54 protein-coding genes and 2 pseudogenes (1 of these 56 cut by a window edge) are annotated in these 56126 nt (G+C 71.3%); 36 read left to right on the forward strand and 20 right to left on the reverse strand.

All coding sequences use genetic code 11. The annotated features are described in order from the left end of the window. Positions 1 to 851 carry the 3' end of a primosomal protein N' gene (locus P3T29_RS07815; protein WP_280715577.1) on the forward strand. It extends 1216 nt beyond the left edge of the window, so only the last 851 of its 2067 coding nucleotides appear in the window; the start codon falls outside the window, past its left edge; the stop codon is at positions 849 to 851. Between the two features lie 104 nt (positions 852 to 955). Here P3T29_RS07815 and P3T29_RS07820 read toward each other — a convergent pair whose 3' ends face one another. Further along, positions 956 to 1468, reverse strand: coding sequence for a hypothetical protein (locus tag P3T29_RS07820; protein WP_280715578.1), 513 nt, complete (start codon positions 1466 to 1468; stop codon positions 956 to 958). A gap of 269 nt (positions 1469 to 1737) precedes the next feature. Between P3T29_RS07820 and def the strand changes: the two genes are divergently transcribed. From def to P3T29_RS07840, 4 genes are all read left to right on the forward strand, one after another. Continuing rightward, positions 1738 to 2283, forward strand: coding sequence for a peptide deformylase (def, locus tag P3T29_RS07825; protein WP_280715579.1), 546 nt, complete (start codon positions 1738 to 1740; stop codon positions 2281 to 2283). A gap of 41 nt (positions 2284 to 2324) precedes the next feature. Beyond that, positions 2325 to 3260 carry a methionyl-tRNA formyltransferase gene (gene fmt / locus P3T29_RS07830; RefSeq protein ID WP_280715580.1) on the forward strand — a complete coding sequence of 312 codons (936 nt, stop codon included), beginning with the start codon at positions 2325 to 2327 and terminating at the stop codon, positions 3258 to 3260. Positions 3261 to 3317: 57 nt separating this feature from the next. Further along, on the forward strand, positions 3318 to 4760 hold the full coding sequence (locus P3T29_RS07835; RefSeq protein WP_280715581.1) for a transcription antitermination factor NusB: 1443 nt from the start codon (positions 3318 to 3320) through the stop codon (positions 4758 to 4760). 171 nt (positions 4761 to 4931) lie between these two features. Continuing rightward, a complete protein-coding gene (locus tag P3T29_RS07840) occupies positions 4932 to 5747 on the forward strand; it encodes an alpha/beta hydrolase (protein ID WP_280715582.1) in 816 nt (271 codons plus the stop codon). Positions 5748 to 5762: 15 nt separating this feature from the next. Here the strand turns inward: P3T29_RS07840 and P3T29_RS07845 are convergent, their stop codons facing one another. Next, positions 5763 to 6530: a TetR/AcrR family transcriptional regulator gene (locus P3T29_RS07845; RefSeq protein ID WP_280715583.1), complete on the reverse strand. Its 768-nt coding sequence runs from the start codon at positions 6528 to 6530 to the stop codon at positions 5763 to 5765. 100 nt (positions 6531 to 6630) lie between these two features. On the opposite strand from P3T29_RS07845, the gene P3T29_RS07850 reads away from it, so the two are divergent. The 4 genes from P3T29_RS07850 (at position 6631) to P3T29_RS07865 (ending at position 10303) form a co-directional block, all read left to right on the forward strand. Beyond that, positions 6631 to 7632, forward strand: coding sequence for an ATP-binding cassette domain-containing protein (locus P3T29_RS07850; protein WP_280715584.1), 1002 nt, complete (start codon positions 6631 to 6633; stop codon positions 7630 to 7632). After that, entirely contained in the window at positions 7632 to 8438 is an 807-nt protein-coding gene (locus P3T29_RS07855; protein WP_280715585.1) for an ABC transporter permease, read from the forward strand. Before P3T29_RS07850 ends, P3T29_RS07855 begins: the two co-directional genes overlap by 1 nt. A gap of 143 nt (positions 8439 to 8581) precedes the next feature. Then, positions 8582 to 9553: an aldo/keto reductase gene (locus tag P3T29_RS07860; protein WP_280715586.1), complete on the forward strand. Its 972-nt coding sequence runs from the start codon at positions 8582 to 8584 to the stop codon at positions 9551 to 9553. A 105-nt stretch (positions 9554 to 9658) separates the two neighbouring features. Next, positions 9659 to 10303 (forward strand): C39 family peptidase, encoded by a 645-nt coding sequence (locus tag P3T29_RS07865; protein WP_280715587.1) that lies wholly within the window; start codon positions 9659 to 9661, stop codon positions 10301 to 10303. 40 nt (positions 10304 to 10343) lie between these two features. On the opposite strand, the gene P3T29_RS07870 is transcribed toward P3T29_RS07865, so the two are convergent. The 4 genes from P3T29_RS07870 to P3T29_RS07885 all read right to left on the reverse strand — a co-directional run bounded on the left by P3T29_RS07870 (position 10344) and on the right by P3T29_RS07885 (position 14167). Next, positions 10344 to 11276, reverse strand: coding sequence for a hypothetical protein (locus P3T29_RS07870; RefSeq protein WP_280715588.1), 933 nt, complete (start codon positions 11274 to 11276; stop codon positions 10344 to 10346). Next, complete coding sequence (locus P3T29_RS07875) at positions 11273 to 13168, reverse strand: GMC family oxidoreductase (protein ID WP_280715589.1); 1896 nt, start codon at positions 13166 to 13168, stop codon at positions 11273 to 11275. The genes P3T29_RS07870 and P3T29_RS07875 overlap by 4 nt, the downstream gene beginning before the upstream one ends. Continuing rightward, a complete protein-coding gene (locus P3T29_RS07880) occupies positions 13165 to 13680 on the reverse strand; it encodes a hypothetical protein (protein ID WP_280715590.1) in 516 nt (171 codons plus the stop codon). Before P3T29_RS07880 ends, P3T29_RS07875 begins: the two co-directional genes overlap by 4 nt. Before the next feature lie 115 nt (positions 13681 to 13795). Then, a complete protein-coding gene (locus P3T29_RS07885; RefSeq protein ID WP_280715591.1) occupies positions 13796 to 14167 on the reverse strand; it encodes a hypothetical protein in 372 nt (123 codons plus the stop codon). Positions 14168 to 14384: 217 nt separating this feature from the next. On the opposite strand from P3T29_RS07885, the gene P3T29_RS07890 reads away from it, so the two are divergent. The 4 genes from P3T29_RS07890 (at position 14385) to P3T29_RS32670 (ending at position 17315) form a co-directional block, all read left to right on the forward strand. Further along, positions 14385 to 15935, forward strand: coding sequence for an ATP-dependent DNA ligase (locus tag P3T29_RS07890; protein WP_280715592.1), 1551 nt, complete (start codon positions 14385 to 14387; stop codon positions 15933 to 15935). Positions 15936 to 16089: 154 nt separating this feature from the next. Further along, complete coding sequence (locus P3T29_RS32660) at positions 16090 to 16488, forward strand: serine hydrolase domain-containing protein (protein ID WP_348532800.1); 399 nt, start codon at positions 16090 to 16092, stop codon at positions 16486 to 16488. Further along, complete coding sequence (locus P3T29_RS32665; protein ID WP_348532801.1) at positions 16406 to 16969, forward strand: serine hydrolase domain-containing protein; 564 nt, start codon at positions 16406 to 16408, stop codon at positions 16967 to 16969. The genes P3T29_RS32660 and P3T29_RS32665 overlap by 83 nt, the downstream gene beginning before the upstream one ends. A gap of 58 nt (positions 16970 to 17027) precedes the next feature. After that, entirely contained in the window at positions 17028 to 17315 is a 288-nt protein-coding gene (locus tag P3T29_RS32670; protein WP_348532802.1) for a hypothetical protein, read from the forward strand. 73 nt (positions 17316 to 17388) lie between these two features. On the opposite strand, the gene P3T29_RS07900 is transcribed toward P3T29_RS32670, so the two are convergent. Continuing rightward, positions 17389 to 18243 carry a hypothetical protein gene (locus tag P3T29_RS07900; protein WP_280715593.1) on the reverse strand — a complete coding sequence of 285 codons (855 nt, stop codon included), beginning with the start codon at positions 18241 to 18243 and terminating at the stop codon, positions 17389 to 17391. A gap of 176 nt (positions 18244 to 18419) precedes the next feature. Here P3T29_RS07900 and rpe point away from each other — a divergent pair, with 176 nt between their 5' ends. The 3 genes from rpe to P3T29_RS07915 all read left to right on the forward strand — a co-directional run bounded on the left by rpe (position 18420) and on the right by P3T29_RS07915 (position 21611). Next, the gene (rpe, locus tag P3T29_RS07905; RefSeq protein WP_280715594.1) at positions 18420 to 19103 is read left to right on the forward strand and encodes a ribulose-phosphate 3-epimerase; all 684 of its coding nucleotides are present in this window, start codon (positions 18420 to 18422) and stop codon (positions 19101 to 19103) included. A 396-nt stretch (positions 19104 to 19499) separates the two neighbouring features. Continuing rightward, entirely contained in the window at positions 19500 to 20459 is a 960-nt protein-coding gene (locus P3T29_RS07910) for a pirin family protein (RefSeq protein ID WP_280715595.1), read from the forward strand. A 552-nt stretch (positions 20460 to 21011) separates the two neighbouring features. Next, a complete protein-coding gene (locus tag P3T29_RS07915; protein ID WP_280715596.1) occupies positions 21012 to 21611 on the forward strand; it encodes a cation transporter in 600 nt (199 codons plus the stop codon). Between the two features lie 304 nt (positions 21612 to 21915). On the opposite strand, the gene P3T29_RS07920 is transcribed toward P3T29_RS07915, so the two are convergent. Continuing rightward, entirely contained in the window at positions 21916 to 22275 is a 360-nt protein-coding gene (locus P3T29_RS07920) for a zinc ribbon domain-containing protein YjdM (RefSeq protein WP_280715597.1), read from the reverse strand. A gap of 585 nt (positions 22276 to 22860) precedes the next feature. Here P3T29_RS07920 and P3T29_RS07925 point away from each other — a divergent pair. From P3T29_RS07925 to P3T29_RS07940, 4 genes are all read left to right on the forward strand, one after another. Further along, positions 22861 to 23169: a pyridoxamine 5'-phosphate oxidase family protein gene (locus P3T29_RS07925; protein WP_280715598.1), complete on the forward strand. Its 309-nt coding sequence runs from the start codon at positions 22861 to 22863 to the stop codon at positions 23167 to 23169. A gap of 223 nt (positions 23170 to 23392) precedes the next feature. After that, the gene (locus tag P3T29_RS07930; RefSeq protein ID WP_280715599.1) at positions 23393 to 23587 is read left to right on the forward strand and encodes a hypothetical protein; all 195 of its coding nucleotides are present in this window, start codon (positions 23393 to 23395) and stop codon (positions 23585 to 23587) included. Between the two features lie 2 nt (positions 23588 to 23589). Further along, complete coding sequence (locus P3T29_RS07935) at positions 23590 to 23970, forward strand: metalloregulator ArsR/SmtB family transcription factor (protein WP_280715600.1); 381 nt, start codon at positions 23590 to 23592, stop codon at positions 23968 to 23970. Positions 23971 to 24050: 80 nt separating this feature from the next. Then, positions 24051 to 25712, forward strand: coding sequence for a SulP family inorganic anion transporter (locus tag P3T29_RS07940; RefSeq protein WP_280715638.1), 1662 nt, complete (start codon positions 24051 to 24053; stop codon positions 25710 to 25712). Positions 25713 to 26040: 328 nt separating this feature from the next. Here P3T29_RS07940 and P3T29_RS07945 read toward each other — a convergent pair. After that, positions 26041 to 26160, reverse strand: a pseudogene (locus tag P3T29_RS07945) (IS5/IS1182 family transposase); the annotation flags it as partial. A 41-nt stretch (positions 26161 to 26201) separates the two neighbouring features. On the opposite strand from P3T29_RS07945, the gene P3T29_RS07950 reads away from it, so the two are divergent. Next, a complete protein-coding gene (locus P3T29_RS07950; protein ID WP_280715639.1) occupies positions 26202 to 26459 on the forward strand; it encodes a hypothetical protein in 258 nt (85 codons plus the stop codon). Here the strand turns inward: P3T29_RS07950 and P3T29_RS07955 are convergent. Both P3T29_RS07955 and P3T29_RS07960 read right to left on the reverse strand, forming a co-directional pair. Beyond that, positions 26416 to 27138, reverse strand: a complete 723-nt coding sequence (locus P3T29_RS07955) for a Type 1 glutamine amidotransferase-like domain-containing protein (RefSeq protein ID WP_280715601.1) — start codon at positions 27136 to 27138, stop codon at positions 26416 to 26418. The genes P3T29_RS07950 and P3T29_RS07955 overlap by 44 nt on opposite strands. Before the next feature lie 292 nt (positions 27139 to 27430). Then, entirely contained in the window at positions 27431 to 27892 is a 462-nt protein-coding gene (locus P3T29_RS07960; protein WP_280715602.1) for a hypothetical protein, read from the reverse strand. 554 nt (positions 27893 to 28446) lie between these two features. Here P3T29_RS07960 and P3T29_RS07965 point away from each other — a divergent pair. Beyond that, the gene (locus tag P3T29_RS07965; protein ID WP_280715603.1) at positions 28447 to 29538 is read left to right on the forward strand and encodes a VWA domain-containing protein; all 1092 of its coding nucleotides are present in this window, start codon (positions 28447 to 28449) and stop codon (positions 29536 to 29538) included. Between the two features lie 86 nt (positions 29539 to 29624). Here the strand turns inward: P3T29_RS07965 and P3T29_RS07970 are convergent, their stop codons facing one another. Continuing rightward, positions 29625 to 30248 carry a 2'-5' RNA ligase family protein gene (locus tag P3T29_RS07970; protein WP_280715604.1) on the reverse strand — a complete coding sequence of 208 codons (624 nt, stop codon included), beginning with the start codon at positions 30246 to 30248 and terminating at the stop codon, positions 29625 to 29627. A 249-nt stretch (positions 30249 to 30497) separates the two neighbouring features. Between P3T29_RS07970 and P3T29_RS07975 the strand changes: the two genes are divergently transcribed. The 3 genes from P3T29_RS07975 to P3T29_RS07985 all read left to right on the forward strand — a co-directional run bounded on the left by P3T29_RS07975 (position 30498) and on the right by P3T29_RS07985 (position 35764). Further along, complete coding sequence (locus P3T29_RS07975) at positions 30498 to 32972, forward strand: RICIN domain-containing protein (RefSeq protein ID WP_280715605.1); 2475 nt, start codon at positions 30498 to 30500, stop codon at positions 32970 to 32972. Between the two features lie 226 nt (positions 32973 to 33198). Continuing rightward, complete coding sequence (locus tag P3T29_RS07980; RefSeq protein WP_280715606.1) at positions 33199 to 35082, forward strand: hypothetical protein; 1884 nt, start codon at positions 33199 to 33201, stop codon at positions 35080 to 35082. A gap of 181 nt (positions 35083 to 35263) precedes the next feature. Next, on the forward strand, positions 35264 to 35764 hold the full coding sequence (locus P3T29_RS07985) for a GNAT family N-acetyltransferase (RefSeq protein WP_280715607.1): 501 nt from the start codon (positions 35264 to 35266) through the stop codon (positions 35762 to 35764). A 214-nt stretch (positions 35765 to 35978) separates the two neighbouring features. On the opposite strand, the gene P3T29_RS07990 is transcribed toward P3T29_RS07985, so the two are convergent. Next, a complete protein-coding gene (locus P3T29_RS07990) occupies positions 35979 to 36362 on the reverse strand; it encodes a hypothetical protein (RefSeq protein ID WP_280715608.1) in 384 nt (127 codons plus the stop codon). Between the two features lie 131 nt (positions 36363 to 36493). Next, on the reverse strand, positions 36494 to 37780 hold the full coding sequence (locus P3T29_RS07995) for an ROK family transcriptional regulator (protein ID WP_280715609.1): 1287 nt from the start codon (positions 37778 to 37780) through the stop codon (positions 36494 to 36496). A 145-nt stretch (positions 37781 to 37925) separates the two neighbouring features. On the opposite strand from P3T29_RS07995, the gene P3T29_RS08000 reads away from it, so the two are divergent. The 6 genes and pseudogenes from P3T29_RS08000 to P3T29_RS08025 form a co-directional block, all read left to right on the forward strand. Further along, positions 37926 to 39254, forward strand: coding sequence for an extracellular solute-binding protein (locus tag P3T29_RS08000; protein WP_280715610.1), 1329 nt, complete (start codon positions 37926 to 37928; stop codon positions 39252 to 39254). Positions 39255 to 39307: 53 nt separating this feature from the next. After that, complete coding sequence (locus P3T29_RS08005) at positions 39308 to 40255, forward strand: sugar ABC transporter permease (protein ID WP_280715611.1); 948 nt, start codon at positions 39308 to 39310, stop codon at positions 40253 to 40255. Continuing rightward, entirely contained in the window at positions 40252 to 41112 is an 861-nt protein-coding gene (locus P3T29_RS08010; RefSeq protein WP_280715612.1) for a carbohydrate ABC transporter permease, read from the forward strand. The genes P3T29_RS08005 and P3T29_RS08010 overlap by 4 nt, the downstream gene beginning before the upstream one ends. An 11-nt stretch (positions 41113 to 41123) precedes the next feature. Then, positions 41124 to 43103 (forward strand): hypothetical protein, encoded by a 1980-nt coding sequence (locus P3T29_RS08015; protein ID WP_280715613.1) that lies wholly within the window; start codon positions 41124 to 41126, stop codon positions 43101 to 43103. A 52-nt stretch (positions 43104 to 43155) separates the two neighbouring features. Continuing rightward, the gene (locus P3T29_RS08020) at positions 43156 to 45372 is read left to right on the forward strand and encodes an RICIN domain-containing protein (RefSeq protein ID WP_280715615.1); all 2217 of its coding nucleotides are present in this window, start codon (positions 43156 to 43158) and stop codon (positions 45370 to 45372) included. Positions 45373 to 45481: 109 nt separating this feature from the next. After that, positions 45482 to 45667 (forward strand): annotated as a pseudogene (locus P3T29_RS08025) (zinc ribbon domain-containing protein); the annotation flags it as partial. Positions 45668 to 45726: 59 nt separating this feature from the next. On the opposite strand, the gene P3T29_RS08030 reads toward P3T29_RS08025, so the two are convergent. From P3T29_RS08030 to P3T29_RS08040, 3 genes are all read right to left on the reverse strand, one after another. Then, positions 45727 to 46989 carry an ATP-grasp domain-containing protein gene (locus P3T29_RS08030; protein ID WP_280715616.1) on the reverse strand — a complete coding sequence of 421 codons (1263 nt, stop codon included), beginning with the start codon at positions 46987 to 46989 and terminating at the stop codon, positions 45727 to 45729. Beyond that, positions 46989 to 48155, reverse strand: coding sequence for an MFS transporter (locus P3T29_RS08035; RefSeq protein ID WP_280715617.1), 1167 nt, complete (start codon positions 48153 to 48155; stop codon positions 46989 to 46991). Before P3T29_RS08035 ends, P3T29_RS08030 begins: the two co-directional genes overlap by 1 nt. A gap of 141 nt (positions 48156 to 48296) precedes the next feature. Then, positions 48297 to 49031, reverse strand: a complete 735-nt coding sequence (locus P3T29_RS08040) for a TauD/TfdA family dioxygenase (RefSeq protein ID WP_280715618.1) — start codon at positions 49029 to 49031, stop codon at positions 48297 to 48299. A gap of 48 nt (positions 49032 to 49079) precedes the next feature. On the opposite strand from P3T29_RS08040, the gene P3T29_RS08045 reads away from it, so the two are divergent. Next, on the forward strand, positions 49080 to 50279 hold the full coding sequence (locus tag P3T29_RS08045; RefSeq protein ID WP_280715619.1) for an alanine dehydrogenase: 1200 nt from the start codon (positions 49080 to 49082) through the stop codon (positions 50277 to 50279). 682 nt (positions 50280 to 50961) lie between these two features. On the opposite strand, the gene P3T29_RS08050 is transcribed toward P3T29_RS08045, so the two are convergent. Continuing rightward, on the reverse strand, positions 50962 to 51426 hold the full coding sequence (locus P3T29_RS08050; protein ID WP_280715620.1) for an Lrp/AsnC family transcriptional regulator: 465 nt from the start codon (positions 51424 to 51426) through the stop codon (positions 50962 to 50964). 94 nt (positions 51427 to 51520) lie between these two features. Between P3T29_RS08050 and P3T29_RS08055 the strand changes: the two genes are divergently transcribed. Both P3T29_RS08055 and P3T29_RS08060 read left to right on the forward strand, forming a co-directional pair. Beyond that, on the forward strand, positions 51521 to 52384 hold the full coding sequence (locus P3T29_RS08055) for a TIGR03619 family F420-dependent LLM class oxidoreductase (protein ID WP_280715621.1): 864 nt from the start codon (positions 51521 to 51523) through the stop codon (positions 52382 to 52384). Continuing rightward, a complete protein-coding gene (locus P3T29_RS08060) occupies positions 52381 to 52809 on the forward strand; it encodes a nucleoside deaminase (protein WP_280715622.1) in 429 nt (142 codons plus the stop codon). Before P3T29_RS08055 ends, P3T29_RS08060 begins: the two co-directional genes overlap by 4 nt. A gap of 131 nt (positions 52810 to 52940) precedes the next feature. Here the strand turns inward: P3T29_RS08060 and P3T29_RS08065 are convergent, their stop codons facing one another. Beyond that, entirely contained in the window at positions 52941 to 53714 is a 774-nt protein-coding gene (locus P3T29_RS08065) for a pirin-like bicupin family protein (protein WP_280715623.1), read from the reverse strand. 136 nt (positions 53715 to 53850) lie between these two features. On the opposite strand from P3T29_RS08065, the gene P3T29_RS08070 reads away from it, so the two are divergent. Both P3T29_RS08070 and P3T29_RS08075 read left to right on the forward strand, forming a co-directional pair. Further along, the gene (locus P3T29_RS08070; protein WP_348532803.1) at positions 53851 to 54579 is read left to right on the forward strand and encodes an ABC transporter ATP-binding protein; all 729 of its coding nucleotides are present in this window, start codon (positions 53851 to 53853) and stop codon (positions 54577 to 54579) included. Beyond that, on the forward strand, positions 54572 to 55384 hold the full coding sequence (locus P3T29_RS08075; RefSeq protein ID WP_280715624.1) for an ABC transporter ATP-binding protein: 813 nt from the start codon (positions 54572 to 54574) through the stop codon (positions 55382 to 55384). Before P3T29_RS08070 ends, P3T29_RS08075 begins: the two co-directional genes overlap by 8 nt. 49 nt (positions 55385 to 55433) lie before the next feature. Here P3T29_RS08075 and P3T29_RS08080 read toward each other — a convergent pair whose 3' ends face one another. Continuing rightward, on the reverse strand, positions 55434 to 56099 hold the full coding sequence (locus tag P3T29_RS08080; RefSeq protein ID WP_280715625.1) for a TetR/AcrR family transcriptional regulator: 666 nt from the start codon (positions 56097 to 56099) through the stop codon (positions 55434 to 55436). Positions 56100 to 56126 lie beyond the last annotated feature (27 nt).

Consider the following 56126-nt stretch of genomic DNA (forward strand, 5'->3'; position numbering starts at 1 on the left):
TGCCACGGCGTGGGTACGTGCCGAGGCTGGCGTGTGCCTGCTGCCGGGAGCCGGCCCGCTGCCGGCACTGCGTCGGGCCGCTGGAGGCGCGGTCCTCGGGCGGGCCGCTGGAGTGCTCGTGGTGCGGGCAGGCGGAGACGGAGTGGCACTGCCGTGAGTGCGGGTCGTTCCGGCTGCGGGCGCAGGTGGTCGGCGCGCGGCGGACGGCGGAGGAGTTGGGCAAGGCGTTCCCCCGGGTGCCGGTCCGGACCTCCGGCCGGGATTCGGTGCTGGCCGCCGTGTCCGGTGAGCCGGCCCTGGTGATCTCCACGCCCGGCGCCGAGCCGGTCGCCGAGGGCGGGTACGCGGCGGCGCTGCTGCTCGACGGCTGGGCGCTGCTGAACCGGCCCGACCTGCGGGCCGGGGAGGAGGCGCTGCGGCTCTGGATGGCGGCGGCCGGGCTGGTCCGCCCGGCGGCGGAGGGCGGCACGGTGGTGGTGGTCGCCGAGCCGACCGCCCGTCCCGTCCAGGCCCTGATCCGCTGGGACCCGGCCGGGCACGCTGCGCTCGAGTTGGAGGAGCGTGCCCAGCTGCACTTCCCGCCGGTCTCCCGGATGGCCTCCGTCACCGGAGCCCCGCACGCCGTGGCGGATCTCATCTCGCTGATCCGGCTGCCCGAGGGGACGGACATCCTCGGGCCCGTCCCGGCACCCGGCGGGCGGGGCGTGGAGCTGGAGCGCGCGCTGCTCCGGGTCGCGCCCGGCCAGGGCGCGGCGCTCGCCGCCGCGCTCAAGGCCGCGCAGATCGCCAGGGTGGCGCTGCGGACACCGGACCCGGTGAAGGTTCGGATCGACCCGCCGGACATCGGCTGAGTGCGAAGTTCCCCCCGGGGGGCGCGAGGCGGGATGTGCGGCGCCGTCGCTTGCGGTTTCGCGCAGTTCCCCGCGCCCCTGGGATGCCCAGTCCCGCACAGGGGTCAGCCCCGTAGGGGTACCCCCGGCCGTTCCAGCCCGCCCTGGCGGGCGGCCGGGACGGTCCGGGCCAGGGGTGAGGGAGCCGGGGGTAGCTCCTCGCTCCGGTCCGGCCGGGCGGGGCTCGGCAGGGCGGGGGCCGGGAGACCGGCCGCCAGGAGTTCTGAGCTGGGCCTGCGCATCCCGTAACGCCGGTGCACAGCCTGCTTGGTGACTCCGAGGGCCGAGCCGACCGAGTCCCAGGAGAAGCCGAGCGCGCGGTCGAACTCGACCGCCGCGCCGACCAGCGTCTCCACGCTCTCGCGCAGCTCCTGCGCCAGCCGTACCGTCGGCGCGGGCGCCCGCCCGTACACCACGAAGCCCGCCGAGGTGCTGGGCCGCCGGGGCCGGTAGACGTTGCCCAGCTGGGCGGTGAGCGTGCGCAGTGCGTCGACCTGGCGCCGCACCCTCTCGATGTCCCGTACCAGCAGGTGCAGGCTGGCCCGCGCCCGGGCGTCGTGGTTGATCTGCTCGGCCATGGCCGGTGTTCCACCTCTCCGTACGGTGAATCCGTGCCGGACGCCCCTGGCGTCCGGGTCAATCTCACTTGACCAACGCCGGACCAGGGGCCGGGGTCACGCGCCGGACCGATACGGGATATGCCAGAAGTACGTCCGAACGGGCGGTCCGCATTGCATAGACTGCCTGCTGAGCGCTATTCGCAGGTTTGGAAGTACTTCCGGCCTCGCACAAGTTCTCGCAAAATACGTGCACCTTCGCCAGTCCCCGCCGACAGGAGTCCGCCGCCATGCCGATCCAGCCGATCCGGATCTTCGGCGACCCGGTGCTCCGCGCCTCCGCGCGGCCCGTGACCACGTTCGACAAGGAACTGCGCACGCTCGTCAAGGACCTCACCGACACCATGCTCGACGCCCCCGGTGCCGGCCTGGCCGCGCCCCAACTCGGCGTCTCGCTGCGGGTGTTCGCGTACAACGTGGACGGCGTGGTCGGTCACCTGATCAACCCCGACCTCAGCCTCACCGACGAGGAGCAGGACGGTCCGGAGGGCTGCCTCTCGCTCCCCGGCCTGCGCTTCGACACCAAGCGCGCGTACGGCGTGGTGGCCAAGGGCTTCAACATGCACGGCGACCCGGTGACAATCGAGGGCACCGAGCTGCTCGCCCGCTGCATCCAGCACGAGACCGACCACCTGGACGGCATCATCTTCATCGACCGCCTCGACCGCGAGCAGCGCAAGGCCGCGCTCAAGGCGATCCGCGACGCGGAGTGGGGGCAGGGGCTGGTGCCGACCGTCAGGATCTCCCCGCACAGCACCTTCGGCTCCGCCCGCTGACCCCAGCCCCGCCTCCTGAGACTCCCAAGAGAAGGACCTGCATGCGCCTCGTCTTCGCCGGCACCCCCGAGGTCGCCGTTCCTGCCCTGGACGCCCTGCTCGCCTCCGGGCGGCATGAGGTGGTCGCCGTGGTCACCCGCCCCGACGCCCCCGCCGGGCGTGGTCGCAAGCTGGTCGCCAGCCCCGTCGCCCAGCGCGCCGAGGAGGCCGGGATCGAGGTCCTCAAGCCCGCCAAGCCGAGCGACCCGGACTTCCTGGCCCGGCTGGCCGAGATCGCCCCGGACTGCTGCCCGGTGGTCGCGTACGGCGCGCTGCTGCGCCCGGGCGCCCTGGAGATCCCTGAGCACGGCTGGGTCAACCTGCACTTCTCGCTGCTGCCCGCCTGGCGCGGCGCGGCCCCCGTCCAGCACGCGGTGCTGGCGGGCGACGAGGTCACCGGCGCGTCGACCTTCCTGATCGAACAGGGCCTCGACTCCGGCCCGGTGTACGGCATCCTGACCGAGGAGATCCGCCCCACGGACACCAGCGGCGAGCTGCTCACCCGCCTCGCCGAGGCCGGCGCGCGGCTGCTCACCGCCACCATGGACGGCATCGAGGACGGCGCCCTGCACGCCGTCCCGCAGCCCGCCGACGGCATCACCCTCGCGCCCAAGATCACCGTCGAGGACGCCCGGATCGAGTGGTCCCACCCCGCCCTGCGGATCGACCGCCTGGTACGCGGCTGCGCGCCCGCGCCCGGCGCCTGGACCACCTTCCGGGGCGAGCGGCTCAAGGTCTCCGGCCCGGTCAAGCTGATCACCGACGCTGCCGAGCTGGCCCCCGGCTCGCTCGCGGTCGGCAAGAACAGCGTCCGGGTCGGCACCGGCAGCCACGAGATCGAACTCGGCGAGGTCCAGCCGCAGGGCAAGAAGCCGATGCGCGCGGCAGACTGGGCCCGAGGCGTCCGGATCGAGTCCGGCGAGCAGCTCGGACTCTGACCCGCCCCCGTTCGTTGCGTACCACCCATTGATCCCGCCAGCACATTGAGGCTCCCCGTGACCACCCCCAGCACCCCCAGCGCCAAGCGTCCCGCCCGTCCCCACCGCCGTCCCAAGAAGGACCCGGCGCGCATCGTCGCGTTCAAGGCCCTGCGCGCCGTGGACGAGCGCGACGCGTACGCCAACCTGATCCTCCCGTCCCTGCTGCGCGAGGCCGAGCAGAAGAGCGGCCTGGACCGCCGGGACGCCGCGCTCGCCACCGAACTGGTCTACGGCACCCTGCGCCTGCAGGGCACCTACGACGCGATCATCGCCGCCTGCATCGACCGCCCGCTGCGCGAGGTCGACCCGCCGGTGCTGGACGTGCTCTCGCTCGGCGCGCACCAGCTGCTCACCACCCGGATCCCCTCGCACGCCGCCGTCTCGGCGACCGTCGAGCTGGCCCGGGTGGTGCTCGGCGACGGGCGGGCCAAGTTCGTCAACGCCGTCCTGCGCAAGATCAGCGCGCAGGACCTGGACGCCTGGATCCAGCAGGTCGCCCCGCCGTACGAGAAGGACGCCGAGGACCACCTCGCCGTCGTCCACTCGCACCCGCGCTGGGTGGTCTCCGCGCTCTGGGACTCGCTCGGCCGCTGGCAGCCCGAGGCTGCCGGACGCGTCGCGATCGAGGAGCTGCTGCACGCCGACAACGAGCGCCCGGCCGTCACCCTGGTCGCCCGCCCCGGCCGGGCCACCGCCGCCGAACTGCTCGCCGCGCTGCCCGAGTCGGAGCCGGGCCGCTGGTCCCCGTACGCCGTCCGCCTTGCCGAGGGCGGCGACCCGGGCGGCCTGGACGCCGTGCGGGAGAACCGGGTCGGCGTCCAGGACGAGGGCAGCCAGCTGGTCGCGATGGCACTGGCAGCCGCGCCGCTGGACGGCCCCGACCGGCTCTGGCTGGACGGCTGCGCCGGCCCCGGCGGCAAGGCCGCGCTGCTCGGCGCGCTGGCCGCCGAGCGCGGCGCCGCGCTGGTGGCGAGCGAGAAGCTGCCGCACCGGGCCCGCCTGGTCGCCCGCGCGCTGGACGGCAACCCCGGCCCGTACACGGTCATCACCGCCGACGGCACCAAGCCGGCCTGGCGGCCCGGCTCCTTCGACCGCACCCTGGTCGACGTCCCGTGCTCCGGCCTCGGCGCCCTGCGCCGCCGCCCGGAGGCCCGCTGGCGCCGCCGCCCCGACGACATCGCCGGCTTCGGCCCGCTCCAGCGCGACCTGCTGCGCACCGCCGTCCAGGCCACCCGGGTCGGCGGCGTGGTCGGCTACGCCACCTGCTCCCCGCACCTGGCCGAGACCCGCGCCGTCGTCGACGACATCCTGCGCACCGAACCCGGCCTGGAGTGGATCGACGCCCGCCCGCTGCTCCCCGGCGTCCCCGCCCTGGGAGCCGGCCCGGACGTCCAGCTCTGGCCGCACCTGCACGGCACCGACGCGATGTACCTGGCGCTGCTGCGGCGCACTGCGTGAGGCTCAGCGGTGCGCGGGGTGCCGTGTGCTCAGGGCTCTACGGAGGTGTGTGGTTGATCGCGCAGTTCCCCGCGCCCCTGCTGGGGTAGCCCAGCTGCCACGGGTAGCCGCAGGTTCGCTCGGGTGCTGAAGTTGAAGTCGACAGCCTCAGTCGAGACGTGGAGGCGCGGGATGCCCGAGGTCGGTGCGAACGGGGTTTCGCTGTACTACGAGAGCCAGGGCACCGGGCCGGGCGTGGTGCTCGTGCACGGCTCGTGGAGCGATGCGGACAGCTGGAGCCGGGTGGTGCCGGGGCTCGCCACCGGGTGCACGGTGGTGGCGTACGACCGGCGGGGGCACAGCCGCAGCGAGGACCCGGGGGTGCAGGGGTCGGTGCACGAGGACGTCGCGGACCTGGCCGGGCTCATCGAGGCGCTCGGGCTGGCCCCGGCCTTCGTCTGCGGCAACTCCTACGGCGGGCTGATCACGCTCAGGCTGGCCGCCGTCCGGCCCGAGCTGGTGCGGGGGATCACCGTGCACGAGCCGCCCGGGGTGGAGCTGATCCGGGCCGATCCGGGCCTGTCGGTGATCACCGGTGGCTTCGCGGAGCGGATCGCGCCCGTACGGGTGCTGCTCGAAGCGGGCGAGTCCGCTGCGGCGGCGGAGCTGTTCGTCGAGACCGTGGCCCTCGGGCCGGGCGCCTGGCTGCAGCTCCCCGCGCCGCTGCGCCACACCTTCGTACGGAACGCACCGACCTTCCTCGACGAACTGCGGGACCCGGAGGCGCTCGCCCTCGACCTCACGGCCCTGGCCGGGTACACCGCACCGGTACTGCTGACCCGGAGCGACGGGCCGGCGCCCCTCTTCGAGCCCGTCCTGGACCGGATCGCCCTGACCCTCCCGCACGCCGAGATCCACGTCTACCTCGGCGCGGGCCACGTTCCCCATGTCACGCAGCCGGAGGAGTACGTCCGGGTGGTGCTGCCCCGCGCGCTGGCCCGGCCCTGACGGGTGCGGGGGGTGTCAGCCCCGGGGGTCGGGTGCGGTCGGGGTCAGGACGGCGGAGATGAGCTGCTGCAGGGTGCGGTCGAAGATCGCGTCCGAGTCCGGCGGTGTGCCGGTGCCACCGGAGATCAGGGCCTGGGTCAGGTGGGGGTAGTCGCCGCTGAGCACCACGCGCTGCAGGTAACTCACCAGGTCTGTCTGCCACTTGCCGCCGGCCGCCGCCGTGTTCTCCCACTCCGCGTACTGGCAGAGGAAGCCGTTGAGCAGGGACAACGCCTCCATCTTCGCGGAGCCGGGGAGGTCGGCGTCGGCGAGGCAGGCGAGGAAGTACTCGGTGTAGCGCAGTCCGTTGGGCCCGAGGGAGGGGCGGCCGACCACCAGGCGGGGTACCCAGGTGTGTCGGCGCAGGATCCCGAGCTGCCGGCGGAACAGTAGTCGGAGGTCCGTTCGCTGGTCGCCCGAGGGGCTCGCCGGCAGCTCGTACTCGCCGACCACCGCGTCGAGCATCAGGTCGAACAGCTGCTCCTTCTTCGGGACGTAGTTGTACAGCGACATCGTCCCGGCGCCGAGTGCCGCCGCGACCCGCCGCATGGAGACCGCGTCGAGCCCCTCCGCGTCGGCGATCGCCACGGCCGCTGCCGCGATCGAGTCGCGGCTGTGCGCCGGGCGCGGGCCCCGGCCGGTGCGTTCGGGCCGCAGCCAGATCAGCTCCGGGGCTTCGGGGGGAGTGGCGCCGGTCGCGCTGCCGTCCGTCACCTGGTCGTCCGCCACTTGGTCGTCCGTCACTTGAAGATCACCTCGCCCCCATCTTACTTACGTACATCGTACGTAGTACGCTGCTGCCAAGCGCACTTCAACGTACGGTGTACCTAGAAGGGGTTTTGCCATGACGGCTGCCAGCACGGATGCCACCAGAACTGCCGGGACTGCCAGGACGGAACAGGCCGCCATCGAGGTGAAGGGCCTGCACAAACGCTTCGGGAAGACCGAGGCCCTGCGCGGTCTCGACCTCACCGTGCCCGCCGGGACGGTCTGCGGGCTGCTCGGCCCGAACGGCGCCGGCAAGACCACCGCCGTCCGGGTCCTCGCCACCCTGGTCGCACCGGACCAGGGCACCGCCCGGGTCGCCGGGTTCGACGTGGTGCGCGAGGCGGACCAGGTGCGGCGCAGCATCGGGCTGGCCGGGCAGCACGCCGCCGTGGACGAGGGCATCACCGGCCGGGACAACCTCCGGCTGTTCGGCCGGTTCCACCGCCTCGGCGCCCGCCGGGCCCGGCAGCGGGCCGACGAACTGCTGGAGCGCTTCGACCTCACGGAGGCGGCCGACCGCCTGGTCCGCACCTACTCGGGCGGCATGCGCCGACGGCTCGACCTGATGGCCAGCCTGGTCACCCAGCCGCCCGTGCTCTTCCTGGACGAGCCCACCACCGGTCTCGACCCGCGCAGCCGCCAGGAGATCTGGGCCTCCATCAGGGAGCTGGCCTCCGCCGGCACCACCGTCCTGCTCACCACCCAGTACCTGGACGAGGCCGACCAACTGGCCGACGCCGTCGCGGTGGTGGACCACGGGATGGTGATCGCGCACGGCCCGCCCGAGCAACTCAAAGCGGCGGTCGGTACCCGGATCGAGGTGACCCTCGCGGAGGCCGGGCAGCTCGTCCCGGCCGCCGAGCTGCTCGCCGCGTTGGCCGGCGGCGAGCCGGGCACCGACCCCGACCGGCGGACGATCACCGTGGTGGCGCGCGGTGGCCTACCGGTCGAGCTGCTCCGCTTGGTGCGCGAGCTCGACGCGGCGGGCGTCGCCGCCCAGGACGTCGCGCTGCGCTCGCCGTCGCTGGACGACGTCTTCCTCGCTCTGACCGCCAACTCCATTGAGAGGGCTGCCTGATGGCCACCACGATGCCCGGAGCCCTGCCGCGCGCGGTCTCCGACACCCGCGGTTCGATGCTGCGCGTCCTGTTGGCGTACCGCCGCTCGCCCGGCCTGATGGTCGCCTCGTTCGCCGTGCCGGTGGTGATGGTGGTGGTGTTCGGGTACGTCTTCGGCAGCGCCATGCAGGTGCCCGGCGGCGGCAACTACCGCGAGTTCCTGATGCCGGGTCTGTTCGTGCTGGTCGCGGTCAACGGCCTGATACCGACCATGGTCGGCACCGCTCGCGACGCCGGGCGCGGCATCACCGACCGGCTGCGCTCGATGCCGGTCTCGCGCACCGGGCTGCTGCTCGGTCTGGCCGTCGCGGACCTGCTGGTGGCGGTCTGCGTGCTGGTACCGCTGACGGCGGTCGGCCTGGCGGCCGGCTGGCGGATCCGGGACGGGTTCGCCCACGCGGCCGTCGCGTTCGCCCTGCTGCTCCTGTTCCGGTTCACGATGACGTGGGTGGGTATGTGCCTCGGACTTCTCGCGGGCTCGGAGGAGACCGCCGGCCAGCTGGCCGTGCTCACCTTCCCGCTCGGGATGGTGACCAACGCCTTCGTACCGACCGGCGGGATGCCCGGTTGGCTGCGCGCCGTCGCCGACTGCAACCCGATCAGCGCAGTGGTGGCCGCCTGCCGCGAGCAGTTCGGCAACCCGTCCGCCCCGGGCGGGCCCTGGCCGATGCAGCACCCGGTCGCGGCGACGCTGCTCTGGGCGGTGGCGCTGCTGGTGGTCTTCGTGCCACTGGCGGTGCGGAAGTTCTCCAGCCACGGGCGGTGACTCCGACCTGAGCCAGGGTCGGTGACTCCGACCTGAGCCAGGGTCGGTGACTCCGACCTGAGCCAGGGTCGGTGACTCCGACCTGAGCCACACGCGGTGAACGGTGCTGGACAAAGCGGCTGGTGCGGCAGAGTGTGGCGAGCATGGAGTTCACCAAACTCGGCCGTACCGGCTTGACCGTGTCCCGCCTCTGCCTGGGCACCATGAACTTCGGCCCGCACACCGAAGAGGACGACGCCCACCAGATCATGGACACCGCCCACGAGCAGGGCATCAACTTCTTCGACACCGCCAACGTCTACGGCTGGGGCGAGAACAAGGGCCGCACCGAGGAGATCATCGGCAGCTGGTTCGCTCGCGGCGGCCGCCGCCGCGAGGAGACCGTCATCGCCACCAAGCTCTACGGCGACATGGGGGAGTGGCCCAACGAGGGCAAGCTCTCCGCACTCAACATCCGCCGCGCGGTCGACGCGAGCCTGCGGCGCCTGCAGACCGACTACATCGACCTGTACCAGATGCACCACATCGACCGGGCCACGCCGTGGGAGGAGATCTGGCAGGCGATGGAGTTGCTGGTCGCCCAGGGCAAGATCATCTACGTCGGCTCCAGCAACTTCGCCGGCTGGCACATCGCCCGGGCCCAGGAGGCCGCGAACTCGCGCAACTTCCTCGGCCTGACGAGCGAACAGTCGCTCTACAACCTGCTGGAACGCAGTCTGGAACTGGAGGTCATCCCGGCCGCCCAGCACTACGGCCTCGGGCTGATCCCCTGGTCGCCGCTGCACGGCGGGCTGCTCGGCGGCGTGCTGCGCAAGGAGCGCGAGGGCGTCCGGCGGTCCTTGGGCCGGGCCGCCGAGACCCTGGAGTCCAAGCGCGAGCAGCTCCAGGCGTACGAGGACCTGGCCGCCGAACTCGGCCACGAGCCCGGTGACATCGCCCTCGCCTGGCTGCTCTCCCGCCCGACCGTCACCGCCCCGATCGTCGGCCCGCGTACGCTCGAACAGCTGCACGCGGCCGTCCGGGCGCTCGACGTGACGCTCGACCGGACGACCCTCGACCGCCTGGACGAGATCTTTCCCGGCCACCGCACCGCCCCGGAGGACTACGCCTGGTAGGCGCTGTCCGGCAGGCGCTGTCCTTCAGGCTCTGCTGGCAGGGCCTGTCCGAAGGGCCTGGTGCCCGGCGGGCCTGTTCGGTAGCTGTCCGTCACACTGTGAGGTGTGACCACCTCCGAGTCGATCATCCATCAGGTGCCCTACCACTCCCAGTGGGAATCGCCCGAGCTGGTGCCGGACATCCTGGCCGGCACCAGTCTGGCGGCCGACGACCCGCTCTGGGAACGGTCGGGCGCGGCCGACCAGGAGGAGTACGAGTACTGGTCGTGGCGGCTCTGCGGGGTGGCCTGTCTGCGGATGGCGCTCGACTTCTGGTGGGGCCTGGCCCCGCCCGCCGTCCGGCTCGCCGAGGAGTGCCTCGCCGCCGGAGCGTACGTACGCCACCCGGACGGGCGGCTCGACGGGCTGATCCACGCGCCCTTCGCCGAGTACGTCCACCGCCGCTGGGGCCTGCCGGCCGACGCCCGCGCGCCGCTGGCCGCCGAGGACCTGCCCGGGCACCTCGCGACGGGCCGGCTGGTGATGCTCTCCGTGCACCCGTCGATCCGTACCCTCGACCCGCACCCGCCGCGCCTCGGTGGCCACCTCGTTCTCGCGGTCGGTGCCACCGAGGACGCGCTGCTGATCCACAACCCCTCAGGATTCCCGGACGGCTCCCAGCAGTTCGCCCCCGTGCCGTGGGCCGACCTCCCGCGCTTCTTCGCCGGACGGGGGATCGTGCTCGGCCCGTACGGTCAGCCCGAGGAGTAGGTGGAGGCGCGGGCGCTCAGCGGTCCCCGGTGGTGGCGGGTCACTCCTTCGACGGGATGTAGTACGGGCTGTTGTGGGCGGCCACCGGTGCGGACTGGTAGGTCCAGACGCCTGCGGCGGGGGCGTCGGCGATCAGCAGGGCGAGGTGCCGACCCACCTCGGCCGCCGGGTCGGTGACGGTGAGGCGTACCCGGCCGCTGGTGGCGCTGTCCAGTGGGTGGTACTGGTAGGGCTGGTAGACGTTCATCGGCCCGGCGAGCAGACCGTCCTGCGGGTGGGTGCCGTAGCCGGTGATCGGGGTGTTGTTGACGGGCTCGGGGGTGAGGCCGGTCAGGTCGGCGTCGAAGGAGAACAGGGCGCGGTCCCGGTGTTCGAGGCCGGCTCGGTCGGCGGTGAAGTCGGCCTCCTTGCAGGTGACCGACCAAGTCCGCTGCTGGGCGGGCCCGTTGAGGGACGGCATGGTGGTCTCGAACCAGCCGGGATACTTGGGTTCGGCGTACAGCTTGATGCCCGCGTCGATCGCGAGCGGGTTGTCGCACAGGACGTGGATGCGGGCGATGCCGAGCAGCTTGGTCTGGTCGAATCCGCGAGCGTACTGGTCGTAGCCGAGCTCGGGCAGGCGGCCGGCGGCACCGGCCGGGTGGGCGATGACGTTGACCTCGATCTCCTGGGTGATGCCGGCTCCGTTCGGGTACTGGGCGAAGTAGAGCTGGTAGTTGAGCGAGACGCAGGCGCGCCCGTCGAAGTCGGCCGCGACCAGGTCGGGGTGGCGCTCGGAGAGGACATCGCGGACCGGGCCCGGGTCCACGAGGTAGTCGAGGCCGATGTTGTGCAACGCGCCGTAGTGGAAGGGCAGTTGGTACGGCTCGGGTACGGCTGGCAGGGGGATCGAGTGGCTCGGCTGCTGGTTCTGGTTCGGCTGCTGGTTCTGGTTCGGGTTCGGGCTCGGGCTCTGGTTCGGGCTCTGGTTCACGGGTGATCGGATCCTTGGAGGGTGGTGGTCGTGGTGGTCGTTGCTGTGGCGCCCCGGAGTTGGACCGGGCGGCGGTGGGCGAGCAGGTCATGGTGGATCCGGTCGCTGCTGCGCAGGGCGAGGGCGGCCATGGTCAGTGAGGGGTTGGAGGTGGCGACGCCGGGCATGCTGCCGCAGCCCACGGCGTAGAGGTTGGGGTGATCCCAGCAGCGCTGCCACTGGTCGACCACGGAGTCGGCCGGCGTGCCGCCCATGATGTGGGTGCCCGCGCCGTGCCCGGCCGCCCGGTAGGCGTAGGGGTGCCCGTCGTGCTCGAACCAGCCGGGCCAGGCCGGTCCCGGTTCGAAGCGGGTGTGGTCCTCGGCGCCGAGCAGCGCGAAGAGTTGGTCGGAGACGGTCTTCGCGGCGGCGATCCCACGCTTCACGTACTCGGACAGGTCGTAGTGGATCACCGGGCGCGGGTTGCCGAGAGCGTCGAGGTGGCGGGGATCGATGGTGACCCGGTTCGCCGGGTCGGCCTCCTGCTCCATCTCGAACTGGAACGCGAACTCCCGCCCGATCCGGTCACCCAGGGTCCTGCGCAGCTCCGGGCCGAACAGGCCGCGCCCGTCCGGGCCGCCGCTGCGCAGGAGTTCGGCGACCCGGCCCTCCGGCGGGCCGAGCGCCCAGGTCCACCCCCAGTTGCCGATCTCTACCCGGAAGGGGGCGCGGCGGGCGCGGGCCGGGCCGAAGCGGAAGCCCTCCAGGCCGGAGGTCGAGCCGGGCCCTCGGTACGCTCCGATCTGACGAAGCATCAAGCCCCAGGTCAGCAGCACCGGATGGTCCATCAGGTTGCGCCCGACCTGGTCGCTGCTGTTGGCCGCCCCGGAGACCAGGAGCAGTTTGGCGTTCTCGATCGCGTGCGCGGCCAGCACGACTAGGTCGGCGTCGGCGGTGTGGGTGGTGAGGTCGTGGGGGGTGGCTGACGTGCCCTCGTCGTACGTCCGGTACTCCACGCCGGTGGCCTGCCCGTTCGCGGCGAGCCGGACCCGGGTGACCACAGCCCGGGTGATCAGGGCGACGGAGGAGCTCCACCGGGCCTGGGTCCGGAGCGGGGTGTACTTGGCCTGCGACGGGCAGATCGGCACGCAGGTGGCACGGCCCTCGCACAGCCCCCCGCCGGAGGATCGGTAGCCTGCACCCCCGTCGTAGGCGGGGTTCGGGAGGCCGTTGCGGGCGTGTGGCGTGCCGGTCACCCGTAGGCGGGTGGGCGCGGCCCCCGCCGAGTCCCGTACCGTCCTGCCGTCCAGGGCTTCGGCCATCGCCTGGTCCAGCGTGCTGCGCGGGATCGCGTGCATCGGGAACCGGTACCCGTCGCGGAACGGCAGGCCGACGGCCTCACGCTGCTCGTCCACGTCGGCGGCCACCCCGATCTCGCGTTCGGCCTGCTCGTAATACGGCTCCAGATCCCCGTAGCCGATCGGCCAGTTGCGGCCGTGGCCGAAGTCCCCGGCGCTGAAGTCCTCGGGGTGCATGCGCGGCGTCAACCCCGTCCACGTCAGCCCGGTACCGCCGTTGGCGCGCAGGTACCCACTGGCGTAGGGGAGCGGACCGCGCTGCACGAGGTACCCGTCGGCGTTGAACGTGCCGTCGGCGCTGCCGGAGAGGTCGGTCACGTCCGGGGACGGCGCGGCAATGCTCGTCCGGTAGGGCGAATTGGGCACCTTGGCCAACGCCGCGTGGTGCGCCTCCACCGCGTCCAGCTGCCCCCGGTCGACGTCGGGAGCGCCGTGGCCTGCCTCCAGCACCAGTACCCGCCAACCTTGTTGGCCCAGTCGCCGGGCGACCAGCGACCCGGCGAAGCCCGCGCCGACCACGATCACGTCCCACCGCCGGACGTCTCGCACGCTCACCGGGCCACCGCCGACTTGATGTCGGTGGCGTCGGTGGTGGTGGCGGCCTCGGCGTCGGTGGCGTCGATGTCGGTGGTGTCAGTGGTGTCGATGTCGGTGGTGGAGTGCCGGTCGGGCGGTGCGACGGCCCAACTGCCGTACCCCTGTGCCACAGTGCCCGGCGCATGCGCGCCGAAGGCCCGCCATACCAGCCCTTCGGCGTAAGCCCGGGACGAGACCACGAACGGCTCACCTGCCGGCTTCCCGGTGGGTGCGGGCGTCGGCAGCCCAGGCCAAGTCCCCGTGTACCAGAGGTGGGTGACTGACCGAGCCAGCTCCCGCAGTGGCTCGTCGCCGGGATCGGGCGGACCTCCTCCGACGCCGGACCGCACCAGCCGGCTCAGCTGCTCGTCCCCGGCCTGCGTCAGCACCACCGACCGGTAGGTGCCCGCCATGCCGGTCTGGTGCAACTCGTCGGCATCGAAGCCGGTCAGCCCTACCGACAGCGCGACGAACTGATCGACCGTCACCATCGAACCTCCCCCAATGTCAAGATCGCGGGGCAGACGCCCTCGTCATCCTTCCTCGTACTCGGGAGAGTCATGCACCGCTGCGCCGAACCATCCGGATCCTGAATACCGGAGCGCGTCAGTGGTGGTGGCTGCCGCCGCCCGAGTCGTGGTGCGAGGGTGTGGAGCTGCTGTCGAAGCTCGGGCCGGAGCTGTGGTGGCCGTGGTGCTCCTGCTGGTACCCGTGCTGCTGGTGGTGGTGCTGCTGGTGGTGCTGCCCGCTGCCGGCTGTGCCGGGGTCGGTCCGGACTCCGTACTGCGCCCGTCGTTGGAGGTCGTCGGGCTCCGGCAGCCAGTCCAGGTTGCCCGGGGTGCCGTGTGGCTGTCCCGGTCGGCGCTGGTCGGACGTCTTGGCCGAGCGGACGGCCGCGCGCAGGGACAGTGCCACGACGAGCAGGATGAGGCCCACCACTCCTGCGAAGAACACCACGAAAAACAGGCCGATCATCATCTGGGCTCTCTCCCCCCACCGGTTGCCGGCCGGCCTTTCGGCCGGAGTGGCCGAGTGGCCGGAGTACCCGCGCAGTGCCCGTAGAGTGCCCGGACGCCTGTCGCCCGACACCCTACTTGAGCAGCTTCTGAGCTTCTGAGCTGCCCGGCCCGCGCGCGCTCGGGCGGTCCGCGTTGGACGATGGAGAGCGTCCGGGGATCCGTGATCGGGAGGCCGCATGCTGCTGCAACGTCTCGCCCGGACGTCGCGGGCCACGGCCGCCGAGCCCGGTCGGACGGCTAAGACCGGGCTGCTCGCGGACTGTCTGCGGGAGCTGGGGCCGGAGGAGATCCCCGCCGCCGTGGCGTTGCTGTCCGGGGAGTCCCGGCGGTTGCGGGTCGGTGTCGGGTATGTCGGTGTGCAGGATCTCCCGGGGCCGGCGGTCGGCGCCACGCTCGGAGTGCGGGAGACCGAGGAAGCGCTGGTGCGGATCGCCGAGGTGCACGGCAAGGGCGCGCAGGCCGAGCGTCACCGCCTGCTGTCGGAGCTGTTCGGCCGGGCCACCGGGGAGGAGCAGGAGTTTCTGCGGGCTGTGCTGGTCGGCGAGTTGCGCCAGGGCGCGCTGGACGCGGTGATGGCCGACGCGGTGGCCAGTGCCGCCGGGGTGCCGGCCGCGACGGTGCGGCGCGCGCTGATGTTCCGGGGTTCGGCCCGGGAGGTGGCGCGAACCGCGCTGGCCGGTGGCGCGTCCGCACTCGACGGCCTGGGGCTCGAACTCGGCCACCCCGTACGGCCGATGCTCGCCGCTTCGGCTCCCGACGTGGCAACCGCCCTGGACCGTACGGGCCCTGCGGGGCTGGAGTGGAAGCTCGACGGGATCCGGGTCCAGGTGCACCGCGACGGCGACCGGGTCTGCGTGTTCACCCGTGGGCTGGACGACATCACCGCCCGGGTGCCGGAGGCGGTCGAGGCGGCCAGGTCGCTGGACGTCCGCTCGGCGGTCCTGGACGGCGAGGCGATCGCGCTGGGCCCGGACGACCGCCCGCGCCCCTTCCAGGTCACGGCCGCCCGTACGGCGTCCCGGCAGGATCCCGAGCGGCTACGCGCCGAAGTCCCGCTGCGGGTCTTCTTCTTCGACCTGCTGCACCGCGACGGCACCGACCTGATCGACCTGCCCGCCGAGCAGCGCTGGGCGGCGCTCGCCGCCGTCGTACCCAGGCCGCTCCGGGTGCCGAGCGTCCTGACCGGCGAGCCGGACCGGGCGCTGGCCTTCTTCCAGGACGCGCTGGCCCACGGCCACGAGGGCGTGGTGGTCAAGGACCCCGCCGCCCGCTACGCGGCGGGCCGCCGGGGCGCGGGCTGGATAAAGGTCAAGCCGCGCCACACGTTGGACCTGGTGGTGCTGGCCGCCGAGTGGGGCAGCGGCCGCCGCCAGGGCTTCCTCAGCAATCTGCACCTGGGCGCGCGGAACGACGGCGATCCTGCGCTCGAACCGTGGGTGATGCTCGGCAAGACCTTCAAGGGGCTCACCGACGAACTGCTCGCCTGGCAGACCGAACAGCTCCTGGCCCGGGAGGAGAGCCGCGACTCGTTCGTGGTCCGGGTACGCCCGGAGCTGGTGGTGGAGATCGCCTTCGACGGACTCCAGCGCAGCCCCCGCTACCCCGCGAAGCTCGCGCTGCGCTTCGCGCGCGTCCTGCGCTACCGCGAGGACAAGCCGCCGCAGGAGGCCGACACCATCGCCACCGTAAGGGAGTTGGCCCGGATCGCGGAGGTCGGTGAAGGGTAAGGCCCGGGTGCGGTGGGGCGGTGGGGCGGTGGGGCGGCGGGGCGGCAGGGTGGCGGGGTGACCGGGTGGCAGGGTGGCAGGGTGGCAGGGCGGTAGGGCAGCGAGGCGGCACGGCGGCTTGGGACGGAGCAGGAACCGGACGAAGGAGCAGCTGATGAGCACCGGAGGAAGTGCCGGAGGAAGCGTCGGAGGGCTCTCCCGGACCCGGCTCGCCCGCATGCACGACATCATGACCGCGCACGTCGAACGCGGCGAACTGCCCGGCCTCGTCACCCTGGTGAGCCGGCACGGCGAGGTGTACGTCGACGCGATCGGCAGCCTGGCGGTGGACGGTGCCGAGCCGATGCGGCGCGACACCGTCTTTCGGATCGCCTCGATGACCAAGCCCGTCACTGCGGCGGCGGCGATGATGCTGGTGGAGGAGTGCCGGCTGCGGGCTGGACGAGCCGGTCGACCGGCTGCTGCCCGAGTTGGCCGACCGCAGGGTGCTCACCCGGCTGGACAGGCCCCTCGACGACACCGTCCCTGCCCGGCGCTCGATCACCCTGCGTGACCTGCTGACCTTCCGACTGGGCATCGGGGCCGTGCTGGCTCCCCCCGGCCGGTATCCGATCCAGCGGGCGCTGGCCGACGCGGGGCTCGCTCCGGGCGCGGAACCGCCGGTGGTCGGGCCGCAGGAGTGGCTGCGGCGGCTCGGCAACCTGCCGCTGATCCGTCAGCCGGGTGAGGCGTGGATGTACCACACGGGCTCGGACGTACTGGGGAGACTGATCGAGCGGGTCACCGGGGGTTCGCTGGCGGACTTCCTCCGCCGGCGGGTGTTCGAGCCGCTGGGGATGCGGGACACCGGGTTCCAGGTCCAGGACGCGCAGCTGCGGCGACTGCCCACCAGCTACCGGGCGGACCCGGAGACGGGGCACTCGTGGTGCACGACGACGCGGCCGACAGCCTCTGGAGCCGCCCGCCCGCGCTCGAATCCGGCGGGGGCGGGTTGGTCTCCACGGTGGACGACTATCTGGCGTTCTGCCGGATGATGCTGGACAAGGGCCGGTTCGACGGTGGACGCTGCTGTCCCGGCCGTCGGTGAAGCTGATGACCAGCGATCAGCTGACGCCCCAACAGCGGTACGAGGCCCGGCTGTTCTTCGGCGGCAGTCGTAGCTGGGGGTCTCGGGGTCGGCATCACCCTCCGCTGCGACGCGACCTGTCGGCGGTACCCGGCCGGTTCGGCTGGGACGGCGGCATCGGCACCTCCGCGTACTCGGACCCCACCGAGGACCTGGTGGGCATCCTGATGACGCAGCGCCTGCTGACCTCGCCCGAACCCCCGGCGCTCTTCCGGGATTTCTGGACCTCGGTGTGCCAGGCGATCGACGACTGAGACGAGTTCCGGTGGTGGTCCGGGGATAGTCCGGCGGTAGTCCGGCGGCAGTCCGGTGACAGGGGGAGTCAGGTCAGCCGCCGGTCGGGAGGCCGATCGGGTTGAGCGGTGGCAGTTCGGCGCGACAGGCGGTCGAGATGGGCTTGAGGGCGGCGGCGAGCCGGTCGAGTTCGGCGCGGTGGAAGCCGGACCAGACCCGGGCCGCCGCCAGGTCGGTGGCGGCCTCCAGCGCCTGGTGGCGGGAGCGGCCGTCCGGGCTGACGGTGCCGTCCGGGTTGAGCCAACCACGGTCCGACAGACGCTCGGTGGCGTCGTCCCAGTCCTGGTCCGTCCAACCCCGGTTCGGTTGCAGCACCTCACGCCGGGTGTCGAGGGCGCAGCGCAGCACCAACGCCTCGCAGCCGTCCAGCCCTTCGGTGATCAGAGCCGCGACGTGCCCGTCGCCGCGATGCTCGCGCAGCACCGTGGTGGCGTGCCAGAGCCGGGCCAACTGCCCTTCGGGGCGCGGAAGTACGGCGTTGGCGGCGGCAAGCACCCGGCCGCCGTGGTCCAGGCCGTCCACGGCTTGCTCCAGCATCGTTACCGAGAGCTCGATCAGTTCGGGCTTCACCGTCTCCAGCACCCGTTCCAGCGCCGCCGTCGCACCGGCCACCCGGGCCGCCAACGCGGCCTCGGGGGTGGCGCGTTGCCACACGTCCGGGAGCGCCCGCTCGACCATGCCGGGTGCGAAGTTGAAGAACGCGGCCGTCACCGGCGCCGCCTCGACCGGACCCAGCGGTGCCGACCGCCCGGCGAAGTACCCCCGCCAGTAGCCGCGCAGCCCGGCCGCCTCGTACGCCGCACGGCCCTCGGGCGAGAAGTAGGTCAGGGCGTGCACGGGCTCGAAGAGCCACCAGAGTGCTCGCGCGGGATGCACCAACTCGGTCATCGGACACCTTTCCGGTCGCGGTCACGGCGCCACGACCCTAGCGCGCCATGGCTGTGACGTGGGTCACTGCCGATTCGCGGGCGTGGACTCCGCGCACTTCGGGTGGGCCGCAGGAGGGATGATGGACCCCAGGTGGCCGCTCCAGCCGCCCGCACCGAGCTGTGAGGTACCCGGAAATGGCGCAGATCAACCCCAGCATCCTGTCCGCCGACTTCGCCCGCCTGGCCGACGAGGCCGAGGCGGTCCGAGGCGCGGACTGGCTCCATGTCGACGTGATGGACAACCATTTCGTCCCCAACCTGACGCTGGGCGTCCCGATCGTCGAGTCCCTCGCCCGGGCCACCGACATCCCGCTCGACTGCCACCTGATGATCGAGCAGCCCGACCGGTGGGCTCCGCAGTTCGTCGAGGCCGGCGCCGGTTCGGTGACCTTCCACGCCGAGGCCGCCGCTGCCCCCGTCCGGCTGGCCCGCGAGATCCGGGCCATGGGCGCCCGCGCCTCGATGGCGCTCAAGCCCGCCAGCCCGATCGAGCCGTACGAGGACCTGCTCCCCGAGCTGGACATGGTCCTGATCATGACGGTCGAACCGGGTTTCGGAGGCCAGGCGTTCCTGGACATCGTGCTCCCCAAGATCCGCCGCACCCGGCAACTGATCGAGAAGCACGGTCTCGACCTCTGGCTCCAGGTGGACGGGGGAGTCTCCGCCGAGACCATCGCGCGCTGCGCCGAGGCGGGCGCCGACGTCTTCGTGGCCGGCTCGGCCGTGTACGGCGCCGCCGACCCGGCGGAGGCGGTCCGCGCCCTGCGCGCCCAGGCCGTGGCCGCGACCGCCGGTGCGCCTTGGTCCTGCGCGCACTGAGAGCTCTCCCCGTAGCTCTCTGGTCGGCTCCGGCTGATTGGCTCCGGGTGGTTGGCTCCGGCATTCGATGGCGGCTCCTCGATCAACTGTGACACGGGCGGGACGGGCCGCTGATCGGCCGTTTCGTACGGTGGTCGCCCACCGTCGGAGGGGGAGCCGTGAACCGGACAGCAGAGCCCGGACCAGGCCGCCGTACGCTGCCCGGCCGCCCGCGTACTGGCGTTCGCTCCACGCGCTTCCGGCGGCGCAAGCGCTCCGGCGGGTCAGACGCTTCCGGCGGTCCAAGCCCCTTCGGCGCGCCAAGTACTTCGTGATCGGCTCCGGCTGACGGATGATCGACTGGCAGACTTTCTGCTACGGAGTACGCGTCGATGGAGCACGGAGTACGGAGTACGTATGAGTAATCTCGACCTCAGGCCCACCTCCACCCGTTGCGGCGGGGAGGCCGAAACCGGGCCGGTCAAGGAACTGTTGACCGGCCGACAGGTGCGGCTCGGCGAGTCCACCGAGGTCCGGCGACTGCTGCCGGGCCTCGGGCGGCGGATGGTCGGGGCCTGGTGCTTCGTCGACCACTACGGCCCGGACGACATCGCCGACGAGCCCGGCATGCAGGTCCCGCCGCACCCGCACCTCGGGTTGCAGACCGTCAGCTGGCTGCACGAGGGCGAGGTGCTGCACCGGGACAGCCTGGGCAGCCTGCAGACCGTCCGGCCCTACGAGTTGGGCCTGATGACCTCGGGACGGGCGATCTCGCACTCCGAGGAGTCCCCGCGCGAGCACGCCCGGCTGCTGCACGGAGCCCAGCTCTGGGTGGCCCTGCCGGAAGCCCACCGGAACGCCGCTCCCGCCTTCGAGCACCACTCCACCCTGCCCACCGTCACCGCCCCGGGCCTGAACGCGACGGTGATCATGGGCACGCTCGACGGCTCCACCTCACCCGGAACGGCGTACACACCCCTGGTCGGAGCAGATCTGACGCTAACTCAGGGAGCCGAGGCGCGACTCCCGTTGGAGCCCGGCTTCGAGTACGCCGTCCTGGCGATGACCGGCAGCGTCGACGTGGACGGCGTCCGAGTCGAGCCGGGCGCACTGCTCTACCTGGGCTGCGGACGACGCGAACTGCCGCTGCTGGCACGGAGCGACAGCTCGGTGCTACTGCTCGGGGGCGAGCCGTTCGAGGAGAAGATCGTCATGTGGTGGAACTTCATCGGACGATCGGACGAGGACATCAGGCAGGCGCGCGAGGAGTGGATGAACGGGACGCGCTTCGGCGAAGTGCACGGCTACGACGGCGACCGGCTGGCTGCTCCCGAGCTTCCCCAACTGCCGCTGAAGCCACGGGGGAGGCTGCGCTGAGCTGGGATTATGTGTTCAGGGTGAGTGGCGGCGGGCGGCAGCGGATCGCGAGCACGATGGTTCGCGGCCGGCTGCCCTGGGGCGGCGCCGGCGCCTCCGGAGTCTGGTTCCGTTGGGCGGCCACGATTCTCGCGTCTGGTCGTGTGTGGCTGGGTTCAGTCAGACCAACGCTGACTTTGCTGACGGATGGTCAGGGCGGCATCAGTGACAGGGGCCCTGGGAAGTGGGGGCGGTCGAAGAGGAGATCAACGGTCGTCGCTTCCCTTGCGGCGTTGTGGAAGTCGAGCAGGAACGTCGCAGGATCGTATTCGAAGCGTTCGCCACCCGTCGGCTGAGGACAGGCGCCGGCCGTGACCAGGTGCGGATTGCGCCACGCGATGTGCTTGTCCTGCCGAGCAGCTCGCGGACCTTCTCCTTGATCGGCTTGATCTTGTACTGCCCGGTGCTTCTCCGCACTTCACCCGTTCGGACGAGTGGCAGCCCTGCTGGGCCAGCCGTGTCGGTGCAGTTCGGCGTGATTGTGCCGTTATGTCGGTCTGCGACACTCGCTCGGTGACTACCTCGGACGACACTGCTCGCGCGACCCTGCTTTGCCGGGGGTTCGCCCTGGAATACACCACGCTTGCCTGGAACGTGGTCGGCATCGTGGTGCTCGCTGTGGCCGCGATCTCGGCTCGGTCGGTGGCGCTGGCCGGATTCGGGTTGGACTCCCTGATCGAGATCGGCGCGTCGACCGTGGTGATCTGGGAGCTGAGCGGCACGGGCGAGGCCCGCCGGCGCCGTGCGCTGCGTCTGATCGGCGCCGGCTTCGCACTGCTGGCCGTCTACCTGCTCGTGCAGTCCACGTTCGTGCTGGCCACTGGCTTCCACCCGCACCACTCGACGCTCGGCATCGTGTGGACGGCGGTGACCGCAGCGGTGATGTTCACCCTGGCCGCCGGCAAGGCCCGCACCGGGGCCGCGCTGGACAATCCGGTGCTCAAGACGGAGGGGCGGGTCACTCTGATCGACGGCCTGCTCGCTGCCGCGGTCCTCGTGGGCCTGGTCCTCAACAGCACGCTGGGCTGGTGGTGGGCCGACCCGCTCGCGGGCTATGTGCTCGTTTACTACGCGGTGCGCGAGGTGAAGGAGATCTTCTTCGGCGAGCACTGAGCTCGCCCGTCCCCCGGGTGGCATGATGCCGTCGGCCTGACCACCCACACCCCCGGGCAGTGCGCCGAAGTTGACATCGCCGGTTCGGAATCTCCCCTGCTTCGACCTCGGGATGCCGGCGCAACTGGTCAAGGGCACACGGGATCGGTGATGATGCGTCGGCAGGCACGGTCTTCCACTCGGAATACGGGACGTGGAGAACTCCATGATCTTGAAGTCGTGCCTGTCATGCTCTCTGGCGCAGCCCCCAACCTGATAGATCGTCACGAACCGGACGTCGCAGGACTACGCCGAATCCCTGAGGTCAGGCCTTCTTGACCACGCTCGACTTGAGCTGCATGGCACCGAATCCGTCGACCTTGCAGTCGATGTCATGGCCGTCCACCCCGTCGACCAGGCGGATATTGCGTACCTTGGTTCCGGCCTTGATTCCCGAGGAGCTGCCCTTGACCTTGAGAGTCTTGACGACGGTCACGGTGTCGCCGTTGCTCAGCGGATTGCCGACGGCGTCCTTGACCACCCGCTCTCCGGAGGCACTCGCGTCATCCGCGGTCCCCTCGGCCCGGGCCCATTCGTTGCCGCACTCCGGGCAGACCATCAGCGCGTTCATCTCGTAGGTGTACTCGCTGGAGCACTTCGGGCACGGGGGCAGGTTCTCGCTCATTCGGTCAGAATATCCGAACTCCGCCACGGGCCCGGTTGCGTGCACGGGTGACGACTGTGGGTGATGGCCGGTTTCGCGGTTGCCGAAACAGGTTTGTCGAATTTCTGACCGCCGGATCACACGGATTACCTGCGGGCGGTCGCCGGTAGTACCCCAAGGGCGTCGGCGGGATTGGCCACCTGCAGGGCCCCGGAATTCACGGTTGCTTCGTGCGGTTCGGGCGCAGCCGTATTCAAGACTGTTGCGCACTCGATTCCGCGAGCTCGCGTTACCGGCCCGGGGTATCAGGTCCGGATGTCGGGATGCCAAGGATTGCAGACCCGGAGTGGGCCGTGGTGGGTGTGAAGGGTGATCCCTTGCTGGGGTCCGTGGACGCCGATGGGGATCCAGTGTTCCGATGCCCGGGCGGTGTTGCCCTGCCGGGTTGTGTCGGCGGAGCGGCCGACCAGGATGGGGCTTCGGGAGACGGCGGCCCAGGGGTAGGTGCGTAGGTGGTCGTGGAACCAGGGGCAGGGGGTGCGAATGTACGTGGCGGCCGGGGGTTTGGCGTAGGGCGTTGGAGTGGTGCAGGAGGAGGAGGAGGTCGTGGGGACCGGGCGTCAGCGAGCGGGTTGCGGTCACCCGGCCGGCGACGCGGGCGTGCTGCCGCCCGGCCTGCCCGGCCCACCCACCTACCCGGTCAGGCTCACCTACCGGACCGACCGGCTCGACCCCGAGAATCACACGGGCTGGACAGTGATCGTCACCGGCCCCGCCGAGCAGATCACCGACACCGACCACCAGATGCGCTACCGCCTGCCCATGCGCGCCTGGCCCGACGAGCACACCGAGCACCTGCTGCGCCTGCGGCCCGAGACCATCACGGGCTACCGCCTCACCCGAGCCACGTCCTGACGAGCACGGTGTCGCCCGACCCGGGGTGTCAGCCGGCCCCCCAGGCCGGGCAGCGCTCCTGGCGCCAGGTGGTGAGGAAGACCGTGCCGCAGGCGGTCGACCGTCTGTGACCGTGGCCGTTATATGGACTTGAAGAATTCTTCACATTCATAGATGATGGTGTCCTGTTAAGCACTCGGGTGGTAAGCCGGGGCCCACGGGCGCCGGCCCGGAGGGGACGGTCGTGGCGGAGGTGTTCGGCGAGGAGCTGCGTGAGCAGTTCGCCCAGGCCCGCCAGGCTCTGGCGGCGGCCAGGACGGTGGGGGACGACGCCGGGGCGCAGGCCTACGGAGGGCGGATGTCCGCGCTTCGGCGGATCGCGGTCCGGCACGGCATCGAACTGCCGCACGCACCCGAGGAAGACGAAGGAGGCAACTGAGCATGGCCGTCCCCCTGTACCAGGCGAAGGCGGAGTTCTTCCGTACCCTGGGCCACCCCGCGCGGATCCGCGTCCTCGAACTCCTCCAGGACGGCCCGCTCCCCGTGCGCGAGCTTCTCGCCCAGATCGACATCGAGGCCTCCAGCCTCTCCCAGCAGCTCGCCGTCCTGCGCCGTACCCAGCTGGTGACCGCCACCCGCGAGGGCAACACCGTCGTCTACGCGCTCAGCACCCCCGATGTCGCCGACCTGCTTCTCGCGGCCCGCCGGATCCTCACCGAGATGATCACCGATCAGGGCCAGCTGCTCGACGAGCTGCGTACCGCCACCAGCACTGCCACCAGCACTGCCACCAGCACCGCCACGCGGGAGTTGTCCGCGTGAGCGCCGCACCCGCCACCGTCGCCCACCGGGCGGCGGGACGGCTGCTAGCGGTGCTGCCGAACCGTCAGATCCTCGCCACCATGGGCCGCTCCCCGCGCAAGGACCTGATCGCCGGGCTGACGGTGGCCATCGTCGCGCTGCCCCTGGCCCTGGGCTTCGGCATCTCCTCCGGTGCCGGCGCCGAGGCGGGAATCGCGACCGCCGTCGTCGCGGGTGCGCTGGCCGCCGTCTTCGGTGGCTCCAACCTGCAGGTCTCCGGCCCCACCGGTGCGATGACCGTGGTGCTGGTGCCCATCGTCCACCAGTACGGCACCTCAGGTGTGTTGACGGTGGGACTGCTGGCCGGCGTGCTGCTGATAGTCCTGGCGCTGGCTCGGGCCGGCCGGTACATGGCCTACGTCCCGCTCCCCGTGATCGAGGGCTTCACGGTCGGCATCGCCGCCGTCATCGCCCTGCAACAGGTGCCCGGCGCTCTGGGCGTCAAGACCCCCAAGGGCGACAACCCGGTTCTCGTGGCAGGCCAGGCGATGGTGGACTTCGTTGCCCACCCGCACTGGGCCGCGATCGCCCTCGCCCTCGCGGTGGCCGCGCTGATGCTCGCCGGGGCCCGCGTCAAGCCCGGCATCCCGTTCTCGCTGATCGCCGTCGTCGCCGCCACGCTGGTGGTCAAGGCGGCGGACCTGCCCGTCGCCGTCATCGGCCACCTGCCCGCCGGTCTTCCCGCCCCGTCCCTGGGGTTCTTCAACGCCTCCGCCGTTCCCTCGCTGCTGCCCGCAGCCCTGGCCGTGGCGGCACTCGCGGCGCTGGAGTCGCTGATGTCCGCGTCCGCAGCCGACGCGATGAGCGTCTCCGAGCGGCACGACAGCAACCGGGAACTGTTCGGCCAGGGCCTGGCCAACCTCGCCGCCCCGCTGTTCGGCGGGGTCGCCGCCACCGGCGCGATCGCCCGGACCGCCGTCAACGTCCGGTCCGGCGGAACTTCCCGTCTGGCGGCCCTGGTGCACGCCGCCGTCCTCGCCGTCATAGTCTTCGCGGCCGCGCCGCTGGTCGCCGGGATCCCGCTCGCCGCCCTGGCCGGCGTGCTGATCGCCACCGCAGTACGCATGGTCGAGGTCGGTTCCCTGCGCGCGCTGGCCCGCGCCGGGCGCGGCGAGGCCGCCGTCATGATCCTGACCGCCGGCGCGACGCTGGCCTTCAACCTGGTCACCGCCGTGATCACCGGCCTGGTCGCCTCGGGTGTCCTGGCCCTGCGCAGCGTGGCCAGGGCCGCGCGTGTCGAACAGGTCCCGCTGCACCAGGACCTGCCGCCGGCGGACCACCACGAGGAGGAGCAAGCGCTGCTCGGCGAGCACATCGTCGCCTACCGCATCGACGGTCCGCTGCTGTTCGCCGCCGCCCACCGCTTCCTGCTGGAACTGACCGAGAGCGCCGAGGTGAAGGTCGCGATCCTGCGGATGTCCCGGGTCAGCGCGATCGACGCCAGCGGCGCCCGGGTGCTGGGCGACGCCATCGACAAGCTCCAGCGGCGCGGCACCCTCGTCCTGCTCTCCGGTATCCGCGATGAACACCACCGGCCCCTGGACGCCCTCGGTGTCCTGGACGAGCTCCGCACCGACGGGCACGTCTTCGCCACCACCCCCGAGGCCATCGCCTACGCCCGCACCAGCCTGCACACCAGCGGTACCCTGCCGGCCCGGCCCACCGCACGCCCGACGATTCAGAGCACCGGAGTGGCCCGATGACCGAAGACACGGGGACCCCGCAGTGACCCGACGCTGGAGCCGGCGCCGCCAGGAACCGCCGTACACGCCACCCGTCCCCGCAGGCAGGTGGCGGGGACGGGAGCACAGCCTCGCCCTCGTCACCGCACCGGAGTCGATCCCGCTCGCCCGCCACACCACCCAGACGGCCTTCACGGGCCGGGGCGTGCCGCCCAGCTCGACCGTGCTCGGCGCCGCCCTGCTCATCGTCACCGAACTGGTCACCAACGCGGTGCGCCACGCCGCCGAACGGTCCCCGGCCACCGGGCTGACGGTGGCCCTCAGCGGCGGACACCTGCCCACCTTGGTGGTCCGGCCTGGTTCGTGGCCGGCCACCACACGGTCGCGGGACCCTGACCCGCTCCATGACGGCTTCGAACTGCGTGGAGTCGCTGGTCTGGCCCGGCGTGACGAGCAGAGCCAGGGGGCGACGGCCAGGCGCTCAACGATCTCGGCCTGGTCGCCCGTTCGCTGCGCCACTACGACGAGGCGATCGTCTGCTACGACGAGGCGATCGCCCTGGCCCGCGATCTCGGCCACCGGTCAGTCGGCGCCGCCGGGGCCGCCGTGGGCGGGCCAGCGGGTGCGGCCCGGCCGGCAGGGAGTGCGCTGATCTGCGGGCTTGCACTCAGGATGGGTGGCGGTCGAGGGGGACACCGACCATTGCTCCACGGCGGTCGAGGTGTTAGAGGGCGAACTCCTCGCCGGGGCGGTAGGCGCGGAGTGTGACCGTTCCAAGGGCGCCCTCCACGCGTACGACGTGCACCCGGCCCAGGCCGGAGACGCGGGCGCGATCGCCGTCCACAGTGAGCAGGGTGTCCTCGTCGATCGCCACGCCGTACGGAGCCGCACCGAGGGCGACAGCCTCGATCAGGCGGGGCAGGGTGCCCCATTGGGCGGCGTGCACGTCGACGGTGAACGGTACGAGGCCCAGGCCAGGCCGCATCTCGATCTCCTCGAGGTCCTCGGAGGCCTCCTCGGCGCAGACCTGGGTGCCTTGCGAGAGCCAGCCCCCGACCAGTGCTGCGCCGGCGGCGACGACGGCCCCGGCGGAGAAGCCCGCGTACGGTATGCCCCGCGCGGCCAGCAAGGTGGGAAGTTCTGCGAGGACCGGCGCCAGCGCGTCCTGGTACGCGGGGGTCAGACCACCGCAGACCAGCAGGGCGCCCGCCTCATCCAGCGAGGCCGGATCGAGAACGCCGCCGAGCGGCACCAGGACGGGGACAGGCCTACAGGGCGCCACCTTGCGCAGTACCGCCGCGAAGCGCGCGAACCGCTCGGCGCCATCGCCCTCGTCGATCAGCAGACAGGCCACCACCGGCTCGGGACCGGCCGCTGCGAGGAACGGCCCGTAGAGCAGATCCGCCGCCTCGTCGTTCCAGCCGCCACCGATCAGATACGTGGTCACATCGCCGCCCTCGTGAGATCCCCGCACAGGTGGGCCCCAGCGGTGCAGCCTCGGACACTAGCAACCCACTCGCCTTGGAAGCGAAGGCATTCAAGGACCACGGTGGACCTGCGACGCCCCATTCCTGCGGTGCCTGCCGGCCAACGATCAACGAGGTAGATCATTCATGGCACGGTCCACTTGCTCTGGTCATGTCCAACGTGTGGTCCTTCCCAGTGGGACGGAGGATCGCCCGGTCGGGTGTGGACGGACATGGGGGACCGGCGGCCTTGGTCGGTGTTCCCGGGCCGGATCACCCGGCGGTTGCGGTACCGACCTCGAGCTGGGGGTGCATCACTCCGGGGAACACCCGAACCCGGGCGACCGGCTCCGCGCCGCCACCCTGCGGCACCATCGCGACCACACCCCAGGGACGGCCGGTCAGCACAACCGTCAGGCAGTAGGAGGCCGAGCAGCCGGGGCAGTCGTAGCGGTCCTCCCACACGTCGACGTCGACCGTGCTACCGGGACTGCGGGCGACGTGCCGGTGCGGTGCGTCACACCTGCCGCAGTTCTCGCCGGGCTCGCAGGTGCCGCCGCACGGACACGGCACGTCGAGGCTATCTCCGGGCAGCCACCGCTGGACCCGCAGGGCCGCCAGCACCTCGGCCTTGGGTGTGCCCTGCAGCAGACCTCGGGCGGCGACGTTGTAGGACTCACCCGTCGCGGCCATCCGCTCGCGGATCACATCCTTGCGGACACGGTTGGTTGTCATGCGTTCCTCCTGTGGCTGGCCACGCAACCCGGCAGGAGGACGATGAGGCCGGTCTGCGGTGCTCGCGTGAGTCTGGGACCCTTGTCCTCGCCCCGCGATGACCCCTAGCTGCGGGTCGAGGCTCGAAGCAGGCAGACGCAGCTGCCGCTGACCACCGTACCTGGTCGAGCGGGTGACCCCCGCCGGTGCGAGCGCGACCAGGTCCGTCTCACACGACCACGGCCCGCCCACCACGGGTCCGTCAAGGACTCCGGCGGTCCTGCCGAGGATGCTGATGAACGTCGTGCGGGGAGCGAGCCGTTCAAGGTGAGCGCCAGGGGAGGGGCGCTGGTGAGTGCCAGCTCGGCTCAGTCTGTCAGTGCGGTGGCGGCGATGGTTGGCCGGGGATTTGGCTTCACCCGTTCGAGTGCTGGAGGCCGGCAGGTCTGACGGGCGGTCGGCAGCTGCAGAACCCCAGGTCGGAACGGACTGTCAGTGCTCTTTCGTAGGGTGGAAACAACGTTGGAGGGGGCGCCGGAAAGGCGCCGAAAGAGCGTTGGAACAGGGGTAGAACCATGTCTGCGAACAGGATCAAGCACAAGGTCAACCACGTCTCGCTGGTGGTCGACAATTCCGGCTCGATGCGTAAGCACGAGGCGCAGCTTGTTCGCGTGGTGGACGAGTTCGTGATGGGCCTTCAGGAGGAGTCCGACCGGCTCGGTCAGGAGACCCGCATCAGCCTCTACGCCTTCGATCACGAGGTGCAGAACCTGGTCTGGGACATGGACGTCAAGCACCTGCCGTCGCTGCGGGGCCTTTACGAGGTCAACAACGGTGCGACGGCGCTGATCGAGGCAGCCGTGAAGTCCATCGACGACCTCAAGAACATCTGGGAGGGGTATGGGGAGCACTCCTTCCTCCAGGTCGTCGTCACCGACGGCGAGGAGAACGCCTCGGGTTTCTCGGAGACCGGCCAGATGCACACCCGCATAGGCGGTCGCAAGGGCAGCGCCGTCCTGAACAGGTGGCTGGGCCGCATTCAGAGTGCCATGGACAACCTTCCTGACCACTGGACCTCGGCGATCCTGGTCCCGAACTCCCTGGCCAAGCGCACCGCCCAGGAGTACGGCTTCCCGGCGGGCAACATCGCGATCTGGGATGCGGACTCCAGCAAGGGCGTCGAGGAGGCCATCGGCACCGTCAAGACGGCTGCCACGAGCTTCCTGCGGGGACGCGAACAGGGCGTGCGTGGTACCAGGAACCTGTTCGCCATGGGCCAGGACTTGAGCACCGCCGAGGTGAAGGCCAGTCTCGAGGCCCTGGACACCGGCAAGTACATCCTGATCCCGGTCGACCAGCCGACGCAGATCCGCGACTTCGTCACCAGCTCCGGGCACCCGTACAAGACCGGCTGCGCCTTCTACGAGCTGTCCAAGCGCGAGAAGATCCAGGGCAACAAGCAGCTCGCCGTGGCGGAGAAGGACCCGGCCACCGGGCGGATGACAGGCAGGGTGTTCTCGGGCCCGGCGGCCCGCCGGCTCCTCGGCCTGCCGGAGTCGGAGGTCACGGTGAAGCCGGGCGACAACCCGTCGTACACCGTTTTCGTCCAATCGACCTCCGTCAACCGGAAGTTGGTGTCGGGTACCAAGCTGCTCGTCCTCCGGTAGCCGAGCACCGCGATCCGGTCACGGAGACCTGCGGGTGACCGCTGTCCTCGGCCGGGCCGCCCACGGCCGCCCGGCCGGCCCGGTGCCTACTTCCTGGCGGAGCCTGTCGTCCCGTGGCTGGGTAGCCGGTGGATCTCGCCCGTTCCCAGCGTGATCGTGGCCCGCCGCCGCATCGGTTCGTCGCCCCGGCGGGAGAGCAGGACCAGCTCCTCCACCCGCACCGACACCCCGCCGAGCCGGGCGGCGCACTCGGCGGCGAGCTGCTGCGGATGGCTGGTCCGGCCCAGCGACAGGTGCGGGGTGAACTCGGGACCGCGACTGCGGCAGCGCGGAAACCTCTCCGCCAGTGCCCGGTGCAGAGCCGCCCAGGGCGCCTGGTCGGCCGCCGCCGGGTCGAGCCAGACGGTGGCGTAATCCCGGTGGCGGAAGTAGCGCACCCCGGCCAGCCGGGCGGTGAACGCCGCAGTCCGGGCCGCCGCCTCGGCGAGCAGCGGGGACGCTCGCTCGAAGTCGGACTCCGGCACGAAGCCGAAGAGCAGATTGACGTGCGGCGGCCACCGGCGGATCTGCGGATCGTGCTCCCAGCGGATGTCCTGGATCGGCGGCCAGAGTTCCTCGGGCGGTATCCACGCCACCGCCGTACGGGCCGTCGGCGCGGTGTCGAGGAGGTCGACGGGTACCGCTCCGCCGAAACCCGGTTCCGTTTCCACACCCCCATGGTGCGCCCTGCGCGACGTTCACCGGTCGGCGTCGCGTGCGGCAGGTGCCGATGCTGTCCGCCGAGCCGCACAAGTCGGCGGTCTGCTCAGGTCATTGACGGAGCATCAACACACTTCTATGTTTGCTCTTGCCTGTTCTTGCTGGATCTATGGCGAAACCAGTCAGGATTCACCATTAACCACCGCACGACGGCAGGGGGATCCGTCGGAGCCGTACGGTCCTGGGAGGCCCGCACCACGATGCGACCTGAATCGCGCACCACCTCGGCCGGCCGGACCGCAGCCCTTGCGGTCCTCGCCCTCTGCCTGACCCTGATCAGCGGCCGGGCACCCGCCCAGGCCTCGCCCCCCGCCACCGCAGCGGTCACCGCCACCAGTGCGGCGGCCACCGCGATCGCCGTCGACGGCACCTCCGCCGGCCGCACCTTCGACGGTGTCGGCGCGATCAGTGGCGGTGGCGGCAACTCCCGTCTGCTGCTCGACTATCCCGAGCCGCAGCGCGGCCAGATCCTCGACTACCTCTTCAAGCCCGGCTACGGCGCGGCCCTGCAGATCCTCAAGGCCGAGGTCGGCGGCGACACCAACTCCACCGACGGCGCCGAGTCCTCGATCGAGCACACCCGAGGGAACGTCAACTGCGACAACGGCTACGAGTGGTGGCTGATGGAGCAGGCCAAGGCCCGCAATCCCGGCATCAAGCTCTACGCCCTCGCCTGGGGAGCGCCCGGCTGGATCGGCAACGGTGACTTCTGGTCCCAGGACATGATCGACTACCTGATGTCCTGGCTCGGCTGCGCCCATCAGCACGGCCTCTCGATCGACTACCTCGGCGGCTGGAACGAGCGCGGCTACAACGCCGCCTGGTACGAGAACCTGCACGCCACCCTCGCCGCCAAGGGCTACACCTCCACCAAGGTGGTCGGCGCGGACGACACCTGGTCGGTCGCCACCGCCATGCGCGGCGACTCCGCCCTCGACGCGGCTGTGGACATCGTCGGCGCCCACTACCCGTGCGGCTACATGTCCGCCATGACCAGCTGCTCGACCACCCCGGACGCGCTCGCCACCGGCAAGCAGCTCTGGGCCAGCGAGAACGGTTCGCAGGACGCCGACACCGGGGCCGCCCCGATGGCCCGCGCGATCAACCGGGGCTACCTGGACGCCAGACTCACCGCGTTCATCAACTGGCCGGTGGTGGCGGCGATCTACCCCAACCTCGGCTTCAACACCATGGGCCTGGTGACGGCGGACCAGCCCTGGTCGGGCGCCTACTCGGTGGGTCGCAGCACCTGGGCCACCGCGCAGACCACCCAGTTCACCGCCCCCGGCTGGCAGTACCTGGACACCGCCTCCGGCTACCTGGCCGGCGACCGCGCCAATGGCAGCTACGTCAGCTACATGGCGGCCGGAAGGTCCGCCTGGAGCACCGTCTTCGAGACGATGGACGCCCCGTCCGCCCAGACCGTCACCCTCTCCGTCAAGGGCGGGCTCCCGGCCGGTGTGCTGCACGTCTGGTCCACCGACTTCTCCTCCGACGCCGCCAATGCCCACATGGTGCCGGGCGCCGATCTCTACTCCACGGCAGGGACCTACCAGTTGACCCTGCTGCCGGGCCACCTCTACACCGTCACCACCACGACCGGCCAGGGAGCCCTCGCCACCACCGTCCCGCAGCGTGGCCTGCTCGCCCTGCCGTACGCCGACTCGCTGGCGGGCACCGCGACCGGCCAGGAAGCCCGCTACTTCACCACGATGAACGGTGCGTTCGAGACCGCGCCGTGCGCCGGCTCCCGCGCCGGCCGCTGCCTGCGCCAGCAGGCGCCGCAGACCCCGATCCGCTGGACCGACGAGTCGGCCGACCAACCCTATGCCCTGATGGGCGACTTGAGCTGGTCCGACTACACCGTCAGCGCCGACGTGCTGCTGGAGCACGCGGGCACCGCCGAGCTGCTGGGCAGGGTCGGGGCCCAGGGCCGCAACAACAACGGCCTGAACGCCTACAACCTGCGGGTCGGTGACAACGGGGCCTGGACACTGCTCAAGAGCGACACCGCCTGGGCCTTCAGCACCCTGGCGAGTGGCACGGTGGCCCCGCTCGGCACCGGCACCTGGCACACCGTCGCCCTCTCCTTCCAGGGCACCACGCTCACCGCGCGGATCGACGGCACGGTGGTGGGTACGGTCACGGACAGCAGCTACGCCGCAGGTCAGATCGCCCTCGGCACCGGCGGGTACTACGGCGCCCAGTTCAGCAACCTGAGCGTCACCCCGGGTGCCACCGCCCCGCTGGACGGCACGTACCGCCTGGTCAACGCCAACAGCGGCCAGCTGCTGGACGCCTCCGACCAGGGCACCGCCGACGGCACGCCGCTGATCCAGTGGCCGTCGAACGGCGGCGCCAACCAGCAGTGGCAGCTGAAGTCGACCGGGGACGGCTACTACACGATCACCGGTGTGGCCAGTGGCAAGGCGCTCGACGTCCCGAACGCGAGCGCCGTGCCGGGGACCCAACTGGACCTCTGGGCGACCAACGGCGGCAGCAACCAGCAGTGGCTGGTGGTGCCGTCCGGGGGCGGCCGGTACACCCTGGAGGCCCGCTCGGACGGTCAGCTGGTGGACGTCAGCGGGGCGTCCCTGACCTTGGGTGCCAAGGTGATCCAGTGGCCGGCCGACCAGGGTGCGAACCAGAACTGGCAGTTGGTCAAGGCCGGTTGACCCACCGGCCGGCCGGGCCGAGGTGGTTCACGATCACTTCGGCCCGGCCGACCGGCCGGTTCCGGTCACGCCTGGGACGTGGCCGGCCTGGCATCGCAGGTTCATCACCGCGACGTGGACTACAGCGCATGGCCTGCCCACACCGGGCGACCACCTCCTCCCACTGCGGAATCGTCGGTGGTGATCGATATGGTCGGCATATCTGATCAGCTGAGGAGCAGTGACCATGAGATCTCCGGCCGAGCTGGACCGTGTCCAGTGGCACGCCCTGACCCACGCCTACGGCTCCGCCGAGGACGTGCCCGAGCTGATCAGGGCGCTCTACCGGACAACTGAGGAGGAGGCCGACGAGGCGATCTACGAGCTCTACGGCAACATCCACCACCAGGGCACGGTCTACCCGGCCTCGGCACCTGCCGTCCCCTTCCTTGCCCACGCCGCCCTGCACGCCCCGGGCAAGCGCGACGAACTACTGATGCTGCTCGCCACCCTCGCCGACCACGACCCGGCGTACCTGGATTCGCCGCACTGGCAGGAGAGTCCGGTCGCCGCGATCTGCGCCGAGCTGTGCCGGGTGCTCCCGGACCTGCTGCCCTGCCTCGGGGACCCCGAGCGGGGGGTACGCCGGGCGGCACTGCGGGTGGTCGCAGCCGTGGCCGGGCTGCTCCCGGCTGAGCTGCAAGCCTCCGCTGTGGCACAGATCGACGGGTTGTACGCCGCCGACCTCGTCCCGGCGGTGCGGGCGGACGCGCTGGTCGTCCTTGCCCGGTTCGGTCGGGAGACGGCCGCACTGGACAGCCCGCTGCCCGAGGTCAGGCTGGCGGCCGCCATACTCGGCGCCGAGCGGTCCGGGCCGCCGTACCCGGCTGAGCTGGTGGAGGTCATCGCCGAGGACGGCGCGGAACCCGACCCGGGGGACGACGATTTCCCGTGGTCGGACACCACCACCCAGGACGAGAAGCTCACCCGACTCCTGACGCAGGATCCGGACGCGGCCCTGGCCGTGGCCGCCCGCTGGATCGCCGCCGGCGACGTCGACTCGCGCGGCTCGGGGCTGGCCCGGGTGATCGCCGAGACCTGGCGCGACCGGGAACCCGCAATCCTGTACCTGCTGCTGGCCGCCTTGCCCCACCAGAAGGATGCCCGCGCCCTGGCCGGCCGGCTGCGCACCATCGGCCACTGGATCGAGCAGCTGCCCGAACCGGGAGCAGACCTCCGGGACGCGCTGCACCGGCATGCGGGCGCCGAGCAGGAGACCGCCGAACCAGCCCTGCTCGCCCTTGTGCACTCACGCGACCCCCGCGCCCTGGAACTGGTGCTGCAACGCCCCAGCGCCACGTTGGTCGCAGCGGCGGCGCGGCACTTCCCCGAGGCGGCCGACCGGCTGGTACCCGTGATCCGAGGTGAGCTGGCGGCGGGCGCCACCGGGAACGCGGGCATCGCCCTGGTCAGGGCCCTGGCACCGCTCGGTGCCGCTGCCCGCCAGGCCCAGCCCGAATTGGTCGACTGCCTCGGGACGGGCCGCGCGGCCATCGTCGCCGCCCGTCGGCTCGGGCTGGGCGGCATACCGACGCCGGAGATCACCGATCTGCTGCGCGACGCCGCGCAGAGCACCGACTCCTCGCTCAGTGCCGCAGCGGCCGTGGCTCACTACCAGCTGACCGGTGATGCCAGTGCGGCGCTTCGCACGTTCGAGAGGCTGCTCTCCGCCCAGGGCCAGGCCCACTGGGTCCTGAGCAGCCTGCAGCCGCTGGGCAGCGCCGCCGCTCCGCTGCTGCCGCTCATCGAGCCTCTGCTGGCGGCCGGGTACGAGTGGACTCGGATGGCGGCCGCCGAGGCCCACCACTGGATCACCGGATCCCCGGACCGCGCCGTCCCCGTCCTCGTCGAGCTGGTCGGCCCCACCCCGGTCGGCCTCCGTGCCCTCAAAGCCCTCGCCGCCATCGGCCACGTCCCGGAGGAGCTCCGGCCCACCCTGAGCTCCTTCGCCTTCTCCCCGCTTCGCCTGCTCACTGACTCGCCGTTCTCCGGACAGGGTCATCCGGACGAGGAACTGCGCACCCTGGCCCGGACGCTGCTCGCTGCCGACCAGGCCGCGTCCGATAATTGATCTTGTGGCGGGCCGTGGAGAGACAACGGATGCGGCGTGGGCTCGTGTCGAGCTGCTGCCGCTGCCGCTGCCGCCGCTGCTGCCGCCGCTGCAGCGGGACGGGGCGGCCCTGGTCCTGGAGCTGTCTGCCGCTCGCGGAAACTCGGGTGGCCTCGGCGCTTCATCCGGATAGAGTCGGGCAGTGCCCGAGTTGAAACAGCTGCAGGCCGGCCATGCCCCGGCGGTCCTGGCCTTCGAGCTGGCGAACCGCGCCTACTTCGCTGCCTCGGTCTCCGACCGTGGTGACGAGTTCTTCGACCGGTTCACCGACCGGCACAACGCTTTGCTGGCCGAGCAGGAGGTCGGCATCAGCGCCTTCTACGTGTTCGTCGCCGAGGACGGCTCGGTTCTGGGCCGGTTCAACCTGTACGACTTCGAGGACGGCACTGCCGTACTCGGCTACCGGGTCGCACAGCACGTCGCCGGGCGCGGCGTGGCGACCGCAACCGTTCGGGAGCTGTGCCGGCTGGCGGCAGTGCGGCATGGGCTGCACACACTGCGGGCGGCCACCGCTGGCGAGAACGTCGCGTCCCAGAAGGTACTGACCAAGGCCGGGTTCGTCCCGGTCGGCCCGGCCGGCCCGGCCGACCTCGGCGGTAAGCGGGGCACCTGGTATCAGTGCGACCTGGTGATCCAGCCGTAGAACGATCAGTCCTCAGCCCGCAGTCGTGGCAGGGCCTCTTGTGCGTCCGGATGGTTTCGTCATCCCTGGACTACCAAGAGGCCCTGCTTCTGCCCGCAGTTGTTCGGTGAACCGGTGCACCCCGCCGAGAGCTGTGGACCGGTGTTCCCGGGCTCTCGGACCCACGCTTGAAAGGTGGGACAAGCTCAAGCTCCCGCCCGGGGGCGGCAGTCTCTCAGCGGACGGTCACGGTGATCGGCGCGGAGGTCCGGTCCGTCACCAGGTGGCCGCCGCGCGACACGAGCAGGCGGGACCGGAACTGCTCCTGCCCCTTGCGGTCGGCCCGCGCGTTCAGCACCAGCTGCCGGCCCGCCTTCGGCGAGCAGGCAAGCTGCCGCCAGGCCCCCGCGCCTATCCGCTCGTCGATGCAGACGTACGTGACGCGCGCCGCGTCATCGTCGCCCCGGGCCGTCACGTGGACACTCTGCCCGACGTGCCGCGTGTGGGCACTGACGGAGATCGACAGGTCCGACTTCGCGGAGGCGGTGCCGGCCGCGATCCCGACCAGCCCTGCTGCCACCGCTGCGGTGGCGACGGTACGGCGAAGCGTGATGTTCATGGTTCCCCCCAGGTATCGAAGACGCGATCGCGTCACTGAAGAGCAATACGCAGCAGCGGCCCACCCGGTTGCAGCAATCCCACAGCAAATTCCCAGGATTCCCACCCGCGACGCACCGGCCCGCTCCCGGCTCAGCGCGTTGCCTCCGTGCTCGCCATCACCGCCGTCGGATCCTGGTACACGGCGTCCAGCGCGAGCAGTGCCGCTCCCCGCGCCGTCCCCGCCAGGCCGAGCCGGGAGAGGACGATCTCGCAGCCGCCGGTGTCGGGCGCCATCACCAGCTCGCGCACCTGGGCCGTGACCGCGTCGATCAGGTGCTCGCCGAAGAAGGCGAAGTGCCCGCCCAGCACCAGCAGTCGCGGGTTGAGGATGTCCGCCAGCAGGGCCAGCCCGGGGGCCAGGTGGTCGGCGATCCGGCTGAGCGCCGTCAGGGTGCGCGGGTCGCCGGCCTGTGCGCGGTCGCGCAGTTCGGCCAGCCGCTGCCCGAGGTCGATCATCGGGTCGCAGACCAGGTCGGTCGGCTCGGCGGCGTACCGTAGCAGCGCGTCCCGCCCCACCGTGGTCTCCCAGCAGCCACGCCGTCCGCAGGCGCAGGGCTCGTCCGAGGGGACCAGCCGCAGATGCCCGACCTCGCCCGCGTATCCGCCGACGCCGCGCACGAGTTGGCCGCCCGCGATGATGCCGACGCCGACGCCGGTCTGGCCGGTGACGTAGACCAGGTCGCGCACGTTGTCGGCGGAGGCCAGCACGTATTCGGCCAGCGCGCCGAGCTTGGCGTCGTTCTCCAGGTGCAGTTCCGGGGTGTCGGGCCCGAGCCGCTCACGCAGGCCGGCCAGCGCCCGGACCTCCCGCCACCCGATGTTGGACGCGTACTTGACGATCCCTGCGTCCATGTCCACGGCGCCGGGCGTGGCCAGGGTGACACCGACGACATGCCCGCCCGCAGTGTGTACGGCGGCCATCCCGTCGGCGGTCAGCTGGGCCACCGCGTCCAGTGCCGCCTCGGGGCCCACGGCCCGGACGTCCAGCGGGGTGCGCCGCTCGAAGGTGACCTCGCCGCGCAGGTTGAGGGCGAGCAGGCCGATGTAGTCCACGTTGATCTCGGCGCCCAGGCCGTGGACGCTGCCGCCGTCGACCTCCACCGCCTGGCCGGGGCGGCCGACGGCGCCACGGTCGCGTTCCGCCTCACCCTCCCGCACGAGGCCGCCGTCCAGCAGTTCGGCGATCAGGTGCGAGACGGTGGCCTTGGGCAGGCCGGTGTCCTCGGCGATCCGGGCCCGGGAGCGCGGGCCCTCGTCCCGCAGCAGCCGCAGCACCATGCCCAGATTCGCCCGGCGGGAGGCGGACCGGTCCCGCGCGACGGCCGGGCGCGCCATGGCCAGCTCGCGCACGCCCGTTCCCTGCAGCGCCTGCTTCACCAACCGCTCCTCTCGTATGTCCGGACCCAGCCTATTGACTTGCCCGAAGTTAGTTCAAACAATAGCCGAACGAATTGGACCTGTTCGCTCTTGGGCTTGTTCGATCCAGCGCTCCTCCCCACCTACGACCTCCAGGAGACACCTGATGAAGGCAAGAACCCACTCCCTGGCCGGTGCGGTCGCGGTCCTCACGGCCGTGGCCGTCGTCAGCGGCTGCTCCTCCAGCGGCTCCGGGGCGACGGGCACGGCCGGTTCGGCCGGTTCGGCTGGTGGCGTGGTGAAGCTGGACTTCTGGGGCTGGGCGCCGGGTTACGACCAGTCGGTGGCGCTGTTCAACCAGACCCACCCCGGCATCCAGGTCACCTTCGACAAGACCGCCTCCGGCTCCAAGGGCGGCTACACCAAGATGCTGACTGCGGCCAAGGCGGGCAACGCTCCCTGTCTGGGCCAGGTCGGCTACGAGACGCTGCCCAGCTTCGCCGCCGCCGGCGCGCTGGCGGACGTCGGCAAGTTCGCCGCCGCCGCAAAGCCGCAATTCGCCGACTGGACCTGGAAGCAGGTCACCATCGGCGGCCAGACCTACGGCATCCCGGTGGACACCGCGCCGATGGCCCTGATGTACCGCAAGGACCTGTTCGCCAAGTACGGCATCACCGCCCCGCCGGTCACCTGGGACGAGTACGCGGCCGACGCCGCCAAGGTGCACGCGGCCGACCCCAGCGTCTACCTGGGCGACCTGGGCAACGACGCCTACAACTACGCGGGCCTGGCCTGGCAGGCCGGCGCCGGCTGGTTCGGCACCGCCGGTGACCAGTGGCAGGTGAGTGTCGACAGTGCGGCCAACCAGCAGGTGGCCGGCTACTGGCAGGGCCTGCTGGACAAGAAGCTGCTCAAGACCGATCCGAGCTACGACCCCTCGCTCTACAGCGACATGGCGAGCGGCAAGGTGCTCTCCGACGTGAACGCGGTCTGGGACGCGCCGATCATCGCCAGCAGCGTCAAGGCCGGCGCGGGCCAGTGGGCGGTCGCGCCGATGCCGGTCCGGGACGCCGCCAACCCGGTGTACGGCAACGACGGCGGCTCGGCCACCGCAGTGCTCAAGGGCTGCGGCCACGCGAAGGAGGCGACCGAGTTCGCCACCTGGATGAGCACCGACGCGGCCAGCGTCAGCAACCTGATCAAGGTCACCGGGATCTACCCGGCCGCCACCTCGGGCCTGTCCAACCCGGCGCTCTCGGCGCCCGACGCGTTCTACGGCGGCCAGACCATCTTCGACGTGTTCAAGGCGGAGAGCGCGCACATCAACACCGACTGGCAGTGGGGTCCGACCATGACCCAGACCTCCACCGACCTCGGTGACGGGCTCGGCCAGGCCGGCACCGGCGGCACCTCGCTGCCGAACATGCTCGCCACCGTGCAGACCAAGACGGTGGCAGGGATGAAGCAGCAGGGCCTGAGCGTCTCGGGTAGCTGACCCACCGTCAGCTGACCCGACCCGCGCCCCACCCCCCGAAAGGCGGTACATCCATGACCACCGCTCTCCATGAGCGGGCAGCCGGCCGGACCACGGCCGCCGGCGCGCGCCGCACCGGCCGCCGCCGTCGCGGGCGGCCCGTCGTGCTCTTCCTGGCCCCGTTCCTGGTGCCGTTCGCGGCGCTCTACCTGGCCCCGATCGGCTACACGGTCTACCAGAGCCTGTTCCGGATGCACCGCTCGGGCCTCGGCCTGACCGCACCCACCCAGGTGTTCACCGGACTGTCCAACTACGCCACCGCGCTGGGCGATCCGGACTTCCGCAGCTCACTGCTGCGGGTCCTGCTGATCGGCGCGGTGCAGGTGCCGCTGATGCTGCTGCTCGCGCTCGGCCTGGCCCTGCTGCTGGACGCCAGGTCGACGCTCTTCAAGCGCTTCTTCCGACTGGCCTTCTTCCTGCCCTACGCGCTGCCCGGCGTGGTCGGCGCCATCATGTGGTCCTACCTGGTCGCGCCCGGTCTGAGCCCGATCACCGCAGCCGCCCACCACCTGGGCCTGCACCTGGACCTGACCTCGAACGCCATGCTGGCCCCCACCATCGGCAACATGCTGACCTGGGGCTGGACCGGCTACAACATGCTGATCATCCACTCCGCCCTGCAGGCCATCCCCGCCGAACTCAGCGAGGCTGCCACCATGGACGGCTGCTCGGCCTTCGGCATCGCCTGGCGGATCAAGGTGCCGCTGGTCCGCCCGGCGCTGGTGCTCACCACGGTCTTCTCGATCATCGGCACCGCCCAGCTCTACAACGAGCCGGCCATCCTGCACAACGTCGCCCCCAACCTGTCCAGCACCTACACCCCGATCTACGCCGCCTACGACGCCGTGAACGCCAACAACTTCAACGCCGCCGCCACCGAGTCGGTCATCCTCGCCCTGCTCGCCTTCGTGCTCTCCTTCGGATTCCTCAAGCTGGTCCAGCGCCGGGGAGCTGCCCTGTGAACGCCAACTCGGCGGTACGCCACGGGCTTTCCCGCTGGCTGGTGCTCGGTGTCCTACTGGTCGCCTCGGTCTACTTCCTGGCACCGGTCTGGTGGCTGCTGGTCTCCTCCACCAAGACCAACGCCGACCTGTTCCGTGGCAACGGCTTCTGGTTCGCCCACTTCGCGCTCCTCGGCAACGTGCACCAGGTCTTCGCCCAGCAGGGCGGCATCTACTGGCAGTGGCTCGCCAACAGCGCGCTCTACGCCGTCGGCGGCGCGGCCGTCAGCACCCTGATCGCCGCGCTGGCCGGCTACACCCTGGCCAAGTACCAGTTCCGGGGGCGGGAGTTCACCTTCAACTCGGTGCTCGCCGCAGTGCTGGTCCCGCAGCCGCTGCTCGCCGTCCCGCTCTACCTGATGTTCTCCGGCGTCCACCTGGTGAACACCTACTGGGCCGTGCTGCTGCCCAGCATGGTCAGCCCGTTCGGCGTCTACCTGGCCCGGATCTACGCCGGCGCCTCGGTCCCCGACGAGATCATCGAGGCCGGACGGATCGACGGCGCAGGCGAGTTCCGGATCTTCGCGACCATCGCGCTGCGGGTGATGTCCCCGGCCCTGGTCACCATCTTCCTGTTCCAGTTCGTCGCGATCTGGACCAACTACCTGCTGCCGGTGCTGATGCTGGCCAACGACCACCTGCAGCCCGTCACCGTCGGCATCGTCGGCTGGCAGGCCCAGCGCGGGATCGGGCCCACCGCCGTGCCGTTCAACATCGTGATCACGGCGGCCGCGATCTCCGCGATCCCGCTGGTCGTCCTCTTCCTGTCCCTGCAACGCTTCTGGCGCTCCGGCCTGGTCGCCGGCAGCACCAAGTGAGGAGTGCCGGCATGCCCGCCAGGTACCACCTGCGCTTCCAGCTCCACCCCACTCCGGAAGCCGCCCAGCAGGCAACAGAGTTGGCCAAGTTCTGCGGCGAGGCCGGTGTCACCGAGGTGGTGCTGCTGCTCGGGGCCGAGGAGCTCTACGCGGGCCACCCGGCCGGACCGGCCGAGGACCTGCTGTTCGAGACCGCCGCGACCGCGACCACGATCCTGCGCGAGGCCGGCCTGGACGTCAGCCTCAACCCCTGGGTCACCGTCGGCCATGCCGACCGAGGCCGCGCCGATCTGCTCGGCTTCGCCCCCATGGTCGACCCCCAGGGCACCGCCGCCACCGCCCAGGCCTCCTTCGCCTGCCCGCGCTGGCGCGCCTGGTTCGTCGCCCAGTACGCCCGGTACGCCACCCTGGACCTGCGGGTCCTGTGGCTGGAGGACGACTTCCGCTACCACAACCACGCCCCGCTGCAGTGGGGCGGCGGCTTCGAACCGCTGATGCTGGACCGGTTCGCGGCGGCCGCCGGAGAGCCGGTCACCCGGGAGCGGCTGGTGGCCGCCATCACCTCGCCGGGGGAGCCCCACCCGTGGCGCGCGCTGCTGCAACAGGTCTGGCGCACCGCCCAGTTGGAGACTGCCGAACTGGTGGCCAAGGCGGTCGGCGAGTGTTCCGGCGGACGCGTCCGGCTCGGCCTGATGAGTTCCGAACTCGGCGTCCACTCGGTGGAGGGCCGCGACTGGCCGGCCCTGTTCGAAGCACTGAGCATCGACGGCCGGGTCGCCCACCGCCCGCACTTCGCCCGCTACGGCGATGCGCCCGGGCGCGAACTCAGCTTCTCCGTCTGGATGCTGGAAGCCCAACGGGCACTGCGACCGGCGCACGCCACCAGTGAACCCGAGATCGAGAACTGGCCGCACACCGCCTGGTCCAAGTCCGACACCCAGACCTGGTCCGAGCTGGTCGCCGCCGGGCTCGCCGGATCCGATGCGATGTTCCTCAACGTCCACCCCATGCAGTCCGGCCGCGCCCAGCGCTTCCCGCGTGTCGCCGACCTGCTCCGCCGCTCCCGCCCCGCACTCGACTGGGTCGCCGAACGGCAGCCGCGCCTGCCGACCACCCACGGTGTCGGCCTGCCGATGCCGCAGCACGCGGCCGCCCACGTGCGCACACGGGCCGACGGCGGGCTCGCCGGGCTCGCCGTCGACGCCGGACCCACCGCCGACCACCTGCTGCGCTACGGCGTGCCGGTCACCGCCGCCCGCGCCCCCGTGCAGGCGTTGTTCGGCCAAGCCGCCTGGGCCTTCGCCGACTTCGAGGTCGAGCTGATGCTGGCCGGCGGGCTGCTGCTGGACGGCGTGGCCGCCGAGGTGCTGACCCGGCGCGGCTTCGGCCGACTGCTCGGGATCACCACCTGCGAGCTCGTCGAGCGCGAGGCCACCGGCCCGGCCGGCCCGTACGCCCTGGAGCACGTACGGGACCAGGACGTGTACCTGAGCGTCAACGGCCAACCCGCGCTGGCCCGCCTGGCGTTGGCCCCCGGAGCCGAGTCCTGGACCACGATCCTGACCCCCGGCCGGCAGACCTGGGGCCCCGGCCGGTTCGTGTTCCGCAACGAACTCGGCGGCCGGGTGGCGGTGTTGGCCGCGACCGCAGCGCAGCTCCTGCCGTACGACGACGACGGCCAGCGCCTGCTGCACACCATGGTCCGCTTCCTCGAAGCCGACCGGCCCGCCCTGCCCCTGGTCAGCGGCGGCCCCCACCTGATCCCGCACCTCTCGCACACCGAGCGCGGCTGGCAGCTCGCGGTGGCCAACGGCAGCGCCGACCCGGTCCGACCGCGCATCACCCTGCCGGGCGCCCCGAAGGCCGCCGCCGCCACCCTGCTGGCCCCGCTCGCCCCACCGACCTCAGCCCGCCTCGACCAGCACCGCCGCGAGCTGATCCTCGGCCAGGACCTGCCGCACCGCGGCTGGCTGGTCGTGAACTGGCACTGACTCCATCGAAGCCCGCCCCACAACGGTGTGCTCCGCACAGTAAGGAGAATCCGTGTTTCCCCCACTCCGCGGCCCCCTGACCGCGATCCTCACCAGCACGGCCCTGAGCCTCGCCGGCCTGGCCGCCACCCCGGCGGACGCCACCCCGGCCGCCACCGTCCGCACCACCGGCTACACCGTCTCCGTCTCGGCCCCCGTGCCGTTCGGCAACATCAGCGACAGCCCCGCCGCGCCCTACACCGACAAGGACGGCACCTTCCACTACCAGGAGTCCGACGCCCTCTACGGCGCCAACGACAACCGCTCCTGGGGCTTCTTCACCGGCACCGACTTCGACTCCGCCGCCTCCGACAGCGCCCTGGACAACGCGGTCAACCCCGCCAACGCCAACGACATGAACAACGACACCACCTGGCGCTGCAACAACAGCCCGACCGGCCTGAGCGCGACGTACTCCGTCGGCAACTCCGGCTACGCGCAGAAGAACTACTGCGACCTGGTCGGCACCTGGGTGGACCCCGACACCGGCGACTGGTACGGCCTGGTGCACAACGAGTTCACCCCCTCGCCGTTCAACGACGGCCTGCACTACGACGCCATCGACTACGCGGTCTCCACCGACCAGGGCCACACCTGGACCATCAAGGACCACGCCATCACCTCGCCGTACAGCACCCAGCGCGGCGACACCACCCAGTTCCCCGGCCAGACGTACTACTACGGCGACGGCGACCAGCGGCTGTACGTCGACACCGCCTCCGGCTACTTCTACGTCTACTACGGCTCCCGCGTGATCGACAAGAGCGGCGGCTGGAAGGCCTTCTACGAGCACGTGGCGCGCGCCCCGATCGCCGCCAAGATGGCTCCCAGCTCCTGGCAGAAGTGGTACAACGGCTCCTGGTCCCAGCCCGGACAGGGCGGGCTGGAGAGCAACATGGTGCCCGTCGACGCCACCAACACCACCGGCTACACCCCGGCCACGGGCGAGTACAACCCGGCCAACACCGGGACCTCCGCCCAGCAGATTGCGGCCGGCCAGATGCCCGCGACCTCACCGCTGTTCGTCATGGACGTCACCTACGACGCCTACCTGGGCCTGTACATCGGCGAGCCGCAGGGGGTCGACCAGAGCGGATCGGCGCCGCAGCAGTTCTACGCCACGGCCGACCTGGCGTCCCAGAAGTGGTTCCTGCTCGGCGACACCGGCAGCTACCACACCGCCTCCTGGTACCGCTGGTTCCTGGACGGCGCCAACCGGACCACCAACGCCGTCGTCGGCAAGACCTTCCGCTCCTACTGCGCCTGGTCCTGCGCGAACGGCTCCAACGGCGAGTACACCGACATCACCGTCGGCTCGCAGAGCCCGGCGGCTCCGGTGGACACCACCAGGACCTACCGGATCGGCAGCGCCGGCGGCCGGGTGCTCGCCCAGGTCTCCGGCAGCTCCGCCGCCACCTCCCTGGGCGCGGCCACCGGGTCCGCGCTGGAGTCCTGGAACTTCACGGCGAACGGGGACGGCTCCTACGGGATCGTCAACTCCGCCACCGGGCAGCTGCTCGGCGTCGACTCGACCCGGACGGCCGACCGCGCCTGGGGCGCCGCGCCCACCGTCACCGCGCCGGGCTCGGGCGGTCCGTCCGTCGGGCGGCAGTGGTTCGTGCTGCCGGACACCTCACCGGCGGGCGGCTTCCACCTGGTCAACCGGTACAGCGGCCTGGTGCTCGGACTCTCCTCCGACAGCAGCCGGCTCGCCGAGACCACGCCCGCCCGCAGCTGGACCGACACCACCGGCAGCGCGGTCGGCGGTGCCCGTACCGCCGACGAGCAGACCCTGACGTTCACCCCGACCGGCACGACCCTGGCCGGCACCCACACGCTGACCGCCTCGGGCAAGGCACTGGACGACCCCAACCACTCCACCACTCCGGGCACCCAGCTGATCACCTGGACCGCCAACGGCGGCGGCAACCAGACCTGGGTCTTCACCCGGCAGTCCGACGGCTCCTACCAGATCGCCAACGGCCAGTCGAAGCTGTGCATGGACGTCAGCGGCGGCTCCATTATTGCCGGCGCCCAGGTGATCCAGTGGACCTGCACCGGCAACAGCAACCAGCACTGGGTGGTGACAGCGGTGAGCGGCGGCTACACCATCGCCTCCCGGAAGAGCGGGCTGCTGCTGACCACCACCTCGGCCTCGGACGGCTCGCCGGTCACCCAGCAGACCGACACCGGCTCGGCGCTGCAGCACTGGAACATCAACGGCATCTAGCAAGGGAATCCCGGCCCTTTACGGCTCGGGAGGAATTGCTTCCCTGACCTGGAGGCGCGGAGCACCTGAGTGCTCTGCGTCTCCATGGTGACGGTCGGTCGGGGCGTTTCGGGTACGGCTCCGCAAGCCCCAACAGGTCGCGCTGCACTCCTGGGCGTTCGCCCAGCTCGGACAGTTCATCACCTACAAGGCCCAGCGGGCCGGAGTCCGGCTGGTGTACGTCGATCCGGCGTACACCAGCCGGCGGTGCTCCTGGTGCGGACACACCGCGAAGAACAACCGACCCGATCAGGCGAGTTCCGCCTGTTGATCTGACCTGACCCGCAACCGCGTGCGTCCGGGCCTTGGCGTCGGTCACGCCTCGGCGCCCTCCGGGGCGAGCTCGTAGAAGCCGGGGCCGTCCAGGAACCGGATGGTGTTGGCGTCGCGCAGGACTGCTTCCTCCGTCTCGTGCAGCAGGAGTACGGACCCGGTGTACGTCATGTCGTCGACGGTGCGGGTGATCCGGTCGCCCGGCTGGAGGTAGGTCTGGAGGTTGTGGAAGCTGTCCAGGCGCCGGACGGCGTCCAGGTCGCGGTACCCCCGCAGCGCCCCTTCGACCGGTGAGACCAGTGCGATGTGACCGACGTGCCGAGCCTTGCGGTAGTCCTCGTCGGCCAGCCGGTGGAAGCCCTCGGGGTCGAGGTACGCCCGTACCGTCCAGTCGAGCTGGGACTCGCCGATGGCGAGCTGCGCGTGCACGGGCAGCCTGCCGCCGGAGAGGCGTGCACCGACCTCGACGAGCCTCGGCCCGTCGTTGGTCAGCTTCACCTCAAGGTGCGCCGGACCGTGCTGGATGCCGAGTGCGTCGAGCACCCGCTCCGTGTACTCGGCCAGCTGGTCCTGCACCTCACCTCGCCGGGCCATCAGGTAGATGCCGTCGACGAGGTCCGACACGCCGTTGACGGAGAGCCGCGTGGTCCGCCAGATCTCACAGATCCGGTGGTGACCGTCGCGGCTCACCGTGTTGACCATGTACTCGGTCCCGTAGAGGTACTCCTGCGCCACCACCCCGGCATTGCGCTCGGAGAACACGTTGACGGTCCCGGCCGTCTTCAGGTACGCGGCCACGGACTCCTCGGGCGTGTCGCAGAAGAAGACGTGGTCGTTGCCCGAGCTCCGGAGCGGCTTCACGACGACGCGGCCGCCCAGGGAGTGGTGCCACTGCGCCAACTCCTCCTCGTCGGTGACCTGGAGCTGACGGGCTCCGGGGACACCGGCCTGCTTGATCGTCTCGATCATCACGTACTTGTCGCGCCGGGCCTCGCTCAACTCCACGCCGTTGCTGGCGAGTCCGAGCGCCGAGCTGAGCGCGTCGGCGAGCGGGACGCCGAGCTCACAGCCGGCCACGACGGCCACCGGGGCGTACACGGCGAGGCGTGCGACGGTGGTGGCGAGGTCCTCGTGGACGACGGTGTCCGCATAGCCCTCCAGCGCGTACGACGCCTGGTAGACCTGAGGTACCTCCTTGGTGCTCTGCACCCTGATCAGGGTCGCCCCGGCCTGCCGGAAGTGTTCGGCGAGCTGCACGGCCGGGATGTAGGGATCGACGAGGACGACGTGGCGCAGGGCGGACATCACAGGCTCTCTTTCTCAAGGTGGGCAGAAGCGTCAAGGAAGGCGGGTACGGCTTGCGCGCGTGTGCGCATCGCGGGGCCGGCCAGCAGGGAGACGAGCAGGATGAAGGCGCCGACCGTGGTGAAGCCGAGGGACGTGCCCCCGTGGTCCAGGGCCGTGCCGACGACCGGCCCGCCGAGCGCGGCGCCGGCGGCCGTCGCCGTGGAGTACAGACTCAGCGCCGAGGCCCGGGCCCCGCTCACGGCGAAGGTGCTGGCGGCGGTCGCGGTGGACGCGAAGGCCGGTGCGTTCAGCAGGGCGGCGGGCAGCATCGCCACGGCCAGCCAGGGGACACCGCCCACGAGGCCGACGGGGATCGTCACGGCGCCGAGGGCGGCCACGGTCAGAGCGGCCGGGGGACGGCGCGACAGACTCCCGTAGACGAGACCACCGGCCATCGAGCCCAGGCCGACACCCACCAGGACGGGGCCGATCCACGCCGTCTGGCCGTGCTGCCGAAGCGCTCCGATGATCCCCAACTCCGTGCCGGAGGCGAACATCCCGGCGGCCAGTGCGCAGGCGCAGGCCGCGACCAGCCCCCGGTTGAGCCACTGGCGCAGCGAGGGCAGCGGGGCGTCCGACGGCCGGTCCTCGGCGCGGGGTTCCACCCGAGGGTTCCGGACGATCACGGCCAGGCAGTTCACGACCAGCAGCAGCCCGAGTGCCCGGACGGCGAGGGCAGTTGACGTCTGGGTCGCCAGCACGACAGCGAGCGACGGGCCGATCAGGTACGAGACGGTGGTCAGCATGGAGTCCACGGCGAAGGCCGTGTGACGGTTCTCCTCGGGTACCAGGCCGGTGATGGCCAGGCGGGAGATCGTCGATCCCTGGACGATGACCAACCCCGACAGCGGGGCGGCGACGAGCAGGGCGGGGTACGGCAGCCCTGCCGCCAGCCCCCAGAACAGGGCCTGGCTCACGGTGGCGACGATCAGCACCGGCCGCAGCCCGTGCCGGTCGATCCGGCGCCCTTGGAACGGGGAGCCCGCGGCGGCACCGGCGGTCCACAGCGCGATGACCAACCCGGCCTGCCCGTAACCGAGTTGCCGGGTGGTCGTCAGATGCAGGGTGAGGACCAGCGGTACGGCCACCAACGGGATCTTGATCAACGACCCCAGCAGTAGCATCGACCGCAATCCGGGGATTCCCAGAACTCGGCGATAGGCGTGCAGTGTTCTTGCCTTTCCTGATTGCGCTGCTGTGGTGTAAGAGCGGTCGCTCCAAGCCGGCGTCCGCCGTGGGTAAGCGCGGTCGCTCCGAGTCCGAGGTCAGTCTGCGATCCAGTACCGGGTGAGACGCCGGCGGGTGTCGGTGAAAGATGAACGCGCGTGGAACATTCGGTGGTTGTCCCAGATCAGCATCGCGTCCTCGGGAATGAGGACCGATACTCGGTTTTCCTGGAAGAAGTCCAGGGCCTGCTGGGCGAGTTCGACGCCCTCGGCACCGAGCGGCGGGTTCTGCGGGCCGGCCGGCTCGTCGAGGTCCTCGGAATAGCCGCCGGTCTGCAGGAGTGTGCAACTCAGGCGGTTGATCGTGCCGTGTTCCGTCTGCTCGACCAGGGGCTTCCAGAGCCCTTCGACGTCGGAATCCTCCACGTAGGACGGCCAGTACAACTCGGCCTCGCGCACCAGCCGTTCGTTGCTACTGCTCAGACCGGCGACGAAGTCGCGCGCGTCGGCGAGCATGGTCTGGCCGCCGCCGCAGGTGGCCTGGACGCGGCAGTGCAGCGCCAGGTAGCGCGGCGGGGGATTCTGACCGGGAGCCTCGGTGTGCGGCCGCAGGGTATGGGCGCTGCGGGTGTCACGCACCTTCTCGAAGCCCGGGTGGGCCATGATGTCGTACGCCAACGCCCCGGTGGTCTGCGGGACGACTGTCCCCAGCCGTCCGACCAGGTCAGCGGCCTCCTGCTGGGTGAGAGGGCCCTGCGTCAGCGCGAATCCACGCGAGGTCAGGTCGCTCACGATCTCGGAAGTTGTGTCATTCACCAGCGTCACCACCAGCATAACTCGTAGGATTTGATGAATAGTCAACCATACGAAGAGGCCCTCCATATGACTAACCTCAGCATCGGTGTACTCGCCTCCACGCATAAGAAGAACGAGAGGCGCGCCCCCCTCCACCCGGCCCATCTCCCGCTCATCGACGCCGATATCCGTGGCCGGATGTTCCTGGAGGCGGGCTACGGCCACTGGTTCGGCTTCTCCGACGAGCAACTAGCCCCCCATGTCGCCGGCATACTTTCCCGCCGCGACATCATCGCCGACTGCGACCTCGTCATCATGTTCAAGGCCACTCCTCGCGATCTCGCCGAACTGAGGGATGGTCAAATCCTTTGGGCAGCACCACACTTCGCCCAGAACATGGAGACGACACAGTTGGCGATCGACCACAAACTGACCGTCATTTCCATGGAGGCCATGCGCAACCGGCCCGAGGGCAGCGACATCGACCGCTTCGTGTTCCACGGCGTCTGCGAGATCGCCGGCTACTGCTCCGTCCAGCACGCGCTGCAGTCCGTCGGACGGACCGGGGCGTGGGGCAGGCCGCTGGAGAAGGCGGTCGTGCTCGGCTTCGGCTCCACCGGGCGGGGCGCGGCGATCGCCCTCCAGGCCCACGGCGTGGGCGGCCTCAGCGTCGTCACCCAGCGCCCGAGCTCCGCCGTCACCCCGCCCTGCGACACCGCGCGGATGGCCCAACTCCACTACGACCACGCCGATCCGGCTGCGAGCACCGTGACAGTCGAGGGCCGCACGGTCCCGCTGGTCGCCTTCCTCGCCGAGCACGATGTCGTCGTCAACTGCGTGATGCAGGACATCAACTCCCCGCAGGTCTACCTCACCGAGGACGACCTGCCCCGCTTCCCCTCCGGCACCCTCATCGTCGACATCTCCTGCGACGTCGCCATGGGATTCAGCTGGGCCCGCCCCACCTCCTTCGACGATCCCCTCGTCACGGTCGGCGACCACGTCCGCTACTACGCGGTCGACCACAGCCCGGCGCTGCTCTGGGACTCCGCCACCTGGGAGCAGAGCCAACCCAGCCTGCACTACCTGCCGATCATCGCCGACCCGCGGGCCTGGGACACCGACGAGACCGTCCGCCGGGCCATCGAGGTGCGCGAAGGCGTCGTCCAGAACCCCAGCATCCTCGCCTACCAGGGCCGTTCACCGCACTACCCCCACCACCCGCTTGCCGAGGACACCGCCCAGCCCGATGAGCTCGGCCGCCTCGCGAGCCTCACGGCCGGCTGACCCCTGCCTGCCCGACCCCCAGCTCCGGCCCGGCCCGTCCGACCGCTGCCGCGCACCCGCTCGGCATTCACCGCCTGCTCGACCACTCTCTCGGCGAACCACGCGAGAGGAACAGTGTCCGCTACGGCGTCCACTGGACCTGGACCGGTCCGAAGCTCTACGCCAACTACGCCGGTACCTCCTGGTCCTGGTAAGCACCGTCACGGTTGGCCCGCCCGCCCGCCCATCAGCGGGCGGGCGGGCCAACCGCATGTGTGGCGGCCGCCGGTAGGCCTGTGCACCTGACTCTTCTTCGTGGAGTCGCCGGAGCGGAAGAACGTCTACGACGGCACGGTCACACTCGACGACCATGGCGAGGCGGCCGTCACGCTGCCGGACTGGTTCGCCGTCCTGAACACCGGGCTCTGCTACCAGCTGACCCCGCTGGACGGCCCGGCGCCGGACCTTACGTCGTCCGTCACCCCGGCGGCGGCAGCTTCGAGGTCCGTGGCGGGGTGCCGGGGGCAGAGGTGTGCTGGCAGGTCACCGATGTCCGTCAGGACCCGTGGGCACGGGCCAACCCCGTGCTGGCCGAGGAGGACAAACCGCCCGAGGAACGCGGGTACTTCCTCCAGCCGGAGGCCCACGGCGAGCCCCCCCGAGCGCGGCATCTCCGCCCTTCGTCGGACGATCGGAGGATGGCCTAGCTGACGGTGTTCGCCCGAGGCTCTCGCGGGCCTCGGAACGGCAGCGTGCGGCTGAGGACGAGGTTGGTGGTGGTGCTGCCGAACTGGGCCAGCGCGTCGACGAGTTCCTCCAGGTGGGCCATCGAGGTGGCCGCCACCTTCAGGACGTAGCAGTCGTCCCCGGTGGTGCGCAGGCACTCCAGGATCTCCGGGCGCTCCCCGAGCAGCCGGTGCAGCGGCTCGTGCCGGGTCCCCGGGTACTTCAGCCGCACCACCGCCAGCACCGCGTGTCCGGTCCGCTCCAGATCCACCTCGGCCCGGTACCCCGTGATCACCCGGGCCGCCTCCAGCCGCCGCACCCGCTCGGTCGTCGCCGACGCGCTCAGGTTCACCCGCCGCGCCAACTCCGTGTACGCGATCCGGCCGTCCCGTTGGACCTCGTCCAGGATCGCCCAGTCCGTCGCGTCAAGACTCTCGGTCATCCGGCCAGATTACCGGTGAATCCACGGTCGAACCGCCCCTGAACAGGCAGGAATCCCTTCTGGCGGCCCAAGTCGGCTGACTAGGCTGCGGGTTGTGAAGATCGGAGTCAACATCCTCAATTTCGGCCCCGGCACCGACCCGGGTGTCCTGCGGAGCTGGGCCCAGACCGTGGAGGGCCTGGGCTTCGACCTGCTGATGGTCTCGGACCACGTCGCCATCACGCCCGACGTCGCCGTGCGCTATCCGGGCCCCTTCTACGAGCCCTTCACCACTCTGTCCTGGCTGGCCGGCCTGACCACCCGGGTCCGGCTCGGCACGACGGTCCTCATCGCCCCCTACCGGCACCCGCTGCTCACCGCCCGGATGGCGGCCAACCTCGATCAACTCAGCGGCGGCCGGCTGGTCCTCGGCGTGGGGGTGGGCTGGGCACGGCAGGAGTTCGCGGCTCTCGGGATCCCGTTCGAACAGCGTGGACGCCTGACCGACGATCACCTGCGCGACGTCCGGGCGGCCTGGGCGGACACCGCCGACTACGGAACCCGGAGCATCCCGGTCTGGGTCGGCGGCAACAGCGACGCGGGGATACGCCGGGCCGTACGGCTCGGGGACGCCTGGCATCCGCTGCGCTGCACCGTGCCGTGGCTGCGTGAAGCCGTGGTCAGGCTCAAGGCGTCCGCAGACGAGCAACAGCTCCCGGTGCCCGCCTTCGCCCCCCGGATCGCTCTCAAACTCACCTCGGTACCGGTCAGCGGACCGGAACGGCTCGCCGGTGAGGGCACGATCGAGCAGATCGTGGACGACCTCGACCAACTGCGCCTGTTGGGCGCCGAGACCGTCGTCCTCGACCCCTACAGCGGAGACCCCCGCGAGACCTGCCACCCGCAGGCGGGCTGGCAGGCACTCGCCACGGTGGCCGCGCAGTTCTACCCTCCCCGCACCAGAACGGAGCAGTCATGACCACACCCGACGACCACGCCCTCCTCCGGCAGGCCATCGCCCTCGCGGCCAAGGCCCGCGAGGGCGGTGACCCGCCGTTCGGGTCGCTGCTGGTGGCGCCGGACGGGACGGTGCTGGCAGCGGAGCACAACACCACCCTCACCGACCAGGACATCACCGCCCACCCGGAACTGAAGCTGGCTCGGTGGGCCGCGAGGGAACTGGACGCGGCCACGGCGGCGCGGACCACGATGTACACCAGCTGCCAGCCGTGCGGGATGTGCGAGGCGGTCATCCAGCAGGCGGGGCTACGGCGGGTGGTGTTCGCCCTGTCCAACGAACAGCTCCTGGACATCAGGCCGGGCAGCGGCCGGCCGCCCGTGCCGCAGGACGGCCCCGCGCTGCTCGACGAGGTGCGAGCCGTGGTCGAGGGGTACTACCGCTGAGCTCGGGGAAGATCTTGTAGAAGTACGCCGGGCCGTCCTGCGGAGCGCGCCGCCCCGCCCGTACGGGCGGCGGCGCGCCGTGGCTGCGGTCCACCGCGCGCCGCCGCACTCGTGCGCCGGCTCAGCGGGCCCTACCTGGAAGCGACGGTGGCGTGCATCTCCCACACCAGGATCTCCGCCGGCTCGACTGCGGTGACCTTCTGCCCGCCGATCGCGGTGAAGCGCACGGCGTCGCCGGCGGCCAGCGGGCCGACACCTTCCAGGGCGACGTTGCCGCGCGGGACGAACAGGTGCACGAAGGGGGCGTCGGGCAGCTCGACGCTCTGGCCGGGCTGCAGGCGGGCCGCATGCAGCGCCGCGTAGCGGTTCTTGATGCGGATGGCGGACGCGCCGGCGTGCCGGTCCATTCCGGAGGCGACCGGGATCAGGCCGCCGGACAGCAACTCGTCGTCGATTTCGAGCTGTTCGTAGCCCGGGGTGATGCCGCCCTCGTCGGGGACGACCCACATCTGGACGAAGTGGACGGGGGCGGTGTGGGCGTCGGCACCGCTGAGGCGCCAGGAGTCGTTCTTCTCCGAGTGCAGGATGCCGGTGCCGGCGCTCATGCGCTGGGCGAGTCCGGGGTAGATCACGCCGGAGTGGCCGGTGGAGTCCTGGTGGACCAGGGAACCCTGCAGCACCCAGGTGACGATCTCCATGTCGCGGTGCGGGTGGGTCTCGAATCCGCTGCCCGGCCGGACGATGTCGTCGTTGTTGACGAGCAGCAGGCCGTGGTGGGTGTTGGCGGGATCGAAGTGTCCGCCGAACGAGAACGAGTGCTTGGAGTCCAGCCAGTCGATTTTCGTGCCGGAGCGCTCGCCGGCGCGGCGGACGTCGATCTGCGGCTGGTTCGCGGTGGTGTTCAACTCGTGTGTCCTTTCGGGCGGTCCGGGAGCTCTCGCGAGGCCCCGGCGGTGTCTCGCGGCACCCTGCACGACAGAACATAGTCCACCATTCAACTATTCCGGGTCGCTGCGGCTGGTCCGGTCCTGCGCCGCAGGCGTGCGCACCAACTCGGCGGCCATGATCTTCCAGGACCCCAGAGCCGCCATCAACCCGCTGCGCCGCATCGGCGACTTCCTCACCGAGAGCCTGCGCCGGGGCTCCGGCCTGCGCCCGGCCGACGCCACCCGGCGCGCCACCGAGCTGCTCGAAGCCGTCGGCCTGAGTGCCGCCGCGCTGCGCCGCCACCCTGGCGAACTGTCCGGCGGCATGCTGCAACGCGTCATGATCGCGGCGGCCCTGATGGGCGAACCCGCCCTGCTCCTCGCCGACGAGCCCACCACGGCCCTGGACGTCACCACCCAGGCCGAGGTGGTGGCCCTGCTCGCCGACTTGCGGATGCGGTTCGGCACCGGCCTGCTCTTCGTCACCCACGACCTCGGCCTCGCCGCCGCCATCAGCGACCGGGTGTACGTCATGTACGCCGGACGGATCGCCGAGACCGGCCCGGCCGACGCCCTGTTCACCCGTCCCCGCCACCCCCACACGGCCGCACTGCTCGGCTCGACCCCTCGCCTGGACGCCCCGCCGGGCAGGCTCGCCGCCGTCGACGGCCAACCACCGGACCTGCGCGAGGAGTTGACGGGGTGTCCGTTCGCGCCGCGCTGCCGCTACGCCACCGACCGCTGCGCCGAGCAGGCGCCCGCCCCGCTGCCCGTCCCGGGCGATCCGGCCCGCCTGGTCGCCTGCCACCACAGCGACCAGCTCGAAGGGAAAGCCGATGACTGAGAGCATCAGCGGGGCAGCCGTCCTGGAGGTCAGCGGGCTGCACCGCACCTACGGGAGCGTCCACGCGGTCGACGACGTCTCGTTCACGCTGGCCGCCGGTGGCTCGCTCGGCATCGTCGGCGAGTCCGGATCGGGCAAGACCACCACCGCCCGGATCATCGTCGGCCTGGAGCGGGCGGACGCCGGACAGGTCCTGCTGCACGGCCGCGACCGGACCGGACACCTGCGCGGAAAGGCCCGACGACTGGCGCGGGCCCGCGAGATCCAGCTGGTCTTCCAGGATCCGTACCTCTCCCTGGACCCGCGCACCAGGGTCGGCGCCGTGCTGCGCGAGACCCTGCGCCTGCACTTCCCCGACACCGACCACCCCCGCCGGATCACCGAACTGCTCGACCAGGTCGGCCTCGGCACCCGGGCCGCCGACGCCCTGCCCCGGCAGCTCTCCGGCGGCCAGCGCCAGCGCGTCGCGATCGCGCGTGCGCTGGCCGTCGAACCGGCCGTCCTGGTCCTGGATGAGGCGGTGGCCGCCCTCGACGTCTCCGTGCAGGCCCAGATCCTCAACCTGCTCGCCGACATCCGCGAACAGACCGGCGTCGGCTACCTGTTCATCACCCACGACCTCGGCGTGGTGCGCTGTGTGACGGACGCGGTGATCGTGATGCGCCACGGCCGGATCGTCGAGTCCGGCCCCACCGCCTGCGTCCTCGCCGAGCCCGAACACCCCTACACCAGGCTGCTGTTGGAGTCCGTCCCCCGCCCGGGCTGGGATCCGCACGGCATCGCGGCCGCCCGCCGTGCGCTGTAGGGGAGCCGGACGCCCTCGGCGGGAGCCGCCGTCCGACCCCGGCCGGGAACTACGGCCACGCTGCGCCCGCCGCCAGTCCGCTGATGAGCGCCCGGATGACCGCCTCGGCATCGACCTGCGCGTCCAGGGACTGGATCGCGGCCAGCCCGTCCGCAGCGGAGGCCACCGCCTCGCCGAGCGGCAACGGGTCGAGGCCGCCGCCGCGTTCGTCCGCCAGCACCTGGAAGAGCCGGACGAAGCAGGCCCGCCAGCGCCGGTACTCGGCCTCGAGGCTGCTGCGGACCCGGTCGTCGTTCAGGGCGAACCAGTGCAGCGAGGAGTGCAGGCGGGACAGGTCCACGCCCTCCGGCTCGGTCAGCAGCCTGATCACGCGTTCGGCCCGCTGGGTGAAGTCCCCCGGGCTGTCGACGGCTTCTTCGAGGGGAGAGATCCACTCCGGTCGGATGTCCTCGATCACCGCGACGATGAGGTCGGTCCGGTCCTGGAAGTGGTAGTGGCACATGCCGTGCGACATCCCGCAGAGCGCGGCGACGTTACGGGTGGTGAACCGGGCCAGCCCGTCCCCGGTCAGCAGAGTCCGCGCGGCGGCGATCAGCCGGGCGCGGGTCTGCTCGCCCTTGGCGGAACTGCGTGAGCGCCCGCTCGGGCCGGCGGGGGCGGTCGACGACTCCGCCGGGGGAGCGGGGGTTTGGAGGTCCTTCGCGCGGGTGGCCACCCGGCAACTCTAACGAGTCCCCCGGCT

This window comes from Kitasatospora sp. MAP5-34, from assembly GCF_029894335.1.
GTDB lineage: Bacteria > Actinomycetota > Actinomycetes > Streptomycetales > Streptomycetaceae > Kitasatospora.

What these genes read in the sequence shown, in the direction of transcription:
- P3T29_RS08075 (WP_280715624.1), top strand. Translation starts at nt 54,572, where the DNA reads ATGACTGAGAGCATCAGCGGGGCAGCCGTCCTGGAGGTCAGCGGGCTG.
- P3T29_RS08060 (WP_280715622.1), top strand. Translation starts at nt 52,381, where the DNA reads ATGACCACACCCGACGACCACGCCCTCCTCCGGCAGGCCATCGCCCTC.
- def (WP_280715579.1), top strand. Translation starts at nt 1,738, where the DNA reads ATGCCGATCCAGCCGATCCGGATCTTCGGCGACCCGGTGCTCCGCGCC.
- P3T29_RS07900 (WP_280715593.1), bottom strand. Translation starts at nt 18,243, where the DNA reads ATGACCGAGTTGGTGCATCCCGCGCGAGCACTCTGGTGGCTCTTCGAG.
- rpe (WP_280715594.1), top strand. Translation starts at nt 18,420, where the DNA reads ATGGCGCAGATCAACCCCAGCATCCTGTCCGCCGACTTCGCCCGCCTG.
- P3T29_RS07965 (WP_280715603.1), top strand. Translation starts at nt 28,447, where the DNA reads ATGTCTGCGAACAGGATCAAGCACAAGGTCAACCACGTCTCGCTGGTG.
- P3T29_RS32670 (WP_348532802.1), top strand. Translation starts at nt 17,028, where the DNA reads ATGACCAGCGATCAGCTGACGCCCCAACAGCGGTACGAGGCCCGGCTG.
- P3T29_RS08015 (WP_280715613.1), top strand. Translation starts at nt 41,124, where the DNA reads ATGCCCGCCAGGTACCACCTGCGCTTCCAGCTCCACCCCACTCCGGAA.
- P3T29_RS08005 (WP_280715611.1), top strand. Translation starts at nt 39,308, where the DNA reads ATGACCACCGCTCTCCATGAGCGGGCAGCCGGCCGGACCACGGCCGCC.
- P3T29_RS08050 (WP_280715620.1), bottom strand. Translation starts at nt 51,426, where the DNA reads ATGACCGAGAGTCTTGACGCGACGGACTGGGCGATCCTGGACGAGGTC.
- P3T29_RS07840 (WP_280715582.1), top strand. Translation starts at nt 4,932, where the DNA reads ATGCCCGAGGTCGGTGCGAACGGGGTTTCGCTGTACTACGAGAGCCAG.
- P3T29_RS08040 (WP_280715618.1), bottom strand. Translation starts at nt 49,031, where the DNA reads ATGCTGGTGGTGACGCTGGTGAATGACACAACTTCCGAGATCGTGAGC.
- P3T29_RS07880 (WP_280715590.1), bottom strand. Translation starts at nt 13,680, where the DNA reads ATGGTGACGGTCGATCAGTTCGTCGCGCTGTCGGTAGGGCTGACCGGC.
- P3T29_RS08045 (WP_280715619.1), top strand. Translation starts at nt 49,080, where the DNA reads ATGACTAACCTCAGCATCGGTGTACTCGCCTCCACGCATAAGAAGAAC.
- P3T29_RS07850 (WP_280715584.1), top strand. Translation starts at nt 6,631, where the DNA reads ATGACGGCTGCCAGCACGGATGCCACCAGAACTGCCGGGACTGCCAGG.
- P3T29_RS07940 (WP_280715638.1), top strand. Translation starts at nt 24,051, where the DNA reads ATGGGCCGCTCCCCGCGCAAGGACCTGATCGCCGGGCTGACGGTGGCC.
- P3T29_RS07860 (WP_280715586.1), top strand. Translation starts at nt 8,582, where the DNA reads ATGGAGTTCACCAAACTCGGCCGTACCGGCTTGACCGTGTCCCGCCTC.
- P3T29_RS07855 (WP_280715585.1), top strand. Translation starts at nt 7,632, where the DNA reads ATGGCCACCACGATGCCCGGAGCCCTGCCGCGCGCGGTCTCCGACACC.
- P3T29_RS07980 (WP_280715606.1), top strand. Translation starts at nt 33,199, where the DNA reads ATGAGATCTCCGGCCGAGCTGGACCGTGTCCAGTGGCACGCCCTGACC.
- P3T29_RS07890 (WP_280715592.1), top strand. Translation starts at nt 14,385, where the DNA reads ATGCTGCTGCAACGTCTCGCCCGGACGTCGCGGGCCACGGCCGCCGAG.
- P3T29_RS07910 (WP_280715595.1), top strand. Translation starts at nt 19,500, where the DNA reads ATGAGTAATCTCGACCTCAGGCCCACCTCCACCCGTTGCGGCGGGGAG.
- P3T29_RS07935 (WP_280715600.1), top strand. Translation starts at nt 23,590, where the DNA reads ATGGCCGTCCCCCTGTACCAGGCGAAGGCGGAGTTCTTCCGTACCCTG.
- P3T29_RS07975 (WP_280715605.1), top strand. Translation starts at nt 30,498, where the DNA reads ATGCGACCTGAATCGCGCACCACCTCGGCCGGCCGGACCGCAGCCCTT.
- P3T29_RS08035 (WP_280715617.1), bottom strand. Translation starts at nt 48,155, where the DNA reads ATGCTACTGCTGGGGTCGTTGATCAAGATCCCGTTGGTGGCCGTACCG.
- P3T29_RS07820 (WP_280715578.1), bottom strand. Translation starts at nt 1,468, where the DNA reads ATGGCCGAGCAGATCAACCACGACGCCCGGGCGCGGGCCAGCCTGCAC.
- P3T29_RS08000 (WP_280715610.1), top strand. Translation starts at nt 37,926, where the DNA reads ATGAAGGCAAGAACCCACTCCCTGGCCGGTGCGGTCGCGGTCCTCACG.
- P3T29_RS07990 (WP_280715608.1), bottom strand. Translation starts at nt 36,362, where the DNA reads ATGAACATCACGCTTCGCCGTACCGTCGCCACCGCAGCGGTGGCAGCA.
- fmt (WP_280715580.1), top strand. Translation starts at nt 2,325, where the DNA reads ATGCGCCTCGTCTTCGCCGGCACCCCCGAGGTCGCCGTTCCTGCCCTG.
- P3T29_RS07885 (WP_280715591.1), bottom strand. Translation starts at nt 14,167, where the DNA reads ATGATGATCGGCCTGTTTTTCGTGGTGTTCTTCGCAGGAGTGGTGGGC.
- P3T29_RS08030 (WP_280715616.1), bottom strand. Translation starts at nt 46,989, where the DNA reads ATGTCCGCCCTGCGCCACGTCGTCCTCGTCGATCCCTACATCCCGGCC.
- P3T29_RS07960 (WP_280715602.1), bottom strand. Translation starts at nt 27,892, where the DNA reads ATGACAACCAACCGTGTCCGCAAGGATGTGATCCGCGAGCGGATGGCC.
- P3T29_RS32660 (WP_348532800.1), top strand. Translation starts at nt 16,090, where the DNA reads ATGAGCACCGGAGGAAGTGCCGGAGGAAGCGTCGGAGGGCTCTCCCGG.
- P3T29_RS07920 (WP_280715597.1), bottom strand. Translation starts at nt 22,275, where the DNA reads ATGAGCGAGAACCTGCCCCCGTGCCCGAAGTGCTCCAGCGAGTACACC.